The sequence below is a fragment of the Streptosporangium pseudovulgare genome, from assembly GCF_014648055.1.
GTDB lineage: Bacteria > Actinomycetota > Actinomycetes > Streptosporangiales > Streptosporangiaceae > Streptosporangium > Streptosporangium pseudovulgare.
Genome location: NZ_BMQJ01000020.1, coordinates 56,258 through 112,152, shown reverse-complemented (window position 1 = coordinate 112,152; position 55,895 = coordinate 56,258). Strand labels below are relative to the sequence as shown.

Annotated in this window: 52 protein-coding genes, 2 tRNA genes and 1 riboswitch (1 of these 55 cut by a window edge); of the genes, 33 read left to right on the top strand and 21 right to left on the bottom strand. The window is 70.6% G+C overall.

What is annotated here, in order from left to right; genetic code table 11:
• Window positions 1-92: 92 nt before the first annotated feature.
• Window positions 93-701 (bottom strand): hypothetical protein, encoded by a 609-nt coding sequence (locus IEZ10_RS31720; protein WP_189250189.1) that lies wholly within the window; start codon window positions 699-701, stop codon window positions 93-95.
• A 102-nt stretch (window positions 702-803) separates the two neighbouring features.
• On the bottom strand, window positions 804-1,058 hold the full coding sequence (locus IEZ10_RS31715) for a hypothetical protein (protein WP_189250188.1): 255 nt from the start codon (window positions 1,056-1,058) through the stop codon (window positions 804-806).
• Window positions 1,059-1,800: 742 nt separating this feature from the next.
• On the opposite strand from IEZ10_RS31715, the gene IEZ10_RS31710 reads away from it, so the two are divergent.
• Window positions 1,801-2,061 (top strand): hypothetical protein, encoded by a 261-nt coding sequence (locus IEZ10_RS31710; protein WP_189250187.1) that lies wholly within the window; start codon window positions 1,801-1,803, stop codon window positions 2,059-2,061.
• Between the two features lie 425 nt (window positions 2,062-2,486).
• Window positions 2,487-3,017: a hypothetical protein gene (locus tag IEZ10_RS31705; protein WP_189250186.1), complete on the top strand. Its 531-nt coding sequence runs from the start codon at window positions 2,487-2,489 to the stop codon at window positions 3,015-3,017.
• A gap of 185 nt (window positions 3,018-3,202) precedes the next feature.
• On the opposite strand, the gene IEZ10_RS31700 is transcribed toward IEZ10_RS31705, so the two are convergent.
• On the bottom strand, window positions 3,203-3,565 hold the full coding sequence (locus tag IEZ10_RS31700) for a hypothetical protein (protein WP_189250185.1): 363 nt from the start codon (window positions 3,563-3,565) through the stop codon (window positions 3,203-3,205).
• 1,427 nt (window positions 3,566-4,992) lie between these two features.
• Between IEZ10_RS31700 and IEZ10_RS31695 the strand changes: the two genes are divergently transcribed.
• The 14 genes from IEZ10_RS31695 to IEZ10_RS31630 all read left to right on the top strand — a co-directional run bounded on the left by IEZ10_RS31695 (window position 4,993) and on the right by IEZ10_RS31630 (window position 16,871).
• Window positions 4,993-6,348 carry a hypothetical protein gene (locus IEZ10_RS31695; RefSeq protein WP_189250184.1) on the top strand — a complete coding sequence of 452 codons (1,356 nt, stop codon included), beginning with the start codon at window positions 4,993-4,995 and terminating at the stop codon, window positions 6,346-6,348.
• 416 nt (window positions 6,349-6,764) lie between these two features.
• A complete protein-coding gene (locus IEZ10_RS31690) occupies window positions 6,765-7,349 on the top strand; it encodes a hypothetical protein (RefSeq protein ID WP_189250183.1) in 585 nt (194 codons plus the stop codon).
• Window positions 7,350-7,636: 287 nt separating this feature from the next.
• The gene (locus IEZ10_RS31685; protein ID WP_229811847.1) at window positions 7,637-8,473 is read left to right on the top strand and encodes a helix-turn-helix domain-containing protein; all 837 of its coding nucleotides are present in this window, start codon (window positions 7,637-7,639) and stop codon (window positions 8,471-8,473) included.
• A gap of 114 nt (window positions 8,474-8,587) precedes the next feature.
• Entirely contained in the window at window positions 8,588-8,980 is a 393-nt protein-coding gene (locus IEZ10_RS31680; protein ID WP_189250182.1) for an ATP-binding protein, read from the top strand.
• The gene (locus IEZ10_RS31675) at window positions 8,977-9,249 is read left to right on the top strand and encodes a hypothetical protein (protein ID WP_189250181.1); all 273 of its coding nucleotides are present in this window, start codon (window positions 8,977-8,979) and stop codon (window positions 9,247-9,249) included. Before IEZ10_RS31680 ends, IEZ10_RS31675 begins: the two co-directional genes overlap by 4 nt.
• Before the next feature lie 146 nt (window positions 9,250-9,395).
• Window positions 9,396-10,235, top strand: coding sequence for a sigma factor-like helix-turn-helix DNA-binding protein (locus IEZ10_RS31670; protein WP_189250180.1), 840 nt, complete (start codon window positions 9,396-9,398; stop codon window positions 10,233-10,235).
• Window positions 10,236-10,239: 4 nt separating this feature from the next.
• Window positions 10,240-11,061: a protein phosphatase 2C domain-containing protein gene (locus IEZ10_RS31665; protein WP_189250179.1), complete on the top strand. Its 822-nt coding sequence runs from the start codon at window positions 10,240-10,242 to the stop codon at window positions 11,059-11,061.
• Between the two features lie 125 nt (window positions 11,062-11,186).
• Window positions 11,187-11,612, top strand: coding sequence for a plasmid replication, integration and excision activator (locus tag IEZ10_RS31660; RefSeq protein WP_189250178.1), 426 nt, complete (start codon window positions 11,187-11,189; stop codon window positions 11,610-11,612).
• Entirely contained in the window at window positions 11,612-11,884 is a 273-nt protein-coding gene (locus tag IEZ10_RS31655) for a hypothetical protein (RefSeq protein WP_189250177.1), read from the top strand. Before IEZ10_RS31660 ends, IEZ10_RS31655 begins: the two co-directional genes overlap by 1 nt.
• A 140-nt stretch (window positions 11,885-12,024) precedes the next feature.
• Complete coding sequence (locus IEZ10_RS31650; RefSeq protein WP_189250176.1) at window positions 12,025-13,437, top strand: FtsK/SpoIIIE domain-containing protein; 1,413 nt, start codon at window positions 12,025-12,027, stop codon at window positions 13,435-13,437.
• A complete protein-coding gene (locus tag IEZ10_RS31645) occupies window positions 13,434-13,637 on the top strand; it encodes a hypothetical protein (RefSeq protein ID WP_189250175.1) in 204 nt (67 codons plus the stop codon). The genes IEZ10_RS31650 and IEZ10_RS31645 overlap by 4 nt, the downstream gene beginning before the upstream one ends.
• Window positions 13,634-15,313, top strand: coding sequence for a replication initiator (locus tag IEZ10_RS31640; RefSeq protein WP_189250174.1), 1,680 nt, complete (start codon window positions 13,634-13,636; stop codon window positions 15,311-15,313). Before IEZ10_RS31645 ends, IEZ10_RS31640 begins: the two co-directional genes overlap by 4 nt.
• Window positions 15,310-15,504 carry a helix-turn-helix transcriptional regulator gene (locus IEZ10_RS31635; RefSeq protein ID WP_189250173.1) on the top strand — a complete coding sequence of 65 codons (195 nt, stop codon included), beginning with the start codon at window positions 15,310-15,312 and terminating at the stop codon, window positions 15,502-15,504. Before IEZ10_RS31640 ends, IEZ10_RS31635 begins: the two co-directional genes overlap by 4 nt.
• Entirely contained in the window at window positions 15,501-16,871 is a 1,371-nt protein-coding gene (locus IEZ10_RS31630) for a tyrosine-type recombinase/integrase (protein ID WP_189250172.1), read from the top strand. The genes IEZ10_RS31635 and IEZ10_RS31630 overlap by 4 nt, the downstream gene beginning before the upstream one ends.
• 209 nt (window positions 16,872-17,080) lie before the next feature.
• On the opposite strand, the gene IEZ10_RS31625 is transcribed toward IEZ10_RS31630, so the two are convergent.
• Window positions 17,081-17,169: transfer RNA gene (locus IEZ10_RS31625), tRNA-Ser, on the bottom strand.
• Between the two features lie 216 nt (window positions 17,170-17,385).
• Entirely contained in the window at window positions 17,386-20,322 is a 2,937-nt protein-coding gene (locus IEZ10_RS39430) for a MinD/ParA family ATP-binding protein (RefSeq protein ID WP_229811846.1), read from the bottom strand.
• Window positions 20,323-20,437: 115 nt separating this feature from the next.
• Between IEZ10_RS39430 and IEZ10_RS31615 the strand changes: the two genes are divergently transcribed.
• Entirely contained in the window at window positions 20,438-21,394 is a 957-nt protein-coding gene (locus IEZ10_RS31615; RefSeq protein WP_189250171.1) for an NAD(P)H-quinone oxidoreductase, read from the top strand.
• 5 nt (window positions 21,395-21,399) lie between these two features.
• On the top strand, window positions 21,400-21,909 hold the full coding sequence (locus IEZ10_RS31610) for a bacterial proteasome activator family protein (RefSeq protein ID WP_179821285.1): 510 nt from the start codon (window positions 21,400-21,402) through the stop codon (window positions 21,907-21,909).
• A gap of 183 nt (window positions 21,910-22,092) precedes the next feature.
• Here the strand turns inward: IEZ10_RS31610 and IEZ10_RS31605 are convergent, their stop codons facing one another.
• Window positions 22,093-22,887, bottom strand: a complete 795-nt coding sequence (locus IEZ10_RS31605) for an HAD family hydrolase (RefSeq protein ID WP_189250170.1) — start codon at window positions 22,885-22,887, stop codon at window positions 22,093-22,095.
• A gap of 236 nt (window positions 22,888-23,123) precedes the next feature.
• Between IEZ10_RS31605 and IEZ10_RS31600 the strand changes: the two genes are divergently transcribed.
• The gene (locus IEZ10_RS31600) at window positions 23,124-23,327 is read left to right on the top strand and encodes a cold-shock protein (protein WP_179821289.1); all 204 of its coding nucleotides are present in this window, start codon (window positions 23,124-23,126) and stop codon (window positions 23,325-23,327) included.
• A gap of 776 nt (window positions 23,328-24,103) precedes the next feature.
• Here the strand turns inward: IEZ10_RS31600 and serS are convergent.
• From serS to IEZ10_RS31585, 3 genes are all read right to left on the bottom strand, one after another.
• Entirely contained in the window at window positions 24,104-25,366 is a 1,263-nt protein-coding gene (gene serS, locus IEZ10_RS31595; protein WP_189250169.1) for a serine--tRNA ligase, read from the bottom strand.
• Window positions 25,367-25,526: 160 nt separating this feature from the next.
• On the bottom strand, window positions 25,527-26,447 hold the full coding sequence (pheA, locus tag IEZ10_RS31590; RefSeq protein ID WP_189250168.1) for a prephenate dehydratase: 921 nt from the start codon (window positions 26,445-26,447) through the stop codon (window positions 25,527-25,529).
• A gap of 244 nt (window positions 26,448-26,691) precedes the next feature.
• The gene (locus IEZ10_RS31585; RefSeq protein ID WP_308426326.1) at window positions 26,692-28,101 is read right to left on the bottom strand and encodes a glycosyltransferase 87 family protein; all 1,410 of its coding nucleotides are present in this window, start codon (window positions 28,099-28,101) and stop codon (window positions 26,692-26,694) included.
• 348 nt (window positions 28,102-28,449) lie between these two features.
• Between IEZ10_RS31585 and IEZ10_RS31580 the strand changes: the two genes are divergently transcribed.
• Entirely contained in the window at window positions 28,450-30,729 is a 2,280-nt protein-coding gene (locus IEZ10_RS31580) for a hypothetical protein (RefSeq protein ID WP_189250166.1), read from the top strand.
• Here the strand turns inward: IEZ10_RS31580 and IEZ10_RS31575 are convergent.
• The 3 genes from IEZ10_RS31575 to IEZ10_RS31565 form a co-directional block, all read right to left on the bottom strand.
• Window positions 30,611-32,167: an MptA/MptB family glycosyltransferase gene (locus tag IEZ10_RS31575; RefSeq protein ID WP_229811845.1), complete on the bottom strand. Its 1,557-nt coding sequence runs from the start codon at window positions 32,165-32,167 to the stop codon at window positions 30,611-30,613. The two genes, IEZ10_RS31580 and IEZ10_RS31575, sit on opposite strands and share 119 nt — an antisense overlap.
• A gap of 131 nt (window positions 32,168-32,298) precedes the next feature.
• A complete protein-coding gene (locus IEZ10_RS31570; RefSeq protein ID WP_189250164.1) occupies window positions 32,299-32,979 on the bottom strand; it encodes a glycosyltransferase in 681 nt (226 codons plus the stop codon).
• An 11-nt stretch (window positions 32,980-32,990) separates the two neighbouring features.
• Entirely contained in the window at window positions 32,991-33,344 is a 354-nt protein-coding gene (locus tag IEZ10_RS31565) for an STAS domain-containing protein (RefSeq protein WP_189250163.1), read from the bottom strand.
• Between the two features lie 220 nt (window positions 33,345-33,564).
• On the opposite strand from IEZ10_RS31565, the gene IEZ10_RS31560 reads away from it, so the two are divergent.
• Entirely contained in the window at window positions 33,565-34,077 is a 513-nt protein-coding gene (locus IEZ10_RS31560) for a hypothetical protein (protein ID WP_229811844.1), read from the top strand.
• 48 nt (window positions 34,078-34,125) lie between these two features.
• On the opposite strand, the gene IEZ10_RS31555 is transcribed toward IEZ10_RS31560, so the two are convergent.
• Together IEZ10_RS31555 and IEZ10_RS31550 are read right to left on the bottom strand one after the other, a co-directional pair.
• Window positions 34,126-35,253: a sensor histidine kinase gene (locus IEZ10_RS31555; protein ID WP_189250162.1), complete on the bottom strand. Its 1,128-nt coding sequence runs from the start codon at window positions 35,251-35,253 to the stop codon at window positions 34,126-34,128.
• Between the two features lie 4 nt (window positions 35,254-35,257).
• Window positions 35,258-35,953, bottom strand: coding sequence for a response regulator transcription factor (locus tag IEZ10_RS31550; protein WP_189250161.1), 696 nt, complete (start codon window positions 35,951-35,953; stop codon window positions 35,258-35,260).
• A gap of 126 nt (window positions 35,954-36,079) precedes the next feature.
• Here IEZ10_RS31550 and IEZ10_RS31545 point away from each other — a divergent pair, with 126 nt between their 5' ends.
• A complete protein-coding gene (locus IEZ10_RS31545; protein WP_179817694.1) occupies window positions 36,080-36,247 on the top strand; it encodes a hypothetical protein in 168 nt (55 codons plus the stop codon).
• Between the two features lie 46 nt (window positions 36,248-36,293).
• Here the strand turns inward: IEZ10_RS31545 and IEZ10_RS31540 are convergent, their stop codons facing one another.
• Together IEZ10_RS31540 and IEZ10_RS31535 are read right to left on the bottom strand one after the other, a co-directional pair.
• Window positions 36,294-36,719, bottom strand: a complete 426-nt coding sequence (locus IEZ10_RS31540) for an ATP-binding protein (RefSeq protein WP_308426325.1) — start codon at window positions 36,717-36,719, stop codon at window positions 36,294-36,296.
• Window positions 36,720-36,898: 179 nt separating this feature from the next.
• Window positions 36,899-38,818, bottom strand: a complete 1,920-nt coding sequence (locus tag IEZ10_RS31535) for a sensor histidine kinase (protein ID WP_189250160.1) — start codon at window positions 38,816-38,818, stop codon at window positions 36,899-36,901.
• 85 nt (window positions 38,819-38,903) lie between these two features.
• Here IEZ10_RS31535 and IEZ10_RS31530 point away from each other — a divergent pair, with 85 nt between their 5' ends.
• On the top strand, window positions 38,904-39,485 hold the full coding sequence (locus IEZ10_RS31530) for a methylated-DNA--[protein]-cysteine S-methyltransferase (RefSeq protein ID WP_189250159.1): 582 nt from the start codon (window positions 38,904-38,906) through the stop codon (window positions 39,483-39,485).
• A 128-nt stretch (window positions 39,486-39,613) separates the two neighbouring features.
• Here the strand turns inward: IEZ10_RS31530 and IEZ10_RS31525 are convergent, their stop codons facing one another.
• Window positions 39,614-41,011: a purine-cytosine permease family protein gene (locus IEZ10_RS31525; RefSeq protein WP_189250158.1), complete on the bottom strand. Its 1,398-nt coding sequence runs from the start codon at window positions 41,009-41,011 to the stop codon at window positions 39,614-39,616.
• A riboswitch (TPP riboswitch) is annotated at window positions 41,000-41,112 on the bottom strand. (Overlaps the previous gene by 12 nt.)
• 237 nt (window positions 41,113-41,349) lie before the next feature.
• On the opposite strand from IEZ10_RS31525, the gene IEZ10_RS31520 reads away from it, so the two are divergent.
• Together IEZ10_RS31520 and IEZ10_RS31515 are read left to right on the top strand one after the other, a co-directional pair.
• Complete coding sequence (locus tag IEZ10_RS31520; RefSeq protein ID WP_189250157.1) at window positions 41,350-42,564, top strand: MFS transporter; 1,215 nt, start codon at window positions 41,350-41,352, stop codon at window positions 42,562-42,564.
• A 45-nt stretch (window positions 42,565-42,609) separates the two neighbouring features.
• Complete coding sequence (locus IEZ10_RS31515) at window positions 42,610-42,996, top strand: VOC family protein (protein WP_189250156.1); 387 nt, start codon at window positions 42,610-42,612, stop codon at window positions 42,994-42,996.
• A gap of 70 nt (window positions 42,997-43,066) precedes the next feature.
• Here IEZ10_RS31515 and IEZ10_RS31510 read toward each other — a convergent pair whose 3' ends face one another.
• The 3 genes from IEZ10_RS31510 to IEZ10_RS31500 form a co-directional block, all read right to left on the bottom strand.
• Window positions 43,067-43,399, bottom strand: coding sequence for a rhodanese-like domain-containing protein (locus IEZ10_RS31510; RefSeq protein ID WP_189250155.1), 333 nt, complete (start codon window positions 43,397-43,399; stop codon window positions 43,067-43,069).
• A 215-nt stretch (window positions 43,400-43,614) separates the two neighbouring features.
• Window positions 43,615-44,247: a GOLPH3/VPS74 family protein gene (locus IEZ10_RS31505; RefSeq protein ID WP_229811843.1), complete on the bottom strand. Its 633-nt coding sequence runs from the start codon at window positions 44,245-44,247 to the stop codon at window positions 43,615-43,617.
• Window positions 44,248-44,402: 155 nt separating this feature from the next.
• Window positions 44,403-45,758 (bottom strand): LCP family protein, encoded by a 1,356-nt coding sequence (locus IEZ10_RS31500; RefSeq protein ID WP_229811842.1) that lies wholly within the window; start codon window positions 45,756-45,758, stop codon window positions 44,403-44,405.
• Between the two features lie 290 nt (window positions 45,759-46,048).
• Here IEZ10_RS31500 and IEZ10_RS31495 point away from each other — a divergent pair, with 290 nt between their 5' ends.
• Both IEZ10_RS31495 and IEZ10_RS31490 read left to right on the top strand, forming a co-directional pair.
• The gene (locus IEZ10_RS31495) at window positions 46,049-47,566 is read left to right on the top strand and encodes a hemolysin family protein (protein ID WP_189250154.1); all 1,518 of its coding nucleotides are present in this window, start codon (window positions 46,049-46,051) and stop codon (window positions 47,564-47,566) included.
• Window positions 47,563-48,597 (top strand): hemolysin family protein, encoded by a 1,035-nt coding sequence (locus tag IEZ10_RS31490; protein ID WP_189250153.1) that lies wholly within the window; start codon window positions 47,563-47,565, stop codon window positions 48,595-48,597. Before IEZ10_RS31495 ends, IEZ10_RS31490 begins: the two co-directional genes overlap by 4 nt.
• A 426-nt stretch (window positions 48,598-49,023) precedes the next feature.
• Here IEZ10_RS31490 and IEZ10_RS31485 read toward each other — a convergent pair.
• Window positions 49,024-49,106 (bottom strand) — tRNA-Leu (locus tag IEZ10_RS31485).
• 160 nt (window positions 49,107-49,266) lie between these two features.
• Between IEZ10_RS31485 and IEZ10_RS31480 the strand changes: the two genes are divergently transcribed.
• The 6 genes in view from IEZ10_RS31480 to IEZ10_RS31455 are tightly spaced (at most 17 nt apart) and all read left to right on the top strand, a layout consistent with a single transcriptional unit that may run on beyond the window.
• Window positions 49,267-50,007: an FHA domain-containing protein gene (locus IEZ10_RS31480; protein ID WP_189250152.1), complete on the top strand. Its 741-nt coding sequence runs from the start codon at window positions 49,267-49,269 to the stop codon at window positions 50,005-50,007.
• Window positions 50,008-50,024: 17 nt separating this feature from the next.
• Window positions 50,025-50,492, top strand: coding sequence for an FHA domain-containing protein FhaB/FipA (locus tag IEZ10_RS31475; RefSeq protein WP_179821337.1), 468 nt, complete (start codon window positions 50,025-50,027; stop codon window positions 50,490-50,492).
• Window positions 50,489-51,781, top strand: coding sequence for a Stp1/IreP family PP2C-type Ser/Thr phosphatase (locus IEZ10_RS31470; protein ID WP_189250151.1), 1,293 nt, complete (start codon window positions 50,489-50,491; stop codon window positions 51,779-51,781). The genes IEZ10_RS31475 and IEZ10_RS31470 overlap by 4 nt, the downstream gene beginning before the upstream one ends.
• A 4-nt stretch (window positions 51,782-51,785) precedes the next feature.
• Window positions 51,786-53,168, top strand: coding sequence for an FtsW/RodA/SpoVE family cell cycle protein (locus IEZ10_RS31465; RefSeq protein WP_189250150.1), 1,383 nt, complete (start codon window positions 51,786-51,788; stop codon window positions 53,166-53,168).
• Window positions 53,165-54,637, top strand: coding sequence for a peptidoglycan D,D-transpeptidase FtsI family protein (locus tag IEZ10_RS31460; RefSeq protein ID WP_189250149.1), 1,473 nt, complete (start codon window positions 53,165-53,167; stop codon window positions 54,635-54,637). Before IEZ10_RS31465 ends, IEZ10_RS31460 begins: the two co-directional genes overlap by 4 nt.
• Window positions 54,634-55,895, top strand: partial view of a protein kinase domain-containing protein gene (locus tag IEZ10_RS31455; protein ID WP_189250148.1) — the 5' portion only. Its footprint extends 301 nt past the window's final position; only the first 1,262 of its 1,563 coding nucleotides appear in the window; it begins with the start codon at window positions 54,634-54,636; its stop codon lies off the right edge, out of view. Before IEZ10_RS31460 ends, IEZ10_RS31455 begins: the two co-directional genes overlap by 4 nt.

Genomic DNA, 55,895 nt, shown 5'->3' with positions numbered 1-55,895 from the left:
AGGACCGTCGCCGGCCCTAGCGGTTTTCAAGAGGGCCGCGTTCCCGGCGGCGACATGCCCTCCCACCTGGGTGAAAGCACTCCCCTCGGCCTCTACCGAGTAAGATCATCCCGCATATATCCCACAGGCGGCATGACCTCCGCGATGCGCGCTGTTCCGGTGGGTGGCCGCATCTCGTGCATGGTGACCACGTCACCCGGCTTGAGGTGTCGCCAGTGTTCAGGGGTGAGGGGAAGCAGTCGCACCGATGCGCTCCCTCCCGGCTTCAAGGAGTCGCGGCCCTCAATCCATAGGCGGGCGATGCTGAGTAGGGATTCGCCCTCAGGCGTGCGGTGGCCGAGATCCCACATAGGCCGGAGCAATCCGCCGGCAGGTATGGGCGTTGTACGGCTTCCCTCCCCGGCGGGCAGCAGGTGAAGCTCAGCCAGAAAGGCACCGGTACGGGCCTCGCTGCGCCGCCATTCACACCAGGCGACATCCGACTTGAGCCACATCAGGCGGGCGGCATCGGCCAGCAGACTCCAGAATTCCGGCGGCTGGGGATGAGCGTCACCGAGTTCTTCGAGAAGGAGAAGGGCCATCTCCCACTCGTCGTGCTTCAGGTACTCCAGCACCTCGGCCACGCCAACGCCGAGTTCAGTCCGAGCGTCAGCGGGACAGAGACGGGCCGCCTTCAGAAGGAGGGAGTCCTGGGAGGTCACAACCCGATTGTGCCTGCTGACAGCTCAGGCACGGGCTGACGTTTCCATAACCGCAACTTCTGAGCCGTACAACCCGAGCTGCACCCGGGCTCCCTGCCAGGGTCAAGATTCCGCGGTCCAAACTTCGGCAACGGCTGCTGCGGGAATCTTGGCGACGATCGATCCCGTCCACTGGGGGCCGTAGCGAACTTGCCACAGACGTTCGATCTCGCCTTTCTCCTCGGCCGTGGCATTGACCATGACGTCGAAGATCAGATACCCACCGGCCTCCGTGTAACCGTTGGCGCCTAGCTCAATGGTCTCACCTGAGTGGAACCTGACCGCCCACCGACTTGGGACACCGACCGCGAACTCCATGGATGGAGGCTATCCAGCATGATCACCCGCGCGCGACCTAAATTGAGCGCGCCTGCGTAACCTGGGGAAACGCTCCGTGATCCATCCCGCAAGCGATGAAGCGCGGCTACTTCTGGCTGCGTTCGACTGCGCGGCCTGGAACAGCACAAGAGACCCCATAGGGCCTCTGAGCTGCCAGTTTGGCTGATGGCGGGTGCAGGACTTGAACCTGTGTCGGCTGTGCCGACGGTTTTACAGACCCGCTGCGAAAAGAGTCTGACCTGCACCTATGCAGGTTCGTAGGCCTTAACGGAAACGAATTTGGAATGATCAAGGCTTCAGGGCTTCACTCCCTGGCCAGCCACGCGCGCTCAACCGCTGACAGACGCCCATATCGACGTTGTCGATCGCATGCCCTAGCGTCTCTTCATCTGCGTGGACCCGTGCCCGCAGCCGCGAGGGGCACCGGTCTTCTTCAGACGTAGGCCAGGTGAAAACGACACGCCACCACGATGGGCCGACGTACCTCCGGGAGGGAAGCGTGATCACAGCAAGGCGAGGAAAGCCCGCGTCGCAACCGCTGAGACTCCGTAAGCTGGTGTGCGCGACCGTGACGGTGGCGGTGCTGTCCGGATGCGGAGAGCCACCTTCCTGCGGGCCGTGCCCGGGAAACAGAGTGGAGCTCACCGCGCATCACTCGATCGTGAGATCCGGCCACACATACGAACTGTGCGACGCACGTGGCCTCTGCCGGGAAGGGGCAGTGGTCGTTCCCGACTCGTCCGGGTCCTCCACCCCTGCCCACGGAACCGGCACGCCGGCCGGAGCCCAGGTCTTCATCATCAATCTTCCTGGAGAGGCCACCGACTACTCGCGCATGCACGTCCAAGCCCTCGTCAGGGACAGAAAGGGGCGGGTCGTCGGCCGCGGAGAAGCCACCTTCCCCGAATACCGGCCGATCAAAACCGAGCCGTGCTACTGCTACAACGCGTACGTGCAGGTGGACGTTCATCCCGGTTCGTAACGCGCGGCGGAAGGGTACGAGAGTGCGCTATCCTGTTTGGAGACGAGTTTCCTTTGTAGGCCGCGAGATCCGCGGGTCTCTGCTCGTAACCAACGGCTATTGGCCGACCTCGGCGTGTCTGGCGCACAGCGGGCACGCCTCCGGTGTCTTCGCCCAAACCGCATTAGCAGCTCGGGGCTCGACCGTCCCGATCGGTTCCACCTAGACCAACCCGCCCGGCTGGTCTGCCCTGAACGGGGCTGTACGGCGGTGAACTGCAACCCGCGAAGGGTCCGAGTCGTACGGCGCGGCCGTGAATCCGAAGATCACCCCTACACATCCCGCAGAAGCCGAACCGGCGCCCCGGGCTTCCCCACCATCTTTCGGCAGAGGCGCTCGGACTGGAAGGTATGGGCGGAGATTGCCTTCCTGGCTACGGTGGTCGCATGCCGCTTACCGAGCATCCCCTGCCGGCGAACCCGCGCGACGGAGACGACCCGTTCTGGCAGGAGGTCAACGCGGCCATGGCGCGAGCGCGTGCGGCTTCCGGCGAGAAGGACATGTCCCGGCTGAGCCGGGAGGGCTACGAACGGGCGTGCGCCGCTCTCGGCCTGGTTCCCATGAGCGATGACGAGTGCGTGAGCCCGGAGATCAGTGGCCGCACGCACGGGCCACCCGGTGACGGCGTGGTGGCGACGGTGTCGAAGAAGCTCGCCTCTGCCCGCGGCTGGGGCATCATCCGCGAGCGTCGCCAGGAGCGCGCGCAGTTGCGCCGGGAGCTGGAACGCCGCTTCCCCCGAGGAATGTCGCGGGAGCAGTACGAGGAGGTCTGCGCCGAGGCCGGGGTATCGCCGGCGCCGGATGAATCCATCTGCCGCATGGCCGCTGACTACCTCGCCCGGGAAGAGTTCGAGGACCTCCCCGACCTTGGGCTGTTCCTCGCGAACTTCCGAGACATGGGTTTCCGCAATCGGTAGGTTGACCTCCAACGCTCCCGTGAAGGCGAAAATCGATCTTCCCTGGCCTATGACCCGCTGTTCCCTTCCCAGGACTCTCCGGCTTGTTCCGGGTCGATGGCAGACGGGATGAGCAGGCCCCTCAGCCATTGATACGCTGGTGGTAGCGAGCAGGCCTCCAATGATCATCCCGAAGCCAGGACGCTCTAGTCGGAGGCAGAACTCTCGTCATGACTATGGCCATCGGGATTTAAAGGCTTCCTCGCGTACTTACGGTGAGCTGCCTGTCCGCTCACACCGAGTGCTTGTCCGACTTCTTTCCAGGTATAGGGGCGGTCGGGGCGATCGTCGCCGTGAAGCATCTTGTCCAGATGGGATTCCTCGTCTCGACTTGTCCCACGGGATACGAGTGTGCGTTGATGCTGCTCGAAGTGGCCGATCAATCTTGCTGTCATGTTGATCTGGTTGATGAGAGTCGGTTCGTTTCCTTCAGTGGCGACAAGTCGGATGACTAGCTTTTGAGTGATCCGCTTAAGGAAGCTCTCGAAGTCCTCAGTGATCTCGCTCATCAACACATGTTGATACGCCACATTCGCTATGTCGAGCGACTTGGTAAATGCCCAGCTCAGGGCACATCTCTACTCAAAGACGTTAAGCGGCTGGCCCGATAGCGTTCTGTACGTGGGCGGCCAGAGCGGTTCCGAAAGCGGAACGGCCCTCCGCTGGCACGGAGGGCCGTCCACACCATCGCTCTGCTTGGTGGAAGAGAGAAGGTGTGTTGATGACACTGCCACGTCAGCCGTGGTGGAAGCCAGTTGGTTGGGGCTTAGCGGTCCTGTCGCTGGTTGCGGGGGCGTACTTTTGGCCTGGGCTGGGGCAAGCAACTGGCATCGCGGCCGGGATCATTGCGGTGGCTGTCGCGGTTCGGAGCGAGCGCGACCGAGAGGAACGCTCACCGGAAAGTAGGGAAAGCGACGCTTCTGAGTAGAAGCGTCGAGGCTGGGCTCGGGCTGTGCGGCCCGAGCCAGCCGACGCCGAGGACTCCTCGCTGCGGTCCTCGGATCCCCAAGTTCGCCAGCCCGGACTTGAACACTTGCTGCGCAGCTCAGGGCTCTGGGAGGTTCTCAAGCTCTATCTAACGGTTGACATAGAGGCTAATGTACGCTCGTGACAGAGTCGCCTCCCGGACCATTTGAGAGATTTGCCGCATCTACGCTGCTAACAGCCATCGCGATTACTGCAGACGTGTCGGCTGTCCTCGCACTCCTTCTATCGGAGAGCGTTCGACAATGGGTTAGAAGCAATCCTTTAACAGTACTCTGGATCGCGGCACCCCTTGTCGCTCTCCTAAGCCCGCTCGCAAACCGCCTTGCTTTCAGGTTGCGGGATCTCCAGCGTTCCCACGCTCTTCTGGAGGCTACTGTTAAGGATCTAGAACAGCGCCTACATCCCTCCGTACGAGACCAGGAGACTTTCAGGGATTTGATGGACTATTTTCCCTGGACGAGCGGATTAATGGTCTATCTAAAAGTGGCCTTCCACGGAACTATCTGGCGACTCAGCGAGACGGAAGAGCTCTATTCTTTCCTTCGCGACTGGCGCGAAAGGTACTTTGACAACGAAGCAGTCCAAGAGGCATATGCTGAACTCTGGCAGTGCTGCCAAGCCCTCGCTGACTGGCTAGGTGAGCATGGAGGGCTCTCAGATTTGCCAGATGACCAAGAATCCGATGATTCTGTATACAAGATCCTTGGACGCGCAGATCGAGGCGATGACGGCTGGAAAGAATACGATCAAGTACGCAATCAGGGGATGGATCTAGCCGACGCAGTGCGTGCCTCGCGACGCAAGGTCGAAAAGGTCGGTCGGGCAAGAGGTCTATAGACGCCCACCCCCCACAGAGGAAAACCCGCTTGAGGACTACGCGACTCCCGAAGGCCTGCAGTGGTCACCAGGCCGCGGGCAAGCATTGTACGCGGCTAGCCACGAAAGCAAGATGCAGGTCGGGACATATCTCTTTGGCGTGCAGCGTCGAGACAGTACGCTGGCGTCCGGTCAAACAGAACTGTCAGCGCTGTCTGTTATGTTGCAGAGCAGCTCCTTGCTATTAACTGGAGCAAACATGGCCAATAGAGTCCCCCCCACAGAGCATCGCAAGATCGGTCGCAAGCTCGCCGCACTGGCCGGCGCCATAGGGAGCGAAGTTGCAAGATCCTTTCGAAAAACGGGGGTTCCCGCCTACGACAAGGGCATTGTCAGTGCGATGGGACAGCCGTTCGGAGGATGGGACAGCGAAGCAGACGCAGTCCTCTGGTATTTGCTACGACTTTTCATCACAGGCGAACTCCTCGTCGCGCACGTGCCGCTTGGTATGGGACCCAGCAGAGACAAGGAGCGACGCCGAAATCAGAAGGTGCTCGATGAGGCGCTCTCGCGGCAAGGAATAGTCGCCTGCGTAGACCAGGAGCAGCAGGGGGCGGGCTACGATGGCCATATTCATCTTCTCTCGGGATGGAGAGCACGGCGGCTATGGTTCGAGGTCGAGAAAGACAGTTTTCGTTTCCGGAGTCTCTCGGAGACCATCGGACCGCTAGCTGAAAATGGGGGCATCCCACTGGAGATTGGCTACACCGACCCTACGCGCACCTTTATGCATCTACGTGAGTATGGAGGGGTTGTTCGGTGGCCCTACGGCAGTGACGGATTGTATCTGCTGGCACTTCGAGAGGGAAAAGAAACCGATCTTCAGGATCTCTTTGAGGCGGACTGGAAATCGCGATCCGAAGGCACCTTTATTAACACTATCAACAACGCCTTGATGCAGTGGCTCTATAGGATAAAAATAATCCACTTCGCAGACTCCTGCCATGTTGATGATGAACAGATCGACACTTTGACCCTGGCGGCAGCCATGGTTATTCAGAAGACTCCTCTAGCAATGTTTGTGCACATCGCCAGAGAAAGTAGCACACAGAATGCCGGGGTTCGAATTGTCGTCGAAAACAACTGGACAAAGGTCATCGGTCAAGGGGTAACCGTATATGCTAAGAAAGCAAACCCGGGAGAAGATTGTGAGGCGCCATGGGACCTAGCCTCATTAAATTCCTCAATGCCATACAGTCGGTTAAGAGCGAAGGTCGAAGCTGATGCTGACCCGCGGGGAACCATGATCGCGGTTCCGCCACACCGCGCAGGGGAGCTTCTGCGCATCGCGACCGGATCCCTCGGTATAGAGCATCTCCCCATGCTGTTCGGCGCGGTAGAAGCCCTGGAGTCGAACGGGATCAACATCGGCAAGCGATCAGACTCTGACCTGACCGACCAAAATCCTGCCTCCAGCGAAGAACCCTAACCTTGCCTTCAGCGCCGAGAGGCTTGGACAGAACGAACCCGGTCTACCAGCTTGAGAAGTCTCTATCGCGCCTGACTGTTGAGCTGGGAAGATGCTGACCTGCGGGGGAGCGTTTTGAATGCCTGTGGTTCCCCGCGAGTCCCCCTTGATCATCCTCCTGACGGGCACGTAACGGGCACGCGAGGGGATGGGGAGCGTCTGCACCTTTGTCGCCTTGGTGCTCGGTGGGGCGGGGGTGAGGAACGAACCCCCGGACCGTCGATCGCCCCCAGCCCTGAACGGGGATCAGCCACCCTCAGGCGATCGTGACAGTAGTACCGGCTCCGTCCCACGTCACCGATGCGGAAAGATCCACAGGAGTGATCTCATGACAGACTCTCTGTCTCATTCGGCACCGTTGGTGGGGAGCAGGGTAGATGCGGGTACGGCATTGGTGGTCGGCGGCTGCGTTGCTCGCGCTCTTCCCCTCGGTCACGGCCTGGGCCGGCAGTAGGCTCATCGCGAGCACTGGCCTCTTCTACTACGACTTCCACGTCATAGACGGAATTGGGATCTACCCCTTGGCTCAGGGCCTTGGTATCGGCTATCTGGGCTCCGTGGGCATGGACATCATGCATGCGCTGGGGAACGTCGAAGTGGTCATGCTGGCCTTCGCGCTCCCTGTGCCCATGGTGGCCGTCGCAGCCTTGCTTCGGCGACGGTGGCAGGACCGAACCACTGTGGTTGTGGCCGTGATCCTGGGTGTTCTTGCGGCGGTCAACTTCGCCGCCAACGTCGTCGGCCCCTGGTCGGATCTGACCCAGTGCCCGCCGGCCGATCCCATGTCCCTTCCTGACGAGTACACCTGCTACCGGGACGGCACGGGCATCGGCATTCCGCCCTTCCTCTACGGGCCTGCTTACGCTCTCGCCGCCTACATCCTGATCAAGCTCCACCGTCGCAACCTCGCCGATGCGTCTCGCCGTTCTGAGGCCCGAGACAGCGCTGACGTCATTACCTGACATTCGATCTGCGGACTGCCTCGATCTCAACAGATGGTGATCCGGATACGCCTGGCGGTGCGCCGCGAGGGTCGGCGAGTTGGTTGGGTACGGCGGGCACGCGGTGCGGCTACGGCCCGGGTCGCCGGCGGCCGGGACCGGCCCCCAGGCCGCATGCCCGGCCGGCGGGCGGCGGAGGGCCGGGTACGGCGGCGCGGCGCGCCGCCGCTTGATACCCATAAGAACAATTCGGCAGTGATCCAAGACGAGTCAGTGCCCGGTGTGCGGACGGCTGGTAGAACGCTGGTGTGGAGGATCGTCGGGATCGCCTGCGGGCGCTGGGTGAGCTGCTGCGCCGGTTGCGCAAGGATGCCGGGCTGACGGGCAAGGAGCTGGCGACGCGGGCTGGGGTGGCCCAGCCGACGATCTCCCGGATCGAGACGGGCCGGCTGTTACCGGTTCCGGAGACGGTGGAGCGGCTCGTTGCCGCGCTGGGCTTGGATGAGGTGGGCCGTACGGAGCTGGATGCGCTGCTCGCCCGACTGCGGGATGAGGTCTCCCGGCTCAGAGGTGGCCTTGTCGGCAGGGAGGCGGCCAATGCTGCTCGGCTTCGTTCGTCTCGCCGGGTGGTGGTGTTTTCTTCGGCAATGGTTCCGGCGCTGTTGCAGACGGCGGAGTATGCCCGGCTGGCATTGATGGTCGGCCGGGAGGTGGATGAGGAGGATGCCGCCAAGGCCGCGGCGGTGCGGGTGGAGGCTCAGGCGGTCTTGTTCGACTCCGGCCGGGAGTTCTCCTTCGTGCTGACCGAGGGCGCCGTCCGTACCTGGCCCGGGTCGCCGGCGTTGATGGCGGCTCAGCTCGATCGGCTGGTGCAGGTGACGACACTTCCGCACGTCCGTCTTGGGGTGGTGCCGTGGTCGGTGCAGGCGCCGGCGTTCCCGTTGCATGGGTTCACCGTCTATGACGGGGCGGTGAGCGTGGTGGAGAGCCTCACGGGTGATCTGACGTTGACCGAGTCCGCAGAGCTCTCGGTCCATGAGGAGACCTTTGAGGCGTTTGTGGCGGCTGCCGTCTATGGCGAGGAGCTGCGGGACTTACTGGGGCGAATCGGTGCCGACTATCGCGCCTTGGCAAACCGCCTCTAGCAACTGACGCATTTATGCGTCCTATGCCTTGAGCTACTTCTAGTATCGCTCATACGCTGGCGACATGGATGTATAGCCCCCTAGACATCGGAGTCCGCTATGTCGTCCTGGCGCATGTCCCGCACCTTCCCCGGCTCTCCTATCGCAATCGCCGAAGCACGACGGTTCATCACCACCCTTCTCGGCTCCCGGCCCGGAATCGAGGACGCCGAACTGATCGTCAGCGAGTTAGCCACCAACGCGGTCCGGCATTCGGCAAGCGGCCGGTTCGGTGGCTGCTTCACCGTCGCCGTTCAGGCCGACCGCGACCGGATCTGGCTCGGCGTCCTCGACCAGGGCGGCCCACGCGCTCCCCACCCCCTCCCGCCGCAGGAGGACGAGGAAGGCGGGCGCGGCCTGGCTCTCGTCGCCGCCATGGCAGTGAGTTGGGGTGTGACCGGAGACGAACAAGGCCGCATCGTCTGGGCCGCGCTGGATTTGGCTCCCCAGCAAACGGCCACGCGATGAGCGAGTGCCTCGCTCCGCACGTCGGGCCGTTGCAGGCCGGCCATGTCCTGCTGACCTGGATCACCGCACGGCGTGGTGAGCGCTGCCGGGTGATCGCCTGGACCTGTCACTGCCGTTCGGTCGTCTACGAACTGTGCTCCGCGGGCGGGCAGTCCTACCTGCGCCGCACCGTGCAGGGCCCCCGTCCCGACATCACCGAAACCGCCCGCACCACTGCGAGCAAGGCGCAAGAGCTGTGGGCGGCCCTGCTGACGGGGCGCGTGCGGTGACACGTGGTGTACCGAAGCGGCGCTCAGCGATCCGGGCGGTGAATCCTAAAACCGGCGAACCACTCAAACCAGCACTGTCAAGGGGGATAGACGACATTTCGTCTAGGGGTCTAGACTCGGTGGAGCACCACCGAAAGGGACCCGCCGTGCCATCCAGTGACCTTGAGCGCATCGCCGCCATCGCCGACCCGTATCAACTGATCCGGGCCGCAACCGAGCGACTGAGCGCCGCACAGCAGGAGGTCACCGAACTGGCACGCCTGCGCCGCCGCATCATCCAGGAACTGCACGCCCAAGGCATCTCATACGCGCAGATCGCCGAGCAGGCCGGGCTGTCGCGTGGACGCATCCACCAGATCAAGCACACCGGCCCCGCTCCCGAGGGCGCCTTCCTCGGCACCGGGACGCTCACGCTGGCCACTCCCCTCAAGCGGGAGGCCGGCAACGCTCGTCCCGTGGTCGCCATGGAAGACGTCACGGCCGCCAAGCGGCTGGAGGACCTGGCGCGCGGCTTCGACCTGGCGGTGAGCCTCGAACACGTCCCTCTCGGCGGGGACATCGACCTCAACCGGCCGAACCTCATCGTGATCTGCGGGCCGAAGCTGTCGCCGGTCATGGCCGAACTGTATGAGTCCGATCCGGTCTTCGAGTGGATCAAGGACGGTGCGTGGACCCTGAAAGACCGCCGTACGGGCCAGTCCTACCGCTCCGGGGAAGACTCCGACCCGCCACGGCCGGTGGACTACGCCTACCTCGGCCGGCTGGCCCGGCCGGACGGCGACGGCAGCGTCCTGGTCTTCACCGGCATCCACCCCCAAGGCACTCTCGGCGTGGTCGACCTGCTCACCTCCGAGATCGCCACCCTGTGGGGACAGGTCGGCGACCACAGGTTCTCCACCGTGGTCGCGGTGGAATACGACCCGGCCACCGGGGAACCGGTCAAAGCGGAACTGGCCAGTCCGCTCTACCGGCACGAGGACACCTGACCTGATGCGCGTCACCTTCGCCACCGAAGCGGCCCCCGGCCGACCCAACGAAGACTTCGTCGCCGCCACCCCGGACGCCATCGTCCTGCTCGACGGCGCCGGCACCCCGGCGGGATCGGAATCGGGCTGCGTTCACGGTGTCGCCTGGTACGCCCGCTCCCTCGGCTCGAACCTCATCGCCGGCCTCGCCCAGGACGGCAAGCCACTGACCGAGATCCTCGCCGAAGGCATCAAAGCCGTGGCGTCCCTGCACGACTTCGTCTGTGATCTCACCCATCCCGGCTCCCCCTCGGCCACCGTGGTCATGCTCCGCCGTACGGCCGACACGCTGGACTACCTCGTTCTGGCCGACTCCGTCCTCGTCCTCGACACCCTTGATGCGGCGGAACCGCTCGTCGTCTGCGACGACCGGGAAGCCCTCGTCGGCGCGGCCCACCGGGCGAGCATGGACGCTCTGCCCTCCGGCAGTCCCGAACACACCGCGGCTCATCGGAAGTATGTGGAGACCCTGCGCGACCACCGCAACCGTGACGGCGGATTCTGGGTCGCCGCCACTGATCCCCTCGCCGCCGAACAGGCTCTCGCCGGGACCGTGCCAACCAGCGGCGTCCGATCCGCCGCACTGCTCAGCGACGGGGCCTCCCGCCTCGTCGACCGCTTCCACCTGGCCACTTGGCGTCAAGCCCTCGACGTCCTCACCGGCTCCGGTCCCGCCGAGTTGATCCGCCGCGTCCGTGAGGCTGAGCGCAGCGACCCGGACGGCTCCCGCTGGCCGCGCGGCAAGACCTACGACGACGCCACCGCGGCGTTCTGGACGTTCTCCTAGGAAATTTGTCGACCCCCCTAGACAGTTCATCGACTCCGGCTTACCTTGCTTGCATAGCCCCCTAGACACCTCGTCTTCGCGGAGCCACCGCCCTGTCTAGGGGGATAGACGAAAGGATTGTCGTCATGGCCATCCAGGGCCCCATCCCCGTCAGCTTCGAGCAGGTCTTCCCGCACGGCTGCTACATCGTCGGCGAGGTCGAGCAGGTCAAGGACTTCACCGCCTCCGCGAACGGCCGGACCGTCTACGCCAAGGACAAGACCACCGGCGAACCGGTCTGGCAGGTCGCCGTCATGGACGCCGACCCCACCGTCAAGGCCGGCCAGAAGACCGTCACCGTCAAGATCCTCGCCGACGTGCAGCCGGTCCCCCCGGCCTCGCTGCCGGGCCTGCCGTTCGTCCCTGTCGAGTTCGACGGCATGACCGTCACCCCCTACGTCGCCCAGAACACCGGCCGGCTCGCCTGGTCCATCCGCGCCCGCACCATGCGCGCACCCCGCGCCACCGCTCCGGCCAAGCACACCGCCACCGCCGGGAAGGACGCCGCCTGATGAAGCGCCGCAAGGCACACCGTATCGCCGCCATCACCTTGAACGCCGGTTCCGGCGCTCAGGTCACCCACCACCTCTACCCCTCGCGCACGCCGGTTCTGGCGCTCGACTTCGGCGCTCTGTCGGTCTTGGTCACCACCTCGGCCGGTGACCGGGTGACGGCCTCCGACGTCGAGTTCGCCCGCCAGCTCGCCCGCGAGGCCGACCAGTTCGCCCGCGCGGTCGAGCGCTCCTTCCACACCCTGACCGGCAAGCGAGGCATGGCGGCGTAACCGCGCACCGGGACGGCAATCCCACCGGCTCTCGCCGAGAGCCCGACTGACACGCAAGCGGGGCCGCCAGAAGCGGCAACTTCCGGCGGCCCCTCGGTTCTCCCTCTCACGCGAATTCAAGGAAGAAGGTCTCCAGCCTAATGTTCCGGAAACTGCCCGGGGATGAGGCGCAACGCCTGGTCTCCACCACCCCCGACACCGCCGTCGTCTTCCGCCCCGCCGTGCTGCGCACCCCGGCGATCGTCACACTCGTCATCTTCGCCTGGCGGCTGCTGGCCGGCCTGGTGAAGCTCCTTTGGCGGCACCCGGTCGCCTCGGTGATCGTCGCTGCCCCGTGCGCGCTGGCCTGCTGGCACGGCTGGCGCTGGGGCTTGACCTCGATCGCCGCAGTCGTGACCGTGCCGGGGCTGTGGTTCACCCTGCACCGGCCCTCGTTCCTGCGCCTGGCCGGTTGGCGGCTGCTGGCCTTCTGGCGCCTGGTCTGGATCTACCGGCGGCACTGGCAACCGGTAATGATCATCTCCGGATTAGGGCGGCATCTGCGCGGCCGGGACTACCTGCCCCGCCTCCTCAGCATCCGCTGCACCTCCTGGGCCGACGTGGTGACCGTCAAGATGCTCAGCGGGCAGGCGGTCAAGGACTGGGCCGACCGCCTCGACCAGCTCGCGCACGGCTTCGGCGCCCGCTCCTGCCGCGTCTCCATCGCCCGTGCGGGCCGCCTGCATCTCGTCTTCCCCCGGCGTGACCCGCTCGCCACGCCCATGCCCGCCGTCCCGATCCCGGAGACGGCATCGGTCGGGCCGGTGCGGGTTGGCACCCGTGAGGACGGTGCTCCCTGGCTGCTGACCGTCCACGGCACTCACGTCCTAGTCGCCGGGGCCACCGGGGCAGGCAAGGGCTCGGTGATCTGGTCGGCCATCCGCGGCCTCCTCCCCGCCGTCCGCGCGGGCCTGGTCGAGATCTGGGCCCTCGACCCCAAGCGGATGGAACTGTCCTTCGGCCGATCCCTGTTCGGGAAGCGCTATGCCGCGACTCCGGCCGACTGCGCCGACCTTCTCGAAGCAGCGGTGGCGGTGATGCAGGAACGCGCCGACCGCTTCGCCGGACACCAGCGCAACCACACCCCCACCGTCGATGACCCCTTCGTCCTGGTGGTCGTCGATGAGGTGGCGTTCCTGACCGCCTACCAATCCGACAAGGGCCTGAAGCTCCGCATCTCCGCCGCCCTGGCGACCCTCACCACCCAAGGGCGGGCGGTCGGTGTCGGCGTCCTGGCCGCACTCCAGGACCCGCGCAAGGAGGTCATGAACATCCGCAACCTGTTCCCCGACAAGATCGCCCTCCGCTTGGACGAGTCCGAGCAGGTGGACATGGTTCTCGGCGATGGCGCCCGCGACCGGGGCGCGCTGGCCGACCACATCTCACCCATTCCGGAGCAGGGCGCGGGCGTCGCCTATGTGCGGCTGGAAGCCTCACCCGATCCGATCCGGGTCCGCGCGGCCTACGTCTCCGACGCCGACATCCGCGCCATGGCCGAGGCGGTGGCCGCATGAGGGTCTGCTTCTACGGCACCGACGAAGAGATCACCCGCATCTGCCGGCGGCCCGTCCTGGCCATGGTCGGCCCGCGCCACGCTCAGCCGGTGGTGGCCTTCGAGCTGTTCAACGTCTCGGTGACCACCGACCCCTACGGCTCACTGTTCCGGCTGGCCGCCGACCTGACCGAGGTGCACCGCGAGGAGGTGACCGAATGAACACCACGACCGACCGGACCCTGACCCGGGCCGCGAAGCAGAAGATGCCTATCGCTCTGGACGTGGCCGTGGAGGTCGCCAAGGCCAACGGCGTGTGCATCCGGCCGATCCTCCTGCGCCGGCTGGACACCTGCACCGGGCAGAGCGAGGACGTCAACGTCCCGTGCGGGTCCACCCGGGAGGCTGTCTGCCCGCCGTGCGCCCGGCGCAACAAGCAGCTCCGCAAGGCCCAATGCCGTGAAGGCTGGCACCTGGACGCCGAACCCGTCACCGCCCCTGACCCGGCGACCGAGGATCAGCGGTGGCTGATCGAGTTCCGCGCCGACGTCCAGGCCAAGCGGGATGAGGCCGAACGCGACGGCATGTCCGAGGAGGTTGCGGACTGGGACGCCGCGATTCAGGCCATCGATGAGGAGATCCGTGCGGCGGGGATGCGGGGCACCCTGTCCGGCCGGGCGGCTTCTCGGCGGTCCCGCTCGACCCGGCGCCGCCAGGACGCCCCGGACCTGCCCCGGCGGGCCATGCGGCCCACCACGCTCGGGCGGACCTTCACCGGCCCCGAGGGGAAGGTGTTTCGGCCGTCGCTGTTCATCACCCTGACCCTGCCGTCCTACGGTCGCATCCAGGCCGGGCGCGGCGTGCCGGTCGACCCGAGCAGCTACGACTATGCGCGGGCCGCGCGGGACGCGCTGCACTTCTCCAAGCTCGTCGACCGGTTCGTGCAGAACCTCCGCCGGGTGGCCGGCTATGACGTGCAGTACTTCGCCACCGTCGAACCACAAAAGCGCCTCGCCCCACATCTGCACATGGCCATCCGCGGCACCCTCCCGAGAGCGGAAGTGAAGGCCATCGCCGCTGCGACGTACCACCAGGTGTGGTGGCCGGAAGCCGACGAAGTCCGCTTCGAGGGCGAGCACCTGCCGGTGTGGACTCCGCGGGCGGAACTGCCCAACGACGGCACCTACCCGGACGGCCAGACCGGCGACTACCTCGACCCCGACACGGGGGAGCTGCTGCCCACCTGGGATGACGCCCTCGACCGGCTCGACCAGGACGACGACGCCGAACCCCTGCACGTGATCCGCTTTGGCGACCAGATCGACGCTCAGGGTGTGCTGGCTGGGACACCGGATGCCGACCAGTGCATCCGTTACCTGTCGAAGTACCTCACCAAAAGCCTCGGCGAGAGTCTCGACGCCGACGACCCGGCACGCCGGGACCACGCCGCCCGCCTGGTCGAAGCACTCCGCTACGAACCCTGCTCCCCGGCCTGCCCGAACTGGCTCCGGTACGGCGTGCAGCCCAAGGGCGCCAAACCCGGCATGACCCCGGGCCGCTGCCGGGGCAAGGCCCACAAGCCCGAACACCTCGGCTACGCCGGACGCCGCGTGCTGGTCTCGCGCAAGTGGTCGAACAAGACCCTGGCCGAACACAAGCGCGACCGCCGCACCTGGGCCCTGGAAGCCCTCGGCCTGGCCGACGACCCCACCGCCACTGATCCGCACCGCTACGTCTGGAAGCCCGTCCCGGCCGGCGACGCCGACGCCCCTTCGCTTGCCCTGCGGCTGCTGCGCATGGTCGCCGAACGCCAACGCTGGCGAGCGACCCTGCTGGCCCTGGAAGCCAGAGCAGACGGACAACAAGTTCCGGCAGTCGAGATGCGGGAGGCGGCGTGAGCAAGAACCGTGACGAGCTGATGACCGTCCCGGAGATCCTCGACGAGCTGGGCGGCGTCTCCCGGCGCACCTTCTACCGCTGGCGCGAGATCGGCCACGCACCACAGGGGATCAAGCTCCCGAACGGCGAGATCCGCGTCTGGCGCAGCGAGTTCACCGCCTGGCTCGAATCCCTGCGGGAGGCGGCATGAGCACCTCCTATGACGTGAAGTTCTGGGAGATCCGCCGGAACGCCTCCAGCAAGACCCCGTCCTACGTGGTCCGCTGGAAGGTCGGCGGACAGGAGAGGTCCAAGACCCTGCGGACGAAGGCGCTCGCCGAGAGTTTCCTGTCGGACCTGCGGCAGGCGGCCAAGCGGGGTGAAGCCTTCGATGTGGAGACGGGCCTCCCGCTCTCCCTGCTGGCGGTCAAGAACGCGGTGACGTGGTTCAGCTTCGCCATGGCGTACGTGGACATGAAGTGGTCGCACGCGGCGGCCAAGACGCGCGACAGCCTCACCGATGCCCTGGCGACCGTGACTCCGGCGCTCGTCGACGAGGACGCCCCTGGCCGGCCTGACGCGCGTCTCCTGCGGGAGGCTCTCCGGCAGTTCGCCCTTCCTCCCGCCGCCCGGAAGCTTCCCCGCCCACAGGAGATCCGTACGGCGCTGGCCTGGCTCGAACGGCACTCGCTCCGCGTCTCAGACCTGTCCAAGGTGCGTAACGTACGGCTGGGCCTGGATGGGCTGACGCTCCGGCTCGACGGCGGGGCCGCCGCCGCTACCACGATCGCCCGCAAGCGGTCGGTCTTCTACAACGCCCTTCAGTACGCCGTGGACCTGGAGGAGCTGCCCGCCAACCCGATCGACAAGGTGAAGGCGTGGAAGCCCCCGAAGGTCCGCGAGGTCGTCGACCGGCGCGTGGTGGTCAACCCGGCTCAGGCGCGGGAGTTGCTCACGGCGGTGACCTATGTCGGTCGGCTCGACCGGGGCCGGCATCTACGTGGGTTCTTCGCCTGCCTCTACTTCGCCGGTCTACGTCCGGCCGAGGCGCTCGGGCTCCGCAGGCAGGACTGCCACCTTCCCGAGACCGGGTGGGGCCGGCTGATTCTCGCCAAGTCCAAGCCGCAGGCCAACAAGAAGTGGACCGACAGCGGCAAGGCTCATGATGATCGCGGGCTCAAGCACCGGGCCAGGGACGAGGGTCGTCCGGTGCCCATCCCGCCGGAGCTGGTGGCCATCCTGCGGGAGCACCTCGACGAGTTCGGCGCCCATGAGGACGGCCGGCTGTTCCGGACCTCGCGCGGCGGGGTGATCTCCATCGGGACCTACTGCGAGGCGTGGAAGGCGGCGCGGGCCTTCGCCCTGACTCCGGAGCAGCAGGCGTCCCCGTTGGCGGCCCGGCCGTACGATCTGCGGCACGCGGCCGTGAGTCTGTGGCTCAACGCCGGGGTGGCGGCCCCCGACGTGGCCGAACGGGCGGGACACGGGGTGGACGTGCTGCTCAAGGTCTACGCGAAATGCATCGACGGCGGCACAGAGCGGGCGAACCATCGCATTGACCGCGTGCTGGCCCTGTGAGGGACGCGCGGTGGAGGGGCTCCGGGAGACCGAGGCCCTTCTGCTTTTCCGGGCCGACCTGGGGAAACACCGTCAAGATCATTCCGCGTATATTCCGCGACCACCGGCCGAGAGCCGCTCACGGCGGCATCCGGCTGCACACCCCCGAAACGACCAACGGCGCCCGACCGAAGGAAAACCCCTGGTCAGACGCCGTTTCGCAAGGTGGGCGGAGAGCGTGGGATTCGAACCCACGAGGACCGTCGCCGGCCCTAGCGGTTTTCAAGACCGCCGCCATCGTCCACTAGGCGAGCTCTCCCGGCCGACACGCCCCGAAGAACGTGTCAGATTGCACCTTAGCCCCTCACCGTCACCGGCGCGTCCCTGACTCGGCAGTGCTCCGCCCTCGCCTCAGAGCCGGAAACCCAGAGCCGGAAACCCAGAGGCGGAAACCCAGGGCCGGAAGCCCACGGCGGGAAGCCCAGAGGCGGAGCCGCCGGGCGGGAAGCCTCCGGGCGGGAGGCCGCCGTCCGGGTCAGGGCTGTGGTGCGGCGAAGCCGTCGCCGACGGAGGCGGCCAGCCGCAGGTAGGCGTCGCGGGTGGCGGGCTGCAGCCGCTCCAGGTCGATCTCGGCTCCTTCCTCCAGGTGGGGGTCGTAGGGGACGCGGATCACGGCGCGGCAGCGGGCCGCGAAGTGGGCCTCCAGCCGGTCGAGGTCGACGGTCGACTTCGACCTGGGGCGGACGCTGCACAGCACCACGGTGGCCGAGCTGACCAGGTCCTCGTAGTGGTGGGCCTCCAGCCAGTCGAGGGTCGCCGAGGCGGCGCGGGCGCCGTCCACGGACGGGGAGCTGACCAGGACGAGCTGGTCGGCCAGGCCCAGGACTCCCGACATGGCCGAGTGGAGCAGGCCGGTGCCGCAGTCGGTGATGCAGATCGAGTAGAAGTTCTCCAGGACCTGCGCCACCGCCTGGTAGTCGGACGCGCTGAACGCCTCCGACACCGACGGGTCGCGGTCGGAGGCGAGGACCTCCAGCCGTGACGGCGCCTGCGAGGTGAATGCTCTTATATCGACGTAGCGCTTGATCTGCTGGCGCTCGTTGAGCAGGTCGCGGACGGTCGCGGAGGTCTCCAGCTCCAGCTTGTCCGAGAGGGTCCCGCGGTCGGGGTTGGCGTCGACCGCGATGACCCGGTCGCCGCGGATCTGGGCGAGGGTCGCGCCGAGGCCGACCGTGGTCGTGGTCTTCCCGACCCCACCCTTCAGGCTGAGTACGGCGACGCGGTGGTGGCCGGTGGCGACCGGGGTGCGGGCCCGGGTCATCAGCTCTCCGCGGCGGCGGACCTCGGGCGACTCCCCGGGCTTGATCAGGCCCGCGGTGGCCCGGTAGATCAGCTTGCGCCAGCCGCTGGACGGCCCGTTGCGGCGGCCCCGCAGCAGTGAGTCCGGGTCCAGGCTGTCGGCCGACGGCCTGGACGTGCCGGAGGACTGCCGGGAGGGGGCGCTGAACGCGGGCGGCGGCGCCGAGTGGCGGCGGCGCGGCTGGTACGGCTCCCGCAGCTCCTCGTCCTCGTCCTCATCCTCGTCGGGGAAGAAGGAGTTGCCCCGGTCGGTCATCCCCCGGCCGGAGGTGGGCTCCCTGTCCTTGCGGGAGGCGGCGAGTCTGTCACCGCGGTCGGCGGGCCGGTTCCGTTCGGGGGCTGAGGGCCTGTCGCGGTCCGGGGTGTCCGACGGAGTCGCCGAGGCGGCCGGGGTGAACGGCCGCTCGTGGTGTTCCGGTGAGAAGGGCGCCTCCCCGCGGGGGGCGACGTCACGGTCCCGGCGGAAGGCCGTGTCACGGCCGGAAGCCGGGTCGCGCTCGGAGACGTCCCCGGTGTGGCCGGAAACCTCGCCGGGCCGGGGAGCGGTGCCCCGGTCGTCCCGATCGTTCTGGTCGTCGTGGGACTGAGCGAGGGCCGCGTCGTCGCGGGCGGCCGGGGGCGCGTCCCAGCCCCGGGTGAAGGGCGCGGGGCCGGAGGAGCCGAAGGCGGCCGAACCGAACGGACCGGGGGCCTGCCGTTCCGGCGTGCCGGACTGCGACCGGTCGGCGCCGAAGGCGACGGGGGCCCCGAACGGGCTGGGAGCGCCGGGCTTGGACGCCTCCGAGCCCGGCTTCGAGCCGGGCTTCTCCGAACCGGACCCTTCGGAACCCGGCTTCTCCGGGCCGGACGTCTCCGAACCCGGCTTCTCGGAACCGGGGCTCCCCGCACCCGGCGTCCCGGACCCGGACGTCTCAGGTGCCCGCCGTACGGCGTCGGTGGCGGCCGGTTCCGCGTCGGGGTCCGGTTCGACGGCTTCGGAAGGGGACCGGTCGCGGTCGGCGACGCGGGACTCGAAGCTCCCGAAGGAGAACCCTTCGAGCTTCGGCGCCGATGGCTTAAGGGGTTCGAGCGGGGGCTCGGCGGAGCCGGCCGTGGCCCCGGCGGGCTTGAACGGTTCCGGCGCGGGTTCCGAGGGCCCCGACGCGGGTCCCGAGGGCCTGAAGGGCTCAAGCGGGGGCTCGGCGGGGCCGGACGGACCGGACGGACCGGTTGCGGTCGGCTCGTCGGACGACGAGTGCTCCGGCCGTTCCTCCGCCTGCCGGGACTGCTCGGGAAGCGGACGGGACGGCTCCTCCGGCCCGGTCCGGGGCGTGCGAAGACCCGGGTCGGTGAAGGACGGCCGCGCAGGGCCCGGGTCGGTGAACGACGGCCGTTCGAGAGCAGGGTCCGTGAACGACGGCCGCTCCAGTCCGGGGTCCGTGAACGACGGCCGCGCGAAGCCCGGGTCGGTGGACGACGGCCGCGCGAAGCCCGGGTCGGTGGACGACGGCCGCGCGAAGCCCGGGTCGGTGGACGACGGCCGCGCGAAGCCCGGGTCGGTGAACGATCCCCGGCCGAGGCCCGGGTCGGTGAAGGGCGCCCGGTCGTCGTCCGCGGGGAAACGGACGTCGGGCCGGGTGAAGTCACCCGTCGCGGAGCCTTCGGCGTCGTCGTGCTCCTGGCGGGGCAGCGGCCTCAGCGGGGCCAGGAAGCCGTCGTCGTTCCGGGGGAAGGACGACGGGGAGGACGGCTGAGAGGACGAGTGGGAAGACGAGGGAGAGGACGGCGAGGAGGACCCCCCGAACGGGGGCACCGCGAACGCGCCCGCCGTCGAGCCCGCGTTCATCCAGTCCGCCGCGTCGGCGTCCTCGGCCGGATGACCGCCCGTGCCCGGGGAGGTGTCCGAGGGCGCGTAGGCCGAGTCGACGGCGGCACGGAGGAGCTGCGCCGAGGTGGTCTCGGGCTCGGGCTCGGCGGCGACCAGGCCCCAGGGGTCCCTCGGGTACGGCGAGACCGCGGTGGCGTCGTCCACCGCGTTCTTTACCGGTACCGGGGGTGCCTCCTCCTGTTCCTTGATAGCGTCGAGCCAGGCGAGCTGTTCCTCGAGAGATTCCTCACGATCGTGCCTTGCCACCGTGTTCCCCCTCGGGATGGGCGTAAAAGGGCAGCAAACACATAGCAGGTTAACGCCCTGTGTTCACATCATCGCGGGCAACGGTCAAGTTGGCCCACCGGATAGCTTGGCTCACATGCACGCCATCGTGATCGATAAACCCGGCGGACCCGAGGCGCTGTCGTGGCAACAGGTGCCCGATCCGAGTCCCGGCCCAGGTGAGGTCCTCATCGACGTGGCGGCCTCGGCCGTCAACCGCGCCGACGTGATGCAGAGACAGGGACGGTACGACCCGCCGCCGGGCGCCTCGCCGTACCCGGGGCTGGAGTGTTCCGGGGTGGTCGCCGAGGCGGGCCGGGACGTCGAGGGCTTCCGGCCGGGTGACCGGGTCTGCGCCCTGCTGTCCGGCGGCGGCTACGCCGAGAAGGTCGCCGTGCCCTGGCAGCAGGTCATGCGGGTGCCCGATGGCGTGGACCTGGTGGAGGCGGCGGCGCTGCCGGAGGTCGCCTGCACGGTGTGGTCCAACGTCTTCATGACCGCGCGGCTGAGGAGGGGTGAGACGCTCCTCGTCCACGGCGGCGCCAGCGGCATCGGCACGCTGGCTGTACAGCTCGCGAAGGCGTTCGGCTCGCGCGTGGCCGTCACCGCCGGGACGGACGAGAAGATCGCCCGCTGCCTGGAGCTCGGCGCCGACGAGGGCGTCAACTACCGCGAGGAGGACTTCTCCGAGCGGATCCAGGCGGATGTGATCCTCGACATCATCGGCGGGAAGTATCTGCCCGCGAACGTCAGGGCGCTCAGGACCGGGGGACGGCTGGTCGTGATCGGCATGCAGGGCGGCTCGAAGGGCGAGCTGAACCTGGGTGCGCTCCTCGCCAAGCGGGCCTCGGTGCACGGCACCACGCTACGCGCGCGGCCGGTGGATGAGAAGGGGGCGATCGTGCGCGGCGTCGTGGAGAACGTCTGGCCGCTGGTCGACGCGGGTGTGATCTGGCCGGTGATCCACGCCCGCGTGCCGATGAGCGAGGCGGCCGAGGCCCATCGGCTCATCGAGACCGGGGAACACGTCGGGAAAATTCTGCTAGTAGGTTGAGGACTATGAACGCTGAGGAGAGCACTCCGCACATCGTGGTCGTGGGGCCCCAGGGCGCCCAGGTCGAGCAGGACGGCGAGGGCCGCTCGGTCGCCGATCTGGTGGAGCAGCCCGCCAAGGTCATGCGCATCGGCAGCATGATCCGGCAGCTCCTCGAGGAGGTCCGGGCCGCCCCTCTGGACGAGGCGAGCCGCAAGCGGCTCAAGGAGATCCACCAGAGCTCGATCAAGGAGCTGGAGGACGGCCTGGCCCCCGAGCTGGTCGAGGAGCTGGAGCGGCTGTCGCTTCCCTTCGCCGACGGTGAGGGCGCCCCGCCGAGCGACGCGGAGCTGCGCGTCGCGCACGCGCAGCTCGTCGGCTGGCTGGAGGGCCTGTTCCACGGGATCCAGACCACGCTCTTCGCCCAGCAGATGGCCGCCCGCGCCCAGCTGGAGAACATGCGCAGGGCGCTGCCCGGCGGCGTCTCCCTCCAGCAGGACAGCGGCCACCAGGGCAGCTCGGGCCCGTACCTGTAGGGCCTGCGGAGTCACCGGCCAGGGCCCTGGTCCCCGCGCGGAGCGGGCGGGGACCAGGGCCGTCGGCGTGCGAGGCCACCGGCGCTCGGCGTCCCCTTCGGCCAGGGCGCTCATGGCGGACCACCGGCGTGCGGGGCCGTCGGTGATCCCGCAGGACGTCCGGGGTCGCCGGCGCCCGCGGGACTACCGGTAGAGACCCTCCAGCACCTCGGCCACCCCGTCGTCGTCGTTGGCCGCGGTCACGTGGTCGACCGCGGCCAGCACCTCGGCGTGGGCGTTGGCGACGGCGTAGGAGGTGCCGGCCCAGTGCAGCATCGGCAGGTCGTTGGGCATGTCGCCGAAGGCGATCGAGTCGGTCCGCACGACGTCCTGGGTCTCGGCGAGGGCGGCCAGCGCGGTGGCCTTCGTCACACCCCGGGCGCTCATCTCGATCAGCGCCCGGCCGCTGGAGTGGGTGGGCGTCACGAGGTCGCCGACCAGCTCGCAGACGGCGTCGTTGAGGACGTCGGGGTCCATCCGGGGGTGCAGGGCCAGGAGCTTGGCGCAGGGCCGCTCGGTGAGGGCCGCCGCCCCGACGAGCAGCCCGGCGGTACGGCTGTCGGCGCGGTCGAGGCGGAAGGACGACTCGTGGGCGAACCCGCCTTCGTACTCGACGGAGAAGGTCAGCTCGGAGAACTCCGCGCGGAGCCTCCCGACGACCTCCTCCAGGATGTCGGGGGTGATGAGGCGCGACTGGACGACACGCTCGGTGTGCAGGTCGTAGACCAGGGCGCCGTTGGCGCAGATGGCCAGACCCCGGTGGCGTACGGCTCCGGCCACCGGGCGCATCCAGCGAGGCGGTCTGCCGGTCACGAAGACGAGTGTGGCGCCGGCTTCTTCCACGCGTGCGAAGGCGGCGACGGTGCGGTCCGAGACGGTGCCGTCCGAGCGCAGTGCGGTACCGTCGAGGTCGGTGGCGACAAGGCGGGGGCTTCCCATAACACGTCCAGTCTGCACCGTGATGCCCGGTGCCACGCCACGCGGGACTCGCCTGGGATGAACTTCCTCATGGCGGGAACACCTGTCCGCGGGATAGTGTTAGATGTGATGGCGTTGTATTAGCTGAATCCCGTTGTGAAAACCAGTTTGACTGAACCACCCCGGGGCGTGCTGTACGACACATGGGGTTCACGAGGTGTGAATCCCGAAGTTTCAAATCCTGAGGGAGAGCTTTAATGGCTCAGGGAACCGTCAAGTGGTTCAACGCTGAAAAGGGCTTCGGCTTCATCGCGCCGGACGGTGGCGCACCGGACGTCTTCGTCCACTTCTCCGAGATCCAGGGCTCCGGCTACCGGAGCCTCGAGGACGGTCAGCGGGTCGAGTTCGAGATCACGCAGGGCCAGAAGGGCCCGCAGGCCTCGCAGGTTCGCGCCGTCTGACGCATAGACCTCTGCAGAGGGGAAGGCGGGGTTCGCTTCACGCGAACCCCGCCTTCGCCGTTTCCGGACGGCTTCACGACTTTCGGACATACCCAGCCCCTCTTTTCGGGCGCCCCTTACGGCCCTTCCGGGCGCCCCTTCCGCCGCTGCGGACCGTCCCCTTCGCCCCCTTCGCCGCCGCCGATCGCATCCTTTCGCCGTTTCCGGACGTCCTCGCCCCAGCGTCCCCTGCCGATCGCATCCCTCCGCCGTTTCCGGGCGTCCTCTCCGCCGCACCCCCGAACGACTTCACGGGGAGACTTCCGCCACGGCCGGCGAATCGCCGGGCGCACAGGCCCGCACCCCCTCCTCGCCCCTGAGAGCGCCGCTGAGGGCCTCACCCGGCCCGGACGACCAAAGGGCCGACGGCCGTCCCCGAGCCCCCTGTACGCCCGTGGAGACCGTCTCTGATGAGGCGGAGCGACGGCCCCCGCGGGAGCCGTGGATCACCGCCGGTATGGGCCGCCGCCCGTGTGGCGGACATCACCGCTCGGCGGCGGATGCCGAATCGCATTCCGGCAGCCGGGAGAAGCCCTCGTGACCGCCCCCGGCCTTTGCCGTAGATATCCGGATTTTTGGCCACCTACCAGGAGGGATGAGGCCGTACGCTCGCCGTCCACTTCCCTTGACCGGGGGCATGACGACGAGGGCCCCGCCGGGATCGGCGGGGCCCTCGGCCCGGGAGGACATGGAAGGGTGTGGAAAGACCGGAAAGAAGGCCGGAAGGCCTATATGTGTTACTTGACGGGTTCGAGGACGTCGAGGCCGACGTAGGGGCGCAGGGCCTCCGGGACCACGACGGAGCCGTCGGCCCGCTGGTGGTTCTCCAGGATGGCGACGATCCACCGGGTGGTGGCCAGGGTGCCGTTGAGCGTCGCCACGTGCTGGGGCCTGCCGCCCGCGTCGCGGTAGCGGACACCCAGGCGGCGGGCCTGGAAGTCGGTGCAGTTGGACGTCGAGGTCAGCTCGCGGTAGCGGCCCTGGCTGGGCACCCACGCCTCGCAGTCGAACTTCCGCGCCGCGCTCGTGCCGAGGTCGCCGGCCGCGGTGTCGATGATCCGGTAGGGCAGTTCGACCTTGGCGAGCATCTCCCGCTCCCAGTCGAGCAGCCGCCGGTGCTCGGCCTGCGCGTCCTCGGGACGGCAGTAGGAGAACATCTCGATCTTGTCGAACTGGTGGACCCGGATGATGCCCCGGGTGTCCTTGCCGTACGAGCCCGCCTCGCGGCGGAAGCAGGAGGACCAGCCCGCGTAGCGGTACGGCAGCGCCGCGCCGTCGAGGATCTCGTCGGCGTGGTAGGCCGCCATCGGGACCTCGCTGGTGCCGACCAGGAACAGGTCCTCCTCCGGCAGGTGGTAGACCTCGCTGGCGTGCGCGCCGAGGAAGCCGGTGCCCTTCATCGACTCCGGCTTGACCAGCACCGGCGGGATCATCGGGATGAACCCGGCCTCGATCGCGTGCTGCATGGCCATGTTGAGCAGGCCGAGCTGGAGCCGGGCGCCGGCGCCCTTCAGGAAGAAGAACCGCGCGCCGGAGACCTTCGCGCCGCGCTCCATGTCGATCGCGCCGAGCAGCTCACCGAGCTCCAGGTGGTCGCGCGGCTCGAAGTCGAAGGACGGCTTCTCGCCGACCTCCTCCAGCACGACGTAGTCGTCCTCGCCGCCCTCCGGGGCGCCCTCCTCGACGAGGTTGGGCACGGTGTGGAGCAGCTCTTCGAGCTCCCCGGCCAGCTTCTCGGCCTCGGCCTCGGCGGACTTGACCTGTGCCGAGAGGTCCTTGGCCCGGTCGAGCAGGGCGGTCTTCTCCTCACCGGAGGCGCGGGAGACCGACTTGCCGATGCTCTTCTGCTCGGCGCGCAGCGCCTCGAAGCGGCTCAGCGCGCCGCGCCGCCGCTCGTCGAGGTCGAGCAGCTTTTCGACGACGGAGTCGTCCTCACCGCGGGCACGCTGCGACGCCCGTAGCCGGTCGGGATCCTCACGAAGGGTACGCAGGTCAATCACAGGACAAGGCTACCGATGCGGGGCACGCACCCGCTCACCTATTACCCGGGTTCCTCCGGCGCGGCCGGTCCCACCGGAGCGGAGGGGCGGACCGGCAGGAGGATCAGGCCGGCCCGAGAGCCGGACCCGCCGGAAGGGCGCTGGAAGGGCGCTGGAAGGGTCAGGGCCGGCCGGAGCGGATCCTGGACAGCCAGCCCGCGGCCTCGGCGAAGTCGTCGTCGGCCGTGCCCCGCTTGATCTGCGGCGCCGTGCCGTCGGCGCGCGGGTAGCTCCCGAGGAAGCGGACGTCGGCGCAGATGCGGCGCAGGCCGGAGACCGCCTCGCCGACCCGGGCCTCGGCCACGTGGCCTTCGAAGTCGAAGTGGAAGAAGTAGCGGCCGATGCCGTCGCCGGTGGGCCGCGACTCGATGCGGGTCAGGTTGACGCCGCGCACCGAGAACTCGGTGAGCATCTCCAGCAGCGCGCCCGGGTGGTCGTCGGTGAGGAAGGCGACCAGCGAGGTGCAGTCGGAGCCGGTGGGCTCGGGCAGCAGGCCCGGCCGGGAGAGGCGGATGAACCGGGTCACGGTGTCGGACCGGTCACCGACCCCGGACGCCAGCTCCACCAGGCCGTAGCGCTCGCCGGCGATGCGCGCGGCGATGGCCGCGTCGTACGGCGAGCCCGGGTCGGCCACCTCCTGGGCGGCGGCCGCGGTCGACGGGGCCGGGACCACCACGGCGTCCGGCATCTCGCGGGCGACGAAACCACGGCACTGGGTGATGGCGGCCGGATGGGTGTAGACCCGCTTGACGTCGGAGAGCGGCATCTCCGTCCGCGTCAGCAGGGAGAACTGCACCGGCAGCAGCAGCTCGGCGGTGATGAGCAGCGGCTCGCCCCAGGCGAGCTCGTCGAGGGTCGAGCTGATGCCGCCCTCCAGGGAGTTCTCCAGCGGCACGACGGCACCGTCGGCCTCACCCCGCCTGGCGGCGTCCAGCGCCGCGCTGACGTTGGCGCTCGGCAGGCCCTCGGCGTCCGGCGCCAGGATGCGCAGGGCCTCCTCGGTGAAGGTGGCCTCAGGACCCAGGTAGGCGAGTTTCGGCATGATGTCAGGCTATCCGGTGCCGGTCCGGAAACGGTGGTGAATCGCACGTGCCGGGACCGCCCCGCCGTCGGCCCCCGGTGCGGAGCCCCACCATCGGCCCCCGGTGCGGAGCCCCACCGTCGGCCCCCGGTGCGGAGCCCCACGTCCCGCCTCGTCCACGCCCCGGCGTTCACCCCCGGCCTCCACCGGGCCCCCCGGGGCCGCGGGGACGGCCGGCATGCCGGGAGGCGTCAGGCGGGCGGTGTCAGGTGAGCGGCCGGAACGTCTCGCGGCGTCTCGGCAGCCACGAGGCGAGCAACCAGACTAGGGCCAGCGCGCCCAGCCCGAACCCGTTCTGGACGATCTTCCCCAGCACCGGGCTGAGCACCGGGATCTCGGCGGCCTTGATCGCCACTCCCCACCAGGGGACGGGCACCACGTAGTACAGCCAGACGCCCGCGGCGACCCGGACCCGCAGCGGGTCGCGCCCGTCCCCGGCCAGCGCGCCGAGGACCACGACCACCCAGGCCAGGTGGTGGATCCACGCCACCGGCGACAGCAGCACCGCCATCAGGCCGGTCAGCGCGACCCCGGTCATCGTGTGCCCGTCGAGGAACGCCCGGCGGGCGTGGCGGAAGCCGTACCAGCCGACCGCGGCGACCAGGACCAGCCAGAGCAGGGAGGTCGGCGCGTCGGGCAGGTAGAGCCGGATCAGCATGCCGCGCATCGACTGGTTGGTGGTCGCCGCGTTGGCGCCGAGCCGTTCGGGGTCGAGCAGCGCGTGGAACCAGAAGCCGGTGGCGTCGGACGGGATCACCAGGAACGGCAGCAGGGTCAGCAGCGCCGCGGTGAAGGCCGCCATGAGGAAGGCCCGGCGCTGCTCCGGCCGCCCGCCCGGGCCGAACCCGGTGATGAGCAGGTAGATCAGGAAGACGCCGGGGGTGAGCTTGACGGCGGTGGCCAGGCCGATCAGCAGGCCGCGCGGCCAGACCGGGCGGCGGGCCGCGCAGTCGGCCAGGCAGAGCGCGACCAGCAGGATGTCCACCTGGCCGAAGCGGACCTGGTCCCTGATCGGCATCAGGTAGGTGCACGCGACCATCAGGACGGTGAACACCGCCGGGAGCCACAGGCCGCCCCACCTGCCCTCCGCCGGCACGGCCGTACGGCCCGGCGCGACCCCGCCCGGCACACCACGGCCGGACGCGGCGCCGTCCGGCCCACCGCCGCCGCCCGGCCCACCGCCGCCGCCCGGCACGCCGGGATCCGGCGCGGCGGGACCCGATGCCGCGCGGCCCGTCGCGAAACGGCCCAGCGCGGCGCGGAAGGCGTACGCGACGGTGACGGCGAGCGTGGCGAAGATCCCGGCCGTCCACACCCACTGCGCGACCGGCCAGGACATCATGGCCAGCGGTACGGCCAGCATCGCCGCGACCGGCGGGTAGGTGAACGGCAGGAGCTGCGGCGCGGGCGTCACGAAGTCGTAGACCGGCCGGCCTTCGAGGAGTGCCTGGCCGCCGGTACGGTACACATCCAGGTCGACCAGTCGCTGGTCGTCGACGTTGCCCAGCCAGTAGAGGACCAGCGGGGCCGCCGCCGCCGCGACGAGCAGCAGCGCGAGCGGCCACACCCACGGTGGCCGCCTGACGGTGGTCGTCGCGGTCGCCTCGCCAGTCATCACGAGCAGGCAGGTTACCGTGGGGCTGGTAAACCGGTGGCCCGGGTCCCGCCCCGCGGATCTCCGCCGTGACGGGGACGCCCGGCCGTCCGGCCGGTCGCGGCGGGCGGAATGATCCACGAAGCAGGACCTGACGGTTCACGGACACGGGGGAGTCTCATGGGTGCGGTGCACGGCGGTCACAGGCCCGTCCCCGCCGCGGGCCCGTTCCCGGCCCCGCCGGGCGCCGCGGGGCCGCTCCACGCCGCGCGTGTCCCGGGACGGCCGGCACGCGCCGCGCGGACGGCCGCACGGGCCGTCTCCGCCGCACGGGCCGCCGCGTGGATGCCGTGGGCCGCGCTGGTCGCCGTGTTCACGCTGGTTCTCCTCGTCCCCGGTACGGCCGCCCACGCCGCCGTACCGGCCACCGCTCGGGCCACCGCCTCCGTGCCGGCCACCGCTCGGACCGCCGCCTCCGTGCCGGCCACCGCCTCCGTACCGGCCTCCGTGCCGGCCACCGCTCGGGCCGCCTCCTCAGCCGCTCCGGCGAACCCGGGGCAGGTCGTGGTGATCGGAGTGCCCGGCCTCGAATGGAAGGACCTCGACCGGGCTCGGACGCCGAACCTGTGGGGGCTCGTGGAGCGGGGCGGGTCCGCGTCGATGTCCACCCGGGCGGTGCCCCCGCCGGGACGGAGTCTCATCTGCCCGGTCGCGGGCTGGCTGACCGTCTCGGCGGGACAGCGGGCGGGCGCGCCCGGGGACGGCTGTGCGCCGCCCGCCGCGCCGCGACCCGGACCGGACGGCGGGGCGAGCGTGCCGGACTGGTCCCGGCTCACCGCCCACAACGCCGCCGAGGTCTCCTACCGCCCGGTGCTCGGGCAGCTCGGGCAGCTCGTGGCGGACGCCGGGGGGAAGGTGGCGGCGGCCGGGCCGGGAGCCGCGCTCGCCGCTGCCGACAAGTCCGGAAATATCGGTAAATACGCTCCTAGCATCGGCGGACTCGGCGACCTGGCACCGTACCGGCTGGTGGTGGCGGAGGTCCCCGACCTCGCCGAGGCGTGGCTGCGGGGGCAGCCGGACGGCGACGGCCCGCCCGCCGCGCTGACCGACCGGGCCCGCCGGGAGGCGGTGGCCGCCGCCGACCGCGGGGTGGGCGCGGTCCTCGGCCGGGTCCCGCCGGGCGCCACCGTCCTGCTCGGCGGCCTGTCCGACGCCTCACCGACCGCCCACCTGCACGTGGCCGTCGCCCGGGGAGCGTCCCCCGGCGGCGCGCCGTACCCGCGCGGCCTGCTCACCGCCCCCTCCACCCGGCAGGACGGCCTGGTCACCAACACCGACCTGACCGCCACCGTGATCGCCCTGCTCGGCCTGGAGGCGCCGAACACGGTCGTGGGGCACGCCTGGCGGAGCGCCGGGCCGGGCGGCGGGAGCACGGCCGCCACGGTGGACCGGCTGGCCGACGACGACCTCGCCAGCGAGGTGCTGCGCGAGGTGCGGGGGCCGTTCTTCACCGGCCTGGTGACCGTGCAGATCCTGTTCTACGTGCTGGCCGCCGTGGCGTTCCGGCGCGGCTGGGGCGGCTCGCGGGCGCTGACGGCCGTCCGGGGCGTCGCGACGGTCAGCGGCGCGATCCCCGTCGGCATCTTCCTGGCCCAGCTCGTGCCGTGGTGGAGCCTGCCCGCGCCGATGGCCGCGCTGGTCCTGACCATCGTGGCCGTCGCCTGCGTGGTCGCGGCGCTCGCCCTGGCCGGGCCGTGGCGGACGCACGTCCTCGGCCCGCTGACCGTGGTCGCCGCGATCACCTCGCTGGCCCTGCTGGCCGACGTGATGACCGGCTCCCGGCTCCAGGTGAACGCTGTCGGCGGCTACGAGCCCGTCACCGGTGGGCGCTTCTACGGCTTCGGCAACATCGCCTTCGCGGTCTACTCGGCCGGCACCATCCTGGCGCTCGCCGGGATCGCCCAGTGGCTGTTGCCCCGCGGGCGCCGCGCGCTCACCCTGGCCGTCTGCGTCCTGTACGGCGGGCTCGCGGTGTTCGCCGACGGCTGGCCGGGGTGGGGCGCCGACTTCGGCGGCGTCCCGGCGTTCCTGGCCGGGGTGGCCGTCCTCGTGGTCCTGCTGTCGGGCCGCCGTCTGTCGGTGGCCAAGGCCGTCCTGATCGGCGCGGCGGGCGTCCTGGCGATCACGGTGATCGCGGTGGCCGACTGGCTGCGGCCCGCCGAACAGCGCACCCACCTCGGCGCGTTCGTCCAGCAGGTGCTGGACGGCGAGGCATGGGCCGTGGTCACCCGGAAGTTCGGCGCGATGCTCGGGATCACCGTCGGCAACTGGCCGCTGACCCTGCTATCGCTGGTCGCGCTGGCCTTCCTGTTCCTGGTGCTGGACCGCCCCTCCCGGTGGGGCGCCTCCGCGCTGGGCCGGGCCTACGCGCTGGCGCCCGCGCTGCGCGCCGGGCTGATCGGCGCGCTGGTCTGCGCGCTGGCCGGGTTCCTGCTGAACGACTCCGGCATCGCCATCCCGGCGATGGCGCTCACGGTCGCGGTGCCGCTGACGCTGACCGCCTGCGTGCGCGCGCTCCGGCTCTCGCCGCCCACCACGCCAGGGCGAGCGTCAGAGCCAGCAGGGACCACGGCACCACCCGTTCCCTGAGCAGGGTCTTCAGCCACAACAGGTCGGCCGGGCGCATCGCCTCCCTGGCCGGGAGGTAGCCCAGCGACAGGACGGCCGTCCTGGCCAGCACGAAGGTCTCCAGCGCGGGCCAGGACGCCCCGGCCGCCATCGCCAGCAGCGCGAAGGCCAGCCCGTCATACCACGGCAGCGCGTACGGCGCGGCGAACAGCCAGGCGGCCACCAGCGCCGCGGAGACCGCCGGGGCGGTGGCCCGGGGCGTGGCCCGCAGGACCAGCCACGCCAGGCAGGCCAGCAATAGCATCGAGCCGAGCTGGATCCAGGAGGAGTACGCGCCGGGCCCGAAGGCCGCCTGCAGACCGGTCTTGGCGAGCTGCCACGGGGTGGCGAGGGAGACCTTCTTGCTGGCCGCGCCGACCTGGTCGAGCACGTGCGGCCCGGCCAGGCCGTAGGTCAGCAGCACGGTGGCCGTGGCGGCGCCGGCCACGACGGCGAGCCGGCGCGGCGAGCGGCGCAGCTCCCACGCCGGGCCGAGCGCGACCAGCCCGGCGTTGAGCTTCACCCCGATGCCCAGCCCGAGCAGCACGCCGCTCCCGGCCCGCCGCCACCCGCCGCCCGGTACGGCCGGGCCCCCCGGTCCGGCCACGCCGGCCGGGACGGCGCCGGCCCGCGCCGCGTTCCCGGCCGCGTGTGCCACGAGCGCGGCGACCATGCAGGCCACGGCGAGGGTGTCGACGTGCATCCCGGCGGCCAGGTGGTAGAGCATCAGCGGGTTGGCCGCCCACAGCAGCGCCGCCCGGCGGGACAGCCCGGCGTCGGCCCGGGTGAAGCGGTGCAGCAGCAGCGCGGTCCCGACGAACGCGGCCGCGTTGAACACCGCCATCGCGAAGACCGTCAGCCTGACCGAGTCGTCGCCGATCAGGCTCGCCAGCGCGTGCACGGCCGTCGCCACCGGCCCGTACACGCTCGTCACGCCGGCCCACTCCTCCACCGCGCCGGTGACCGGGTCGGCGGGCAGCTCGGCGGGGGTGACGGCGTAGGGGTCGAGGCCGAGGGCGGCCAGGCGGCCGTAGGCGGCGTAGTTGAGGTGGTCGGCCGAGCCGGACGGGGGGAGGAAGGCCAGCAGCCCGGCCACCGCGCAGCCGGCCACGAGCAGCGGGCGGGCGGCGGGCCCGCTCCGGGCCCGCAGCGCACCGGCCAGCCCGAGGCCGCCCAGCACGATCGCGGCCGCGGCCATGGCGATCACGAGGTGGCCGTCGGGGCGCACGCCCAGGGAGTAGGGGGGCTGCCAGGCGGGGCCGGGCAGCACCGGGACCATCGCGGACGGCCCGAGCAGCCCGATCAGGACCGTCAGGGCAGCCGACAGCCCCACGGCCGCGTAGGCGGCCGCGTCGAATTCCCGGAACGCGCCACGCGCGGGGGCTCGCCTGCCGTCGACAACCGCCGGATCCCGAGTCACCCGCAAATTCCAGCACATCCGGCACGGTGCCCCGGGCGGCGGCCGGTCCGGAGCGCCGGACGGGCATGCGCGGGCTCCCGGCGGCGGTTCGCCGGGACGGCGGCCGGCGGCCGGCGGCCGGTGACGGACGGCTAGCGGCGGACCAGCAGGGCGCGGGCGACGTCGCGGAACTGCCGGGCCCGGTGGACCTGGGCCCTCCAGTCGGTGCCGGTGGCCCGGTGGGCCATCTCCACCTCGACCTCCCGCACGCGGAACCCCTTGCGCAGCAGGTCGATCGTCAGCGCGGTCTCCACGCCGAAGCCGTGCGCCAGGGGGCGGGCCGCCTCGAAGGCCGCCCTGGTCAGGCAGCGCTGGCCGTTGAGCGGCTGGGCCGGGGTCCAGCCGGTCGCCCGCTCGATGCCCTCGCGTGCGAGCCGTACCACGAACCCGTGGCCGCCCAGCTTCACCCTGGTGGTGAACACGGCGATGGTCATGTCGGCCTCGCCCGCCGCGACGGGCTCGATCAGCGGCGCGGCGGTGCGCGCCGTCTCGCCGAGGTCGGCGTCGAGGAACAGGAGGTTCCTGGGATTCTCGTCGTCGAACAGGCGCACCGCCTCGGCGCCGCTCTCCATGGCGGCGGCCTTGCCGCGGTTGCGGCTGTGCCGTACGACGCGTGCCCCTGCGGCCTTGGCCACCCTGCCGGTCTGGTCGGTCGAGCCGTCGTCCACCACCACGACGAGATCGACGCCCGGGAGCGCCGTGGCGGCGGCCACGGTGGCGCCGATCCTGTCCGCCTCGTCCTTGGCGGGGATGATCACTGCTGTGCCGGTCATCGTCGCGCCGGTCACCCCTGCGGCTCGGCCGACAGCGACTCGTCCGGCACCGCGTCGTGCACGGTGAACACCGAGTCGAGCCCGGTGACCTGGAGGATCTTGCGTACGGCGGGCCGCGGCGCGGCCAGCTCCATGGTCCCCCCGCGCTCGCGCAGCCGCTTGAGCGCGGCGAGCAGCACGTTCATCCCCGTGGAGTCGCAGAACTCCACCTTGGAGAGGTCGAGGACCACGTAGGTGGTCGGACTCTCCTGGAGCAGCCGAGCGAACTCGGACTGCAGGCCCGGCGCGGTGTACAGGTCGATTTCGCCGGTGATAGTCATGACCGTGTGCCCGGCATGAGATCGAGTTGAGACTTTTAGCTCCACAGCGGCACACTAGCGGCGCGAAGGCCCAGGGTCACGTTCTCTCGCCCAGGACGAGTCGTCGGCCTTTTGTCCCCCGTTTCGACCTCACGGAAACCCTGAGTGCGCGAGACTTGACACTGCGCAATACCGGCTCGGCCGGGAAGGGAGTGACCCGGAACTCTCCCGCCCGTCCACTGCGCCACGGCAGCGACGACCGCTGAGCAGAAACGGGCTCGACCAGATGAACACCGACTTTCCTGAGGACCCCCAGCGACAGCGGCTCCGGGACCACCTGGAGTCCATGATCACCCGAACCGAGAAGGCCACCTCGTGGCACGACGCGGCCGGGTCTCTCCGCAACATGATGAGCCACGAGGGATACGTCCCGATCAGGACCCGCCTGACCGGTGACGACCTCGACTTCCTGGAGGGCGCGCGCGAGGAGCTGCTCGGCTTCGCCACGCTCGGGGTCCGGCTCCTCGACCTCCACCGGCCGCGCGACGCGGGCGGCATCACCAGCGACGCGGCCCACCCGATCCTGCGGTGCCGCAGCTGCATGTGGCGCTGGCCGTGCCCGACCTTCCGCGCCATGATCGAGTCCTTCGACACACCGCGGGCGCCGTCCTCCTACCGGCACGTCGAACCCGACGAACCCGACGATCCTGGCGGTTCCGGCGATTCCGGCGGTTCCGGCGACGGAGGGGAGACCCGGGTGATCCTCGTCTCCCCCCGGAGCGGCCCCCGCGACACGTGAGGCCGCCGGCCGCGGACGGGCCCCGGGCCCGGGACGGCGTTCGGACGCTCAGGCCGGCAGCGGCAGGCGGATCTCGAAGCGGCAGCCGGCCCCGGCGTTGACCACGCCGATGGTCCCCTCGTGCGCCTCGACGATGCCCTGCGCGATCGCCAGACCGAGCCCGGCCCCGGTGCCGTCCGCGCCCGGGGTCCGGGCCGCCTCGCCGCGGAAGGCCACGTCGAACACGCGGGGCAGGTCCTCCTCCGGGATGCCGCCGCAGCAGTCGGCGACCGACAGGCAGGCGACCTCGCCCTCCACCGCCGCGCGCACCAGCACGGTGCCGTCGGCGGGGGTGTGCCTGATCGCGTTGACCACGAGGTTGCGCAGCGCCCGTGACAGCTCCTCCGCGTCCGCCACGACCGGGACGACCTCGCCCGCCTCGCCGGCCAGCCGTACGCTCTTGGCCCTGGCCAGCGGCTCGGCGCCGGCCAGGGCGTCGGCGACCAGGTCGCCGAGGCCGACCGGGGAGCGCGACAGCCGCAGCGCGCCCGCGTGGATCCGCGACAGCTCGAACAGGTCGCCGACCATGTCCGACAGCCGGTCCACCTCCAGGCGGATCCGCCGGTGGTAGCGCGCCACGGTCTCCGGATCGCCGGCCACGCCGTCCTCCAGCGCCTCGGCCATGGCCCGCATGCCCGCCAGCGGGGTGCGCAGGTCGTGGCTGACCCAGGCGACGAGCTCGCGGCGCGCGCTCTCCAGCGCGCGTTCGCGCTCGTGGCCGAGGCGGATGCGCTCGTAGGCCTGCTCCAGGGTCCTGGCGATGGTGTCGAGTTCGGCGGGCAGTCCGCGGGGCGGCGCGAACTCCCCCGACGGCGGTACGGCGCGCACGGCCGCGACAAGCCTGCGGCTGGCCGCCACGACCCGGCGGGCCAGCACCGCCGCGACCCCCAGCCCGACGAGCCCGCCGACCGCGACCACGCTGAGCACGATGTCCCGGGGCGTGCCCTCGATGATCATCTCAAGGGTGATGGCGACCACCCCGCCGACCGTCGCCACGACGGTCACCACGGCGACCACCGCGAGCATCACGCCGATCGACCGTTCGCGCAGCAGCCGCATCGCGCCCAGCCCGGCCAGCGCCACCAGCAGGCCGAGGCCCGCCGTGACCGCGACGATGACCAGGATCTCGGGGATCACGGGATCATGGCTCCGGGGTGGGCTCGAAGCGGTAGCCGACGCCCCAGACGGTGACGATGCGGCGGGGCGCGGCCGGGTCCGGCTCGATCTTCTCGCGGAGGCGGCGGACGTGCACGGTCACCGTGGAGGAGTCGCCGAAGGACCAGCCCCAGACCTGGTCGAGCAGGGCCGCGCGGCTGAACGCCTGGCGGGGGTTGCGCATGAGGTGGGCCAGCAGGTCGAACTCGCGGGCGGTCAGCGTCACCTCCGCGGCGCCGAGCCGTACCTCGTGGGCGTCGACGTCGACGACCAGGTCGCCGTCCCGGAGCACGCCGGTCCCGGCCGCCGCCGCGGCGCCGCGTCCCCGCCGCAGCACGGACCGCACTCGCAAGGCCAGCTCCCGGGGACTGAACGGCTTGGTGACATAGTCGTCGGCGCCGATCTCCAGGCCGGTCACCCGGTCGATCTCCTCGCCCAGCGCGGTCAGCATGATCACGGGGATCGGGCGGCGTTCCTGGAGCTTCCGGCAGACGGCGAGGCCGTCCATCTTCGGCAGCATCAGGTCGAGCACCATCAGGTCCGGCGGGTCGGACAGCGCCCGGCGGAGCGCCTCGGCGCCGTCGGAGACGCACTCCACCCGGTGGCCGTCGCGTTCGAGATAGCGGACCACGACCTCGGCCACCGTGGGGTCGTCGTCGACCACCAGAATCCGCGCGCCCATGACGTCCACGGTAGGCCCGTGCGGACCGTCCGCCGCGTCCGCGTCACCGGTCCGTAAGGATCGGGGAGAGCGGATCGTTATCCTCTCCGTCCCCGCGGGGCCCGCGTCCCGCGTACCGTGGATCACATGACTCGTACGGTGATGGCGGTCCTGGGCGTCCTGCTGGCGCTTTACGTCGTGTTCGGGCTCCTGCTGCCGGCGCTGTTCGGGCTGCTGAAGTTCGTGCTCGTGCTGGCGGTGGTGGCGTTCGCGGTGGTGGCCGTGGTCACGGTCGTGAGCCGGCTCTCGAAGTGACCGGCCCGGCCGTGCCCGCGTGAGCCGTACGGCGGACCCGGCGGACCTACCCGCACTCCCGCAGCGCGGGCTCGGGGAGGGACACCTGGCCGTCGCCCTGGTCGGCGACGGTGGTGAGCAGGGCCCAGACCGTGGTGATCTCCCCCTCGTGCCTGACGCCCCAGTTCTCGGCGACGTACTCGACGATGCCGAGGCCGCGGCCGCCGAGGGAGGAGAGGGTGGGCCGTCCGGCACGGGGCTCGGTGGCGGCGCCTCCGTCACTCACCGCAACCTCGACGCACCCCCCGGCCCACCGCCAGGCGACCATGACCTGGCCGGACGGCAGCGGGTGCGCGTGCCGGAGCGCGTTGCTCAGCAGTTCGCTCACCACGAGGACCGCGTCGTCGATGGCGGTCTCGTAGACACCCCATTCCTGCAGGTCGGAGCAGAGACGTTGGCGTGCGACAGCGACGCTGGACGGTGCATACGGCAACAGAACGACGCTCGACGCACTCACCTCCCCGTTTCCCCGTTCCCCCTCAGGAACACACCTGGTACGACCGAAATGCCCCGTTAGATGGTCTTAGAAACCGCGCCTCGATTACGGCTTGTGCACATTCGACGATAGTTCAGCGCATCCGTTACCGGGCCATGACCGCACCGGTGTGTCGGTCAGGTATAGGCGCTCGGCGTGTCGGCAATGGGCAGGGAGAGCCGCATCCGGGTGCCCCCTCCCGGGCCCTCGTGCGCCGTCACCTCGCCGCCCTGGGCGCGGGCCAGGCTGCGCACGATGTACAGGCCGAGGCCGACTCCGCCGAACCTGCGGCGGTCACCGCCGTCCACCTGGACGAACCGCTCGAACACCCGCTCGCGGCTGGCGGGCGCGATGCCCACGCCCTCGTCGTCCACGACCACCACCACCCGGTCACCTTCCCGCCAAGCCGCGACCCTGATGAGACCGCCGTCCGGTGAATATTTGAACGCGTTCTCCAGGAGCTGCCCCAGCACGATATCGGTCGCCAGCGCGTCACCGGAGACCGGGGGCAGGTCAGAGGCCACATCGACCTCGACACGGTGCAGATCCGACAGCACCGGGAGGCCCAGCGTGGCGGCGCGGATCAGCGCTCCCATGTCGAGCGCCTCGATCCGGAGCGTGAGCTCGCCGGTGCCGGCCCGGGAGCCCAGCAGCAGGTGGTCCATGAGCTGGCCGAGGGAACGCGCCCGCTCGGCGATGGTGTGCACGGCCGCGCGGCGCTCGGCGTCGGTCATGCTGTCCCAGCGGGCGTCGAGGGTGCCCGCGAACCCCCGCACCACCGTGATCGGGGTGCGCAGCTCGTGGCTGGTGGTGGCCAGGAAGAGGTCCTTGGCCTCCTCCAGCTCCTTGGCGCGGGTGATGTCGCGGAAGTCGACCACCGTCTCCCCGGTCTCCACGATCTCCGCGCAGAGCACCTCCAGCCAGGCTCCCGAGGCAAGCTGCAGGGTGAGCTTGTCACCCGGCTCCGGCAGCGGGAACGGCGGCGGCCCGCCGATCACGTCGGCCGCCGTGCGTCCGGTCAGCCCGGCCGCCGCCGGGTTCCACTGGGTGACGCGGCCCTCCCCGTCGAGGACGGCGATGCCGTCGGCGCTGGCGTCGAACACGGCCCGCTCGTGGGCCCGCTGCCACACCGCCTCCTGGTAGGCCAGGGCGTTGCCGGCGGCGATCCCGGCGTGCCCGGCCAGCAGCTCCAGCAGCTCCAGCTCCAGGTGGCTCGCCTTGCGCTTGGCGAACAACGCGTACAGCGCGCCGTACGGCCGGCCGCCCACCGCCGCCAGGCCGAGCGCGATGGTGTGCAGGCCGGGCAGCCGCGACCAGATCAGCTCGTCCAGCGCGGCCTGCTCGCCGGTCTCCAGCATCACGGTCCGGCCGGTGCGCAGGAGCTTGCCGACGAGGCTGGAACGCAGGTCGGCGGTGGAGCCGCGCATGGACTCCGGCAGCCGGTGGGTGGCCACCAGCCGGAGCCGGTCGCCCTCGATGAGCACGAAGCCGCCCGCGTCGGCGCCGGTCAGCTCGGTGAGGCTGGCCGCGATCCGGTCGAGCACGGCGGGCAGCTCCCGCTCGGCGTTGATGTCGGCGACCACGTCGGTGAGCCTGCGGACGAGCTGCGCCCGCCGGGCGGCCCCGTCGTGGGCGCTCTCGTCGTCGCGCGCCAGGTGGTAGACGCTGACGTAGCCGAGCAGGGCGCCGGCCGAGGACCGCAGCGCACTGGTGTCGACCCGCACGTCCAGGAGGGTGCCGTCGCGGCGGAACCGCCTGGTCCGCAGCGACACCTGGCCGCCGGTGCGGACCCGCTCCAGGACCGCGTTGTGCTCGGCGGTCAGCTCCTCGGGGACCATCGGGGCGCGGCGGCCGAGCAGCTCGGCCGCCGTCCAGCCGAACAGCCGCTCGGCGGCGGCGTTCCAGCTGAGGACCGTCTGGTCGCGGTCGAGGGCGACGATCGCGTTGGGCGCGCTGGCGACGACCGCGCGGCCGATGCCGTCGTCACACCCCCTGCTGTCACCCACATACCAATAGTGCCGCGTCAACCGGCCTGATCTTGGCACTTTCGTCCGCATGTGCTGACACCCGTTGGGAGGATCCGTCCGATACGCTGCCGTCACCGCGCGCCTGAACACGCCCGGACAGCGAAAGGGTGGGGCCATGTCATCCGGTGACATCGACGCACTGTTGCGGGTGACCTCGCCCACGTACGTGGGGAGAACCTCCCCGGATGTCGCGTTCGGCACGCTCGACGGGCCGGTGGGCCGGCTCGTCCTCGCCGTGACGGGCCGGGGCGTGGTGGCGTGCAGCTACGAGGACGAGAACACCGTCTTCGAGCGCGTCAGCAACGAGGTCAGCTCGTTCATCGGGGGCGACCCCCGGCGGCTCGACCCGGTCCGCCGGGAGCTGGACGCCTACTTCTCCGGACGGCTGCGCACCTTCACCGTCCCGATCGACCTGCAGCTCGCCACGCCGTTCGCCCGGACGGTCCTGCAGAAGATGCTCACGGTCCCGTACGGCACGGTGACCACCTACCGGGAGATCGCCGAGCGGATCGGCAGACCGCGGGCGCTGCGCGCGGTCGGCAACGCGCTGGGCGGCAACCCGGTCTGTGTGATCGTGCCCTGCCACCGGGTCGTCGAGAGCGAGACCGTCCTGGGCGGCTACGCCGGCGGCCCGGTCGCCAAGGAACGGCTGCTGCGCGTCGAGCGGGGCGCGGGCCGCCCGCCCCTGAGCCCGTAGGCGGCCCGCGGGCGCGGGGCGGGGCCCCGCACCCGTTCGTTCAGAGGACCCCGCACCCGTTCAGGAGAAGCGACCGGTCACGGCGCGCCCCGCTCCCGATGGACGGCCGGTCACCGCGTACGGGCCGGTCACGGAGTGCGGCGGGTCACGGAGTGCGGTCGAGGGCCGGGGGCGGTCCGGCCCGTACGGCGGGCCAGCGCCCCGATGGCCAGGGTGACCAGGCCCGCGACGAGGAAGGACCCGACGGCCGCGCTCATCCACGGCTGCTTGGCGAAACCGACGGCGTCCCTGACCCAGGCCCAGCGGTCGTCCCACCACTTCACCCCCGCGGGGGCGGCGAGCAGCCACCAGGCGGCGAAGCCGAGCACCCACGGGACCACCATGAGCAGGCGGGAGGGGGCGGTCTCGGAGGTGTCCCAGGTCCGGCCGCGGCCGAGGAGGAAGTAGTCGACCGCCAGCACACCGAACATCGGGACGAACACCGCGCCGATGATGCCGAGGAACGCCTGGTAGGAGTGGACGTCGATGACGAGGGCGACGGCGGTGGTCAGCACGCCGATGGCCACGGAGAAGACCCTCCGGTCCACCCTGGGCATCAGGTTCTGCAGCGACATCGCCGTGGAGTAGACGTTCGCGAACGACTGGTCGGTCTCGCGTAGCACCAGGATGCCGAAGAACAGCGCCCCGAGCGGCGCCGCCACGAACGGGGCGAACACCGTGGTCTGGTTCTCGCCCACCGCGGCGTGGCCGGCCAGCGCCACCGCGTAGACGCCGACGGCCAGGCACGCCACCTGGGCGATCGTGTAACCGCCGACCACGCCGGCGAAGGCCGCGCGGCTGGACCGCGAGTGCCGGGCGTAGTCCGCCGCGACCGGCACCCACGACACCGACAGGGCGATCACGAAGTCCACCGCGGGGGCGAAGCCGTGCCAGGACCCGCCGGTCTGGGCGGGGGTGTCGCGGAGGAAGACCACCGCGAACCAGACGACCGACACCACCACGCCGACGGTGACGAACCGCCGCAGCAGCCGGATGGCGCCCAGCGGGTAGAGGGTCAGCGCCGTCGTCAGCGCCCCGGCGGCGACCGCCCAGACCGCGTACGGCACGGACGGTCCGAAGATCGCCTGGGCGCCCATCGCGACGACCCACAGCTCGAACGCGCCCCAGCCGATCATCTGGACGATGTTGAGGACGGTGGGGACGTAGGAGAGCCTCGCCCCGAACAGGCCGCGCAGCAGCACCATCGCGGGCCGGCCCGTCTGCGCGCCCGGCACCGCGGCGAGGCCGACCATCGCGGTGCCGATCAGGCTGCCGACGAGCGCGGCGAGCAGCGCCGCCGGCAGGGTGAGCGTGTCGCCGTCGAGCAGGGGGTCGATCAGGAAGAGGGCGAAGGAGAAGCCGAGCAGGCTGACGCCCAGGTTCGCCCAGAACGCGCCCTGGTCCAGCGCGCCGAGCGTCTTGGGCGGGGCCTGGTCGAGGGTGAGGGGGGCCTCTGCATGCTTGGAACCGATGACATCGGATGTCACGAAACGCTCCCTACGCCGGCATTACCCGGACAGGTTCAGGCGGTCGGCAGCGGCTGTGCTGCCCTCTCAGCCCGGCGCCCCGAGCTCCCGCGTTGGCTTATGCAATTGGCGCCCTCATATTGCCGCATGACAGGACACACCGCCACAGCGGGCCGCTGCCGCGGCCCCGTCATCAATCGTTCATTCAGATTGATCAGCATGAAAAGTATGCGTTGGACTCATTGATCGGTGTTCGCCCACCCTTGACCACATGACGGAGGCCCTGAAGGGCGCCCCGGCCAGGCGCCGCAGCGTCCCGTCCCCTCGGCCCGTGACATCCGATGACCAGAAAGAAGATGATGGCCACACACGTTGACCACCCTCACTCGGCCACCAGGTCGTGGCTGGGCGTCTCGGCGATCACCGCCAGCCTGTTCGTCTTCCTCACCACGGAACTGATGCCCGTCGGCCTGCTCACCCCGATGAGCTCGAACCTGGGCATATCAGTGGGCACCGCCGGGCTGATGGTCACCCTGTACGGCGTCTCAGCCGGGCTGGGTGTGCCGTTCATCGTGGCCTGGACCAGGCGCGTCAACCGGCGCGTGCTGCTGTCGGCGCTGCTGGTGATACTGACCCTGGGAAACCTCATCACCGCCGTCTCACCGAACTACCCGCTGGTCCTGACGACGCGGCTCGTCATGGGATTCGCCAGCGGCGTGTTCTGGGCCATCGGCGTGAGCATGGCGATGCGCATCGTCGCCGAACGCCACGCCGGCAGGGCGGCCGCCATCGTGATGTCGGGCATCTCGGTCGCCGCGGTCGTGGGCATACCGCTGGGCACCGTCCTGGAGAGCCTCACCGGCTGGCGGACCACGTTCCTCATTTGGGCCGGCCTCAGCGCGCTGGTCCTCCTCGCGGTCGTCGCCGCGATCCCGTCGCTGCCGTCGCAGAACGCGGTCCCGGTCCGGGAGGTCTTCACGCTCCCGCTCAGGAACGCACCGCTGCGCCTGGTGCTGTTCACCGTCGTGCTGTTCGTGCTCGGTCACTTCGGGGCCTACACCTTCGTGCGCCCCTACCTGGAGGACAGCACCTCCGCCACGCCCTTCTTCATCACCGCGGTACTGATGATCTACGGCGCCGGAGGCGCGGCCGGGAACTTCATCGCCGGGCACACGGCGAGCAGGAACCTCAGGGGCAGTTTCATCGTCGGCTGCGCCGGGCTCACGGCCTCCCTGCTGCTGTTGCTCACCATCGGGCACGGGCAGGCCGGCGCGGTCGTCTCGCTGGTCCTGTGGGGGATCTCCTTCGGCGTCGTGCAGTTGTGCCAGGTCAACATGACCCAGGCCGCCGCGCCCGACACCTTCGAGGCCGCGATGTCACTCAACACCATGGCCTACAACACCTCCATCGCGCTCGGGGCGCTGTTCGGCGGACTGCTCGCCGACCACCTGGGCGTCACCGGCGTCGTCTGGTTCGGCGTGGCGCTGACCGCCGCCTCGCTGCTCCTCACCCTCGCCACCCGCGGCAGGACCTCACCCGCCGTCGCCGACGAAGCGACGGCCGCACACGGATGAGCCACCCTACGATTCAGACGGAACAGTCAGCAGAGGAGATCATCGATGCGGGTGAAAGCCTTCGACCACCTGGTGCTCAACGTGCGGGACGCCGAGCGGGCACTGGAGTTCTACGCGGGGACCCTCGGCCTCCAGGAGGAGCGGGTCGCGGAGTGGCGAGCGGGTGAGGCGCCCTTCCCGTCGGTACGGGTCGACGAGTCCACCATCATCGATCTGGTCGAACGTCCGCGCGGTGAGTCCAACGTGGACCACATCTGCCTCGTCGTGGATCCCGTGGACTGGCAGGAGGTGATCGACTCCGGCGTCCTCACCGTGCTGGAGGGGCCGGTCACCCGGTTCGGCGCGCGTGGCGACGCGCAGTCGGTGTACGTGCGGGACCCGGACGGCAACACCGTCGAGCTGCGCTGGTATCCCCAGGACGCCGGACGGTGAACAGTGGCGGGGCCGGCCCGGCCGCGTGATCCCACGATCGACGCGATCGGGCCGGCCCCGGTCCGGCGGATCAGGCCACGAACGGGTCCCGGCCGCTCTCGCTCACCATCGGCAGGCCCGCGCTCCCCCACGCCTGCATGCCGCCGCCGACGTTGATCGCGTCCCGGCCGACGTGGTTGAGCCAGGCGGCGGCGTGCGCCGACCGGCCGCCGGAGCGGCAGATCACGTAGACGGGCGCGTCCGGCGGCACCTCGCCGGCCCGGACCTGGAGCTCTCCGAGCGGGATGTGGACGGCCGTGGGCGCGTGTCCCGCCCGCCACTCGTCGTTCTCGCGCACGTCGAGCAGGAACGCTCCGTCGGGGACGGCCTGTGCTTCGACTTCAGGAACAGTCATGACGCCCATTGTCCCAAGTCCGTCCCCCGGTGGGGCGGGAAGTGGCCCAACCGGGCTTCCGTACGGCCCGGCCGGGCCCCCGGCCGTGTGACCCGACCGGCCTCCGGTCGTACGGCCCGGCCGGGCCCCGGCCGTACGGGACGGATGACCGCACGGGACGCCCGGTACGGCGGGCGCCGCCGTACCGGGCGGGTGGCACGGCGGCACCGGCCGTGCGTGATCGGCTACGTCGCGGCGGCCACCGCCGCCGCACCGCCCGCCGCGGCGTTGATGGAGGAGATGGTCTTCGAGACCGCGTCGCCCGCCCAGTGGTCCTCGGCGATCTCCTTGAAGGCCCGCCGGTCCACGTCGGGGAAGGCCTTTCGGTCGATCTTGGCCGCGTGCAGTACGGCGATCAGCACGACCGTCCGCTCGTCGGTCGCGGCTCCGGTCAGCGCTTCCCGGACGCGCTCGCGCACCGCCCGCTCCACGCTCGGGTCGAGCTCCGGGTGGCGGGTGCGGGGGAAGATCCCCAGGACCTTCGACCGCTCCTCGTCCAGCACGCCACGCTCGGCCAGCCCGGCGAGCAGACGTCCGCGGAGCTTGGCCGAACGGAGCTTGTAGACCCACCGGTCGGGCTTGTGCGGCCTGCTCTCGGCGGCGATCCGGGCCAGCGCCGCGTCCAGCTCCGCGTCTCCCAGGGGGGTGGGGTCGAGGACGGTGATCTTCTTGTCGGCCAGGCCGACCCGGCCGTTGACCGCCAGCTCGGCCAGCAGGGCGCCGCCGAGGGCGACGTCCAGATCGGTCGAGCCGACCAGTTGCTTGCCTTCCCGCTCGCTGAGCGCGAGGAGGAGGACTTCCTCGGCGATGGTCGTCATGATCGAGACCCTACGTCCGGGACCGCGCGGACGCGGAGCGCTCCCGGGGCCCGTCCCGCGGCCGCCCGGCCCCGCTCCGCCCCGCGCGAGTGCGCCGGAGGCCGAGGCCGGGACCGGGCCACGGCGGTCTCCCGGCGTCGCGCCGGGAGACCGCGTCACTTTCCGAGGGCGTCCTTGGGGACGGGCTTGTCCTCGGCCAGCGCCCGGAACATGCGCAGCGCCCGCTGGCTGTCCCACTTGGCGACGTCCTGCCCGTTGACCTTGGGGAAGGAGGAGACCGGAACGATCGTGGTGACCGGGTTGTCGCCCATGGCCAGCCCGAGGGAGAGCAGGTCGAAGGCGCCGGTCTCCTCGCCGACCACCACCGCGTCGGTGGCGCTCAGCGCGAGCGGGACGGAGCGGAAGGGGTTGATCAGGACGCCGGGGGCGGACGCCTTCTTCACCACCGCGGAGAAGAACTGCCGCTGGCGCTGGGTCCGCTCGAAGTCGGGGATGCCGCCGGTGGCGCGGGTACGGACGTAGCCGAGGGCGGTGCCGCCGTCCATCGTCTGCACGCCCTTCTTCAGGTCGATCCCGGCCTTGGGGTCTTTGATGTCCTGCTTGACGTTGATCTCGACCCCGCCGACGGCGTCCACGATGCCCACGAAGCCGCCGAAGCCGATCTCCATGTAGTGGTCGATCCGCAGGCCGGTGACCTTCTCGACGGTCTTGGCCAGCAGCTTGGGGCCGCCGTCGGAGTAGGCGTAGGCGGCGTTCAGCTTGTCGCTGCCGTGCCCGTCGATCGGCACGTAGGAGTCGCGGGGCAGGCTGACCAGGGTCGGCCGGCCGTCGCCGTCGGGGACGTGCAGCAGCATCATCGTGTCGGTGCGGCGGCCGACCGCGCGGCCGGTGGCGAACTTCCTGCGCTGGGCCTTGGTCAGGCCCTCACGGCTGTCGGAGCCGACCAGCAGCCAGTTGGTGCCGGCGGTGGCGTCCGGGCGGCCGGTGTACTCGCCGAGCGCGTCGACCTCCTTCAGCCGCGAGTTGATCACGAAGAAGCCGACGACGCCGAGCACCAGCAGCACGACGACCAGACCGGCGAGGATCCGCACCGCCAGCCTGCCGGGTCGTTTCGGTCTCCAGGTGGTGCCCGGCATCCGGGGGCCGCCTTTCCTGTCGGGGGGGTCGGCGCCCGCGGGCCGGGCGGAGGACGACTGCGAGCCGCGGAGCGGCCTGGCCGGCTCCGATCCCTGCCTGGCCTGGCCGTAGACCCGTGAGGTCGCCCGGGGGGCCGCCTCATCCCCCGGGCCGGACCCGGCGGACCCGGCGGGCCCGGCGGCGCCGCCGGGAGCCTGGTAGCGGGCCGTACGGTCGGCGTCCTGGCCGCGGGCCGTACGGCCGGCGTCCTGGGCGGAGGACGTGCGGCTCCGCCCCGGGACCGGATGGGCGGGCTGCCCCGCCGCGCGCCACGGCTCGGCGGGCGGCGGTCGCATCGCACGTGTGCGGTCGTCGTCGTCCTGCGCGTCACCCACGTCGTATCCCCGCCACTTCTCCGGTTCGCGATGAAAAGCCATTATCGACGCTACGTCGCGGTCCCGGCCCGCGAAGCCCTCCCCAAGATTTGGTCATACAGAAGTACCCAGACGGTACATAACCCCCAGTGATGCAGTCGTCAGCCGATCCGGAAACATCAGCCCCTCACGGATCGTTACGGTAGAGGACGACCTCTGCTCGAAAGGATGATCGTGTCCACTCCGGACCCATGGAGTACCGGCCCGTGCACAGGCACGGGAATCGCTGACCCGACCGGGAGAACCGCCCTGTGAACACGGCTCTCGGTCTGCTGGCCGTACTCCTTCTCACCGTCGCCACCGGCTTCTTCGTCGCCCAGGAGTTCGCGTTCGTGGCCGCCGACCGCGCCGTGCTGCGCGAACAGGCCGACGCCGGTGACGCCGCCGCCCGGCGCGCGCTGGAGGTGACGGGCCGGCTCTCCTTCATGCTCTCGGGTGCGCAGCTCGGCATCACCGTCACCGCGCTGCTGGTCGGCTTCATCGCCGAACCCGCCATCGCCGAGGTGGTCCGTCCCGGCCTCGTGGCCGTGGGGCTGCCCGCGGCCGTCGTGCCGGGCGTCGCCGTGGCGCTGGCCATCGTGATCGCCACCGTGGTCCAGATGGTCCTCGGCGAGCTGGCCCCGAAGAACTTCGGCATCGCCCGCCCGGAACCGGTCGCCAAGTTCCTGGCCCGCTGGACGCTCGGCTACCTCAAGGTCGCCGGGCCGGTCATCCGGCTGTTCGACTCCGCCGCCGCCGGCCTGCTGCGCCGGGTGGGCGTGGAACCGGTCGAGGAGGTCGAACACGGCGCGAGCCCCGAGGAGTTGTCCCGCATCATCTCCGAGTCGGCCACGGCCGGCGACCTGCCGCCCCGGCTGTCGGAGCAGCTCGAACGCGCCCTGGAGTTCGGCGACCGCACGGCCGAGGACGTCATGGTGCCGCGCCCCCGGGTGGTGCTGCTCCGCGCCGGGCGCCCGATCTCCGACCTGGTCGACGTGATCCGCGAGCACGGCCACTCCCGCTATCCGGTGCTGTCCACCGAGAACGGCGAGGAGGTGGTCGGCGTCACCGGCGTCCGCGAACTGCTGCGCTCCGGCGAGTCCGAGGGCCCGCTGTCGCAGATCACCCGTCCGGCCCTGCTGGTGCCCGACTCACTGCCGCTGCCGGCCGTGCTGGAGCGCATGCGCGCCGCCCGCGACGACCTCGCCTGCGTCATCGACGAGTACGGCGGGCTCGCCGGCGTGGTCACCGTCGAGGACCTGGCCGAGGAGCTCGTCGGCGAACTGATGGACGAGAACGACCCCGAACCGGCCGGCGTCGTCGCCAACGGCGACGGCACCTGGAACCTCCCCGGCACGCTCCGCCTCGACGAGGTCGAGCGCGTCACCAAGCTGGCGCTCCCGGAGAGCGACGACTACGACACCATCGCGGGCCTGGTGCTCGCCGAACTCGGCCGGATGGCCGAGCTCGGCGACGAGGTGACCGTCCCGCTGACCGTGGAGACCGATCTGCTCGACGACGACGGCCCGGAGGAGGCCAGCGCGGTGCTCACCGTGCTGTCGGTGCAGCGCCGGGTCCCGGAGTGGGTACGGCTGTCGCTCCCCGCGGCCGGGGACGGCGCGCGGGATGACGGCGCGCCGGACGACCGCGCGAAGGACGGTGCCCGGAAGGACGGCACGCGGGATGACGGTGCCAGGGAGAACGGCGCGCGGCGCGGCGAGCCCGCACTGAGCGCCGGCCGCAGGACCGGAGAGGGCGCCGGGACCGGCGCGGCGGAGGGAAAGCGATGAGCCCCGTGGGCGCGCTGCTGCTCGGCGTGGTGCTGCTGATCGGCAATGCCTTCTTCGTCGCCGCGGAGTTCGCGGTCATCTCGGCCCGCAGGCACCGCCTGGAGGAGCTGGCGGGCCGGGGCGGCCGGTTCACCCGGATCGTCGCCCGCGCCGCCGTACGCGGCGGCAAGGAGCTGTCGCTGATGCTGGCCGGCGCGCAGCTCGGCATCACGCTGTGCTCGCTGGGCCTGGGCATGGTCACCGAGCCGGCCATCGAGCACCTGCTGGAGCCGGTCTTCGGGCTGGTGGGCGTGCCCGAGTCGCTGCGGGTCCCCGTCTCGCTGGTGCTCGCGCTGGCCCTGGTCACGTTCCTGCACATGGTCGTCGGCGAGATGGCTCCCAAGTCGTGGGCGCTGACCCACCCGGAGACCGCGGCGATGAGCGTCGCCCTGCCGTTCCGCGGTTTCACCCGGGTGATGCGGCCGGTGCTGGCCTCCCTCAACGGCCTGACCAACGCCGTGCTGGGGATGTTCGGCGTGCACCCGAGGGACGAGCTCGCCACGACCAGGACGCCGGTGCAGCTGGCCATGCTGGTCGGAGAGTCGGGGCGGATGGGCCTGCTCGACCGCACCGAGCACGACCTGCTCACCCGGGCGCTGCGCGCCCACCAGCAGCCGGTCGAGCGGCTGATGCTGCCCATCGAGCGGGCCGCCTCGGTGGCCGGCGACGCCCCGGAGGCCGAGGTGCGCCGCGCCGCCGCCGACAGCGGGCACCTGCGCCTGCTGGTCAACGCGGGGCGCCGCTCGGAGGTGGTGGGTGTGCTGCACGTCAGGGACCTGCTGATCCGGCCCGGGGAGAGCCCGGCGGAGCTCGCCCGCCCGGCGCCCAGGCTGGCGAAGACCACGACGATCTCCGAGGCGGTCGCCGTCCTGCAGGACGCCCACGCCCACGTGGGCCTCGTCACGGACGAGGGCGGCGAGGTGGCCGGCATGGTGAGCCTCACCGACCTGGTGGGCGAGATCCTCGACGTCCGGGTCCTGGCCGCCCGCTGAGGGGTCGTCGGAGAACGAAGCCGGCGGCGGGTGGACCTCGTCCTCCCGCCGCCGGCGATTCCCCCACCGGGCCGCCCGGTTTCTCCCGCCGGCCCCCGGTCACGCCGGGCCGGCCGGCCCGGCGACCTCCCGTCGCCCGAACCGGCGATCCCCTTTCCGCGCAGGTCAGCGATATCCCGATCGCACCGGACAGCCGGATCGGCCATGCTCATTAAGCCGAGGGCGAACAGGATGAATCTCCGGCAAGCCCACCGAAAGTGCCCTGCAAGCGGTTCGGGGTAGACAGTCGTCCATGATCGGTCACCGTACGGCCCCCCGCCCGGACTCCGGGGGAGGTCGCCGCGACATGCGAAAGGGCCCCGGCTCTCACGAACCGGGGCCCTTCATCGACACTTTGGATCCGCCGATTTCATCGACGGTTCCGTGTGGGCGAGGAGGGATTTGAACCCTCACGTCCTTTCGGACACACGGACCTGAACCGTGCGCGTCTGCCGTTCCGCCACCCGCCCTTGTTGGGTGCGGTCGAAACATTAGCACGAATCAGCCGCTACCCACGAACCCGGATACGATCCTCCTAGACGCGGAGCGGAGGAGCTTGGGTGCGAGAGAGCGAGGAACGAGCCCCCCAGCGGCCGTGACCCACATAGGACGGAAGAAGGGAGGTACCCGGTGGGAGTCCTTCAGCGCTTCGAGCGCAGGCTCGAAGGCTTGGTCGAGGGGGCCTTTGCGCGGGCGTTCAAATCTGACCTTCAGCCGGTCGAGGTCGCCAGCGCGGTCCAGCGGGAGATGGACGAGCGGGCCGCGATCGTCGCGCAGGGGCGCACGCTCGTGCCGAACGACTTCGTGGTCGAGCTGTCCATGACCGACAGCGAGCGCCTTGAGGTCTACGCCGACAGCATCGGCCACGAACTCGCCAACCTCGCCAGGGAGTACGCCAAGGAACAGGGCTACTCGTTCGTGGGACCCGTCCGGGTGCGCTTCGAGACCGCCGAGGACCTGGCGGTCGGGCTGTTCCGGATCCGCTCCGGCGTGATCCGCGGCGCGACGGTCGAGCAGAACGAGATCCGCCAGTCACCGAGCGACGTGCCCGCCGCCCCGCCGCGCGCCTTCGGCGGGCGCCCCCGGCTGCTGGTCTCCACCCAGGACGACCCGCAGGGGCAGCGCTCCTACGACCTCACCACGCCGGTGACCCTGCTCGGCAGGGGCACCGACTGCGATCTGCGGCTGGTCGACCCGGGTGTGTCCCGGCACCACGCCGAGCTGCGAGTGGAGGGCCCCGAGGTCGTGCTCGTCGATCTCGGCTCCACGAACGGCACCTTCGTCAACGGCCAGCCGGTGCGCCGGGTCGAGCTCCAGAACGGCACTCGCGTGACGCTCGGACGCACGACACTGGTTTTCCGGCGCGATTAGAGGTAAACAGACGCTCCATGTCCGAGCTCACGCTGCTGCTGATCCGGCTCGCCTTTCTCGCGGTGCTGTGGTTCTTCGTGATCGCCGCGGTCGGCGTGATCCGGACGGACCTCTTCGGCTCCCAGACGGCAGGCGCCGCCTCAGCCCGCAAGACGCCCAAACCGGTCAAGCCCGCGGCCAAACCCAAGAAGGGCGAGCCGCGGCAGATGGTCGTGACCGGCGGGCCCCTGCAGGGCACCACCATCCCCCTCAGCGAGGCGACGATCACCATCGGCCGGGCGACCGAGTCCACGCTGGTGGTCAACGACGACTACGCCTCCAGCCGGCACGCCCGGCTCTTCCCCCAGGACGGTCAGTGGATCGTGGAAGATCTCGGCTCGACCAACGGCACATATCTCGACCGCTCCAAAGTCACCCGTCCGACTCCGGTGCCGCTCGGTGTTCCGATCCGCATCGGTAAGACCGTCATCGAATTGCGCAAATGACCATCGCACTCCGTTACGCCGCCCGCTCCGACGTCGGGCTCCTCCGCGAAGGCAACGAGGACTCGGCGTACGCCAGCGGCCGTCTGCTCGCCGTCGCCGACGGCATGGGCGGTCATGCCCACGGTGAGGTGGCCAGTTCGGTCGCCATCGCCGCGATGTCCTCCCTCGACGAGGGCGCGGCCGGGAGCGACCTGCTCAGCGCCATCGAGGCGGCGGTCCGCGACGCCAACCGCAGGCTGCACGAGATGGTCGGGCGCGACCCGAGCCTGAAGGGCATGGGCACCACGCTCACCGCCATGCTGTGGTCCGGGACGCGGGTGGCGCTGGTCCACGTCGGCGACTCCCGCGCCTACCTCCTGCGGGCCGGGGAGCTCTACCAGATCACGCACGACCACACGCTGGTGCAGTCCCTCGTGGACGACGGGCGGATCACCCTGGAGGAGGCCGCCACGCACCCGCAGCGGTCGATCCTGCTGCGGGCGCTCGACGGCAGCGGGGAAGTCGATCCCGACCTGTCCCTGCGCGAGGCGCAGGTCGGTGACCGCTACCTGCTGTGCTCCGACGGGCTGTCGGGGGTGGTGAGCGCCGAGACGCTGCACCACACGCTCTCGACGGTGAACGATCCGGAGGCGGTGGTCCGCGCGCTCATCGACCTGGCCAACCGCGGCGGCGGCCCGGACAACATCACCTGCGTGGTCGCCGACGTCCTGGAGGTGGACGAGGAGTCCGTCCCGGCCGCCGAAGTGGCCGTGGTCGGCGCCGCGGGCTCGTCCCGGTCCCAGCCTCAGCCGCCGGACACCCCGGCGGGCCGCGCCGCCGCGATCACCATGCCGCAGCCGGTCGTCACCGACGACGGGGACGAGCCCGCGGCCCCCCGGGCCGCGGGACGCCCGCCGAAGCGCCGGCGGCGCCTGTGGCCCCTTCTGGCCTCCGCCGGGGGCGTCGTCTTGGTCGGCAGCGGCCTAGGGTGGTACTTCGGAAACCAGTGGCTCGACGACCAGTACTTCGTGGGGGCGAAAGGGGATGAGATCGTGGTTTTCCAGGGCGTGAAGACCAATATCGGTCCCATCGAGCTCTTCGACGTCGCCCGGAGCACCGCCGAGTCGATAACGGTCCTCGGAGCCTTCCAGCAGGGTCAGGTCCGCGACGGCATCCCCGTCCCCGACGTCGACGCCGGCCTGCGGAAGATCCAGGAGCTGAAGTCGTCCGCCCAGAAGCCGGAGGGAAAGGCCAGGCAGACCACCCAGCCCAGCCAGAGCGCAACCCCGGAACCCACGAGGTCGCAGTAGACACATGAGCACCCCTGCCGCAGAGCCCGTCCCCATGCCCGCCAAGCGACGGGTGGCCCAGCTCGCGATGCTGGCCTTCGCCGTCGCGATCGTGATGTTCGCGTACGCGAACGTCGGCTTGGCCATCGACCAGAAGATCCCGGCGGGGATGCTGGGCTACGGCCTCGGCCTGGGCGGCCTCATGCTGGTGGCCTACCTGGTGCTGGCGAAGTTCGCCCCCTGGGCCGACCCGCTGATCCTGCCGCTGGTGACGTTGATCAACGGTCTCGGGCTGGTGATGATCTACCGGCTGGAGGAGGTCAAGGCGTTCGGCGCCTCGGCCTCCACCCAGCTGATGTGGACGGCCGTCGGGGTCGTGATGTTCACCGTCACGCTGATCGTGCTGCGCGACCACCGCGCGCTGCAGCGGCTCACCTACACCTCCGGAGCGCTCGGTCTCTTCCTGCTGATCTCGCCGCTGCTGCCGCTCATCGGTGTCTCGCAGAACGGCGCGCGGATCTGGATCGGCATCCCCGGCCTGGGCCAGCTCCAGCCCGCCGAGTTCGCCAAGCTCGCGCTGATCGTGTTCTTCGCCGGCTACCTCGTCGCCAAGCGCGACGTGCTGGCCCTGGCCGGACGGCGGCTGCTCTTCATCGACCTGCCCCGGGCCCGCGACCTCGGCCCGATCCTCATCGTCTGGGGCCTCAGCCTCGGCGTGCTGATCCTGCAGAAGGACCTCGGCTCCTCGCTGCTGATCTTCGGCACGTTCATCGCGATGCTCTACGTCGCCACCCAGCGCACCTCGTGGGTGCTGATCGGCATCCTGCTGTTCATCGGCGGCGCCGTCGTCGCCGGGACGATCTTCGACCACGTGTACGCCCGGTGGGAGGTCTTCCTCGACCCGGAGAACCAGGCGTTCTACGACCGTGAACTGGGCGGCAGCCGGCAGCTCATGCAGGGCCTGTTCAGCATGGCCACCGGGAAGATCCTCGGCACCGGGCTCGGCCAGGGCCACCCCGACCTGATCCCGCTGGCCATCTCCGACTTCATCTTCCCGGCCATCGGCGAGGAGCTCGGCCTGACCGGGCTGATGGCCCTGCTGATGCTCTACGCGCTGCTGGTCGAGCGCGGCCTGCGCACCTCGCTCGCGGCCCGCGACCCGTTCTCCAAGCTGCTGGCGGGCGGCCTGTCGTTCATCCTCGCCTGGCAGGTCTTCATCATCGTCGGCGGCGTCACCAACCTGATCCCCCTCACCGGCCTGGTCACGCCCTTCATGTCGCAGGGCGGCTCGGCGCTGCTGGCCAACTGGATCCTCATCGCGCTGCTGGTACGCACGTCGGATACGGCCAGGCAGCCGCCGCCCCAGGCCATCCAGGACGAAGGAATGACGCAGGTGTTCCAGCGATGAACGGTCCCCTCAAGCGCGTCGCCATCGCCTGTCTGCTCATGTTCGGCCTGCTCATGTTCAACGTGAACTACCTGCAGGCCGTCAAGGCGGACAAGCTGAGCGCCGACTCGCGCAACGACCGCAACTTCTACAACCGCTACGAGGTCGAGCGCGGCCGGATCACCGCCGGCGACAAGGTGCTCGCCGAGTCCGTCGACACCGGCGTCAACAAGGACTTCCGGTTCGAGCGCCGCTACCCCGGCGGCAAGGTCTACGCGCCCATCACCGGCTTCTTCGCGCCCGAGAGCGAGCGCGACATGGAGCGCGCCGAGAACGGCCTGCTCAACGGCTCCAGCGCCGACCTGCTGATCCGGCGCGGCATCGACCTTTTCAGCGGCAAGAAGACCAAGGGCGCCAACGTCGACCTGACGATCGATCCCAAGGCCCAGGAGGCGGCCTACGAGGCGCTGAGCGCCAGCGGCAAGAAGGGCGCGCTGGTCGCGATCGAGCCGAAGACCGGGGCGATCCGCGCCATGGTCTCGGTGCCGTCCTATGACCCCAACCCGCTGGCCAAGCCCAACAAGGCCGACGTCAACAGGGCGTACAACAAGCTGGACAAGAACGCCGACAAGCCGCTGGTCAACCGGGCGATCGAGCGCACCTACCCGCCGGGCTCGACCTTCAAGGTGGTCACCATGGCCGCCTACCTCGAAAGCGACGACAGCCTCGGGCCGCAGAGCCAGATCGACGCCCCACAGGTGCTCGACCTGCCCAACACCACCCACGATCTGCCCAACTACGCCGGCGCGGCGTGCGGCGCCGGTCGGGTGACGCTGTCGTTCGCGCTGGAGAAGTCCTGCAACACGCCGTTCGGCAAGATGGCCATGGACCTCGGCTACGACGCGCTTCAGAAGCAGTCGGAGAAGTTCGGCATCGGCGGCGAGCCGCTGAGCATCCCGCTCGCGGTCGCGGGCAGCAGGCTCCGCGGCGACGAGGACCTCGACGCCGACAAGGCCGCGCTCGCCCAGACCGCCATCGGCCAGCGCAGCAACCAGATGACCCCGCTGCAGATGGCCATGATCGCCGCGGGCATCGCCAACAACGGCGTGGTGATGAAGCCCTACCTGGTGAACAAGGTCGCCGACGCCGAGGGCAACGAGATCGAGTCCGCCGACCCCGAAGAGCTGTCCACCGCCGTCAGCGAGGAGACCGCGGCCAAGCTCAAGGAGATGATGGTCAACGTCGTCGACATCGGCACCGCCGGCGCCGCGAAGGTCCCGGGCGTCACCGTCGGGGGCAAGACCGGAACCGCCGAGACCGCCGACGGCCGTGACCCGCACGCCTGGTTCATCTCCTTTGCCCCCGCCGAGGACCCGAAGATCGCGGTCGCGCTCATCGTGGAGTCCGGGAGCGCCGGTGGCGAGGCCACCGGCGGTCACACCGCCGCCCCCATCGCCAAGAGCGTGATGGAAGCGGTGCTGAGACGATGACCGCGTTGCTCGGGGGCCGATACCGCCCGCTGGGGCGGATCGCGACGGGCGGCATGGGCGAGGTCTGGCGGGCCCGCGACGAGCTGCTGGGCCGCGAGGTGGCGGTGAAGCTGTTGCGCCGCCACGTGGCGGCGGACCCCGACTTCCGCGAGCGGTTCCGCATGGAGGCCAGGATCGCGGCCGGTCTGTCCGACCCCGGCATCGCCCAGGTCTTCGACTACGGCGAGGCCGACGACGTCGCCTACCTCGTGATGGAGCTGGTCCCCGGCGAGTCGCTGGCGACCATCCTGAAGCGTTCCGGCCCGCTGAGCGCCGAGGACACCCTGGACATGGTCGAGCAGACCGCCCGGGCCCTCGCGGCCGCGCACCGGTCCGGGATCATCCACCGCGACATCAAGCCGGGCAACCTGCTGGTCACCGAGACCGGAACGGTGAAGATCACCGACTTCGGCATCGCCCGGGCGCTGGAGGCCGCGCCCATGACACAGACGGGCACCGTCCTGGGCACCGCCCAGTACGTCAGCCCCGAGCAGGCGTCAGGGGAGCGGCTGACCGTCGCCACCGACGTCTACTCGCTCGGCGTGGTCGCCTACGAGTGCCTCGCGGGCCGGCCGCCGTTCGTCTCCGAGACGCAGGTGGCGATCGCGCTCATGCACATCGGCCAGGAGCCGCCGCCGCTGCCCGAGAGCGTGCCGCAGGCGGTGCGGGACCTGGTGATGCGGTGCCTGGCCAAGGACCCCGGCAGCCGTCCGGACGGGGCCGAGGACCTGGCCGGCCGGGCCCGCGCGCTGCGCGAGTCGCTCACCGCGACCGGCGCGGCCGGACTGGCCCTGCTGACCGACCCGCACGGGTGGCGGGCGGAGCCCGCGAGCGAGTGGCCGCGCGACGTCGTGCCCGCTCCGGCGGGCGGGGACGCCGGAGCGCAGACCCCGGTCGGCCCGGCCGGGGCGGGCGACGCGGACACGGACGCCGCGGGTGCCGCGGGCGCGGTCGTCGCGGGCGCCGGCGCGGGTGTCGCGGGCTCGGGGATCTCGGACCCGGGCGTCGCGGGCGCGGACCCGTACGGCCTCGGCGCGGAGACCGCGGGCGGCGCGGCGCACGGTCCGGCGCACGGTGCGCGGCGCTCCCGGCGGGGGCTGCGCCGTACGACGGTGATCGCCGCCACGGTGGTGGGGTGCGCGGCGGCCGTCGGGCTGGGCGCGCTGACCGCCCAGGACCTGGCGAACCGGAACGTCGACCGGGGCACCGGCGGGTCGGT

Excerpts from the sequence above, each read along its gene's own strand:
- IEZ10_RS31475 (WP_179821337.1), top strand. The coding sequence starts at position 50,025 with ATGTCCGAGCTCACGCTGCTGCTGATCCGGCTCGCCTTTCTCGCGGTG.
- pheA (WP_189250168.1), bottom strand. The coding sequence starts at position 26,447 with ATGCCGAAACTCGCCTACCTGGGTCCTGAGGCCACCTTCACCGAGGAG.
- IEZ10_RS31705 (WP_189250186.1), top strand. The coding sequence starts at position 2,487 with ATGCCGCTTACCGAGCATCCCCTGCCGGCGAACCCGCGCGACGGAGAC.
- IEZ10_RS31715 (WP_189250188.1), bottom strand. The coding sequence starts at position 1,058 with ATGGAGTTCGCGGTCGGTGTCCCAAGTCGGTGGGCGGTCAGGTTCCAC.
- IEZ10_RS31550 (WP_189250161.1), bottom strand. The coding sequence starts at position 35,953 with ATGGGCGCGCGGATTCTGGTGGTCGACGACGACCCCACGGTGGCCGAG.
- IEZ10_RS31470 (WP_189250151.1), top strand. The coding sequence starts at position 50,489 with ATGACCATCGCACTCCGTTACGCCGCCCGCTCCGACGTCGGGCTCCTC.
- IEZ10_RS31655 (WP_189250177.1), top strand. The coding sequence starts at position 11,612 with ATGAAGCGCCGCAAGGCACACCGTATCGCCGCCATCACCTTGAACGCC.
- IEZ10_RS31695 (WP_189250184.1), top strand. The coding sequence starts at position 4,993 with ATGCAGGTCGGGACATATCTCTTTGGCGTGCAGCGTCGAGACAGTACG.
- IEZ10_RS31570 (WP_189250164.1), bottom strand. The coding sequence starts at position 32,979 with ATGACCGGCACAGCAGTGATCATCCCCGCCAAGGACGAGGCGGACAGG.
- IEZ10_RS31680 (WP_189250182.1), top strand. The coding sequence starts at position 8,588 with ATGTCCCGCACCTTCCCCGGCTCTCCTATCGCAATCGCCGAAGCACGA.
- IEZ10_RS31700 (WP_189250185.1), bottom strand. The coding sequence starts at position 3,565 with ATGAGCGAGATCACTGAGGACTTCGAGAGCTTCCTTAAGCGGATCACT.
- IEZ10_RS31585 (WP_308426326.1), bottom strand. The coding sequence starts at position 28,101 with ATGACTGGCGAGGCGACCGCGACGACCACCGTCAGGCGGCCACCGTGG.
- IEZ10_RS31535 (WP_189250160.1), bottom strand. The coding sequence starts at position 38,818 with ATGCGGACGAAAGTGCCAAGATCAGGCCGGTTGACGCGGCACTATTGG.
- IEZ10_RS31630 (WP_189250172.1), top strand. The coding sequence starts at position 15,501 with ATGAGCACCTCCTATGACGTGAAGTTCTGGGAGATCCGCCGGAACGCC.
- IEZ10_RS31545 (WP_179817694.1), top strand. The coding sequence starts at position 36,080 with ATGACTCGTACGGTGATGGCGGTCCTGGGCGTCCTGCTGGCGCTTTAC.
- IEZ10_RS31650 (WP_189250176.1), top strand. The coding sequence starts at position 12,025 with ATGTTCCGGAAACTGCCCGGGGATGAGGCGCAACGCCTGGTCTCCACC.
- IEZ10_RS31690 (WP_189250183.1), top strand. The coding sequence starts at position 6,765 with ATGCGGGTACGGCATTGGTGGTCGGCGGCTGCGTTGCTCGCGCTCTTC.
- IEZ10_RS31505 (WP_229811843.1), bottom strand. The coding sequence starts at position 44,247 with ATGACGACCATCGCCGAGGAAGTCCTCCTCCTCGCGCTCAGCGAGCGG.
- IEZ10_RS31665 (WP_189250179.1), top strand. The coding sequence starts at position 10,240 with ATGCGCGTCACCTTCGCCACCGAAGCGGCCCCCGGCCGACCCAACGAA.
- IEZ10_RS31645 (WP_189250175.1), top strand. The coding sequence starts at position 13,434 with ATGAGGGTCTGCTTCTACGGCACCGACGAAGAGATCACCCGCATCTGC.
- IEZ10_RS31460 (WP_189250149.1), top strand. The coding sequence starts at position 53,165 with ATGAACGGTCCCCTCAAGCGCGTCGCCATCGCCTGTCTGCTCATGTTC.
- IEZ10_RS31640 (WP_189250174.1), top strand. The coding sequence starts at position 13,634 with ATGAACACCACGACCGACCGGACCCTGACCCGGGCCGCGAAGCAGAAG.
- IEZ10_RS31530 (WP_189250159.1), top strand. The coding sequence starts at position 38,904 with ATGTCATCCGGTGACATCGACGCACTGTTGCGGGTGACCTCGCCCACG.
- IEZ10_RS31615 (WP_189250171.1), top strand. The coding sequence starts at position 20,438 with ATGCACGCCATCGTGATCGATAAACCCGGCGGACCCGAGGCGCTGTCG.
- IEZ10_RS31605 (WP_189250170.1), bottom strand. The coding sequence starts at position 22,887 with ATGGGAAGCCCCCGCCTTGTCGCCACCGACCTCGACGGTACCGCACTG.
- IEZ10_RS31510 (WP_189250155.1), bottom strand. The coding sequence starts at position 43,399 with ATGGGCGTCATGACTGTTCCTGAAGTCGAAGCACAGGCCGTCCCCGAC.
- IEZ10_RS31515 (WP_189250156.1), top strand. The coding sequence starts at position 42,610 with ATGCGGGTGAAAGCCTTCGACCACCTGGTGCTCAACGTGCGGGACGCC.
- IEZ10_RS31560 (WP_229811844.1), top strand. The coding sequence starts at position 33,565 with ATGAACACCGACTTTCCTGAGGACCCCCAGCGACAGCGGCTCCGGGAC.
- IEZ10_RS31520 (WP_189250157.1), top strand. The coding sequence starts at position 41,350 with ATGGCCACACACGTTGACCACCCTCACTCGGCCACCAGGTCGTGGCTG.
- IEZ10_RS31675 (WP_189250181.1), top strand. The coding sequence starts at position 8,977 with ATGAGCGAGTGCCTCGCTCCGCACGTCGGGCCGTTGCAGGCCGGCCAT.
- IEZ10_RS31490 (WP_189250153.1), top strand. The coding sequence starts at position 47,563 with ATGAGCCCCGTGGGCGCGCTGCTGCTCGGCGTGGTGCTGCTGATCGGC.
- IEZ10_RS31465 (WP_189250150.1), top strand. The coding sequence starts at position 51,786 with ATGAGCACCCCTGCCGCAGAGCCCGTCCCCATGCCCGCCAAGCGACGG.
- IEZ10_RS31610 (WP_179821285.1), top strand. The coding sequence starts at position 21,400 with ATGAACGCTGAGGAGAGCACTCCGCACATCGTGGTCGTGGGGCCCCAG.
- IEZ10_RS31600 (WP_179821289.1), top strand. The coding sequence starts at position 23,124 with ATGGCTCAGGGAACCGTCAAGTGGTTCAACGCTGAAAAGGGCTTCGGC.
- IEZ10_RS31660 (WP_189250178.1), top strand. The coding sequence starts at position 11,187 with ATGGCCATCCAGGGCCCCATCCCCGTCAGCTTCGAGCAGGTCTTCCCG.